The organism is Pseudomonas boreofloridensis, from assembly GCF_030580795.1.
Classification (GTDB): Bacteria; Pseudomonadota; Gammaproteobacteria; order Pseudomonadales; family Pseudomonadaceae; genus Aquipseudomonas; species Aquipseudomonas boreofloridensis.
In genome coordinates this window covers 1-57,671 of the sequence record NZ_JAUQOQ010000003.1, presented here as the reverse complement: position 1 = coordinate 57,671, position 57,671 = coordinate 1, and the positions used below count along the sequence as shown (strand labels likewise).

The 57,671-nt window shown below is 62.4% G+C and carries 52 protein-coding genes (1 of these 52 running past the window's edge); 46 read left to right on the top strand and 6 right to left on the bottom strand.

Features of this window, described 5'->3' with window-relative positions:
* From flgE to Q6A47_RS04375, 11 genes are all read left to right on the top strand, one after another.
* Positions 1–252, top strand: the final stretch of a protein-coding gene (gene flgE, locus Q6A47_RS04425; RefSeq protein WP_039578988.1) for a flagellar hook protein FlgE. It extends 1,107 nt beyond the left edge of the window; the window shows 252 of its 1,359 coding nt (coding positions 1,108–1,359); the start codon falls outside the window, past its left edge; its stop codon occupies positions 250–252.
* Positions 253–324: 72 nt separating this feature from the next.
* Positions 325–510 (top strand): hypothetical protein, encoded by a 186-nt coding sequence (locus Q6A47_RS04420; protein ID WP_039578985.1) that lies wholly within the window; start codon positions 325–327, stop codon positions 508–510.
* A gap of 213 nt (positions 511–723) precedes the next feature.
* Positions 724–1,464, top strand: coding sequence for a flagellar basal body rod protein FlgF (locus tag Q6A47_RS04415; RefSeq protein WP_039578983.1), 741 nt, complete (start codon positions 724–726; stop codon positions 1,462–1,464).
* A 48-nt stretch (positions 1,465–1,512) separates the two neighbouring features.
* A complete protein-coding gene (gene flgG, locus Q6A47_RS04410; protein WP_029612435.1) occupies positions 1,513–2,298 on the top strand; it encodes a flagellar basal-body rod protein FlgG in 786 nt (261 codons plus the stop codon).
* Between the two features lie 60 nt (positions 2,299–2,358).
* Positions 2,359–3,054 (top strand): flagellar basal body L-ring protein FlgH, encoded by a 696-nt coding sequence (gene flgH, locus Q6A47_RS04405; protein ID WP_304483244.1) that lies wholly within the window; start codon positions 2,359–2,361, stop codon positions 3,052–3,054.
* Positions 3,055–3,066: 12 nt separating this feature from the next.
* Positions 3,067–4,176, top strand: a complete 1,110-nt coding sequence (locus Q6A47_RS04400) for a flagellar basal body P-ring protein FlgI (RefSeq protein ID WP_039583238.1) — start codon at positions 3,067–3,069, stop codon at positions 4,174–4,176.
* Between the two features lie 11 nt (positions 4,177–4,187).
* Positions 4,188–5,384 carry a flagellar assembly peptidoglycan hydrolase FlgJ gene (gene flgJ, locus Q6A47_RS04395; protein WP_039578981.1) on the top strand — a complete coding sequence of 399 codons (1,197 nt, stop codon included), beginning with the start codon at positions 4,188–4,190 and terminating at the stop codon, positions 5,382–5,384.
* A 12-nt stretch (positions 5,385–5,396) separates the two neighbouring features.
* Entirely contained in the window at positions 5,397–7,442 is a 2,046-nt protein-coding gene (gene flgK, locus Q6A47_RS04390) for a flagellar hook-associated protein FlgK (RefSeq protein ID WP_304483243.1), read from the top strand.
* A 14-nt stretch (positions 7,443–7,456) separates the two neighbouring features.
* The gene (locus Q6A47_RS04385) at positions 7,457–9,025 is read left to right on the top strand and encodes a flagellar hook-associated protein 3 (protein WP_116888667.1); all 1,569 of its coding nucleotides are present in this window, start codon (positions 7,457–7,459) and stop codon (positions 9,023–9,025) included.
* 73 nt (positions 9,026–9,098) lie between these two features.
* Positions 9,099–12,668, top strand: coding sequence for a glycosyltransferase (locus tag Q6A47_RS04380; protein ID WP_304483241.1), 3,570 nt, complete (start codon positions 9,099–9,101; stop codon positions 12,666–12,668).
* Positions 12,669–12,720: 52 nt separating this feature from the next.
* A complete protein-coding gene (locus Q6A47_RS04375; RefSeq protein WP_304483240.1) occupies positions 12,721–15,444 on the top strand; it encodes a glycosyltransferase family 2 protein in 2,724 nt (907 codons plus the stop codon).
* A gap of 53 nt (positions 15,445–15,497) precedes the next feature.
* On the opposite strand, the gene Q6A47_RS04370 is transcribed toward Q6A47_RS04375, so the two are convergent.
* The 6 genes from Q6A47_RS04370 to vioA all read right to left on the bottom strand — a co-directional run bounded on the left by Q6A47_RS04370 (position 15,498) and on the right by vioA (position 23,897).
* Positions 15,498–18,887, bottom strand: a complete 3,390-nt coding sequence (locus tag Q6A47_RS04370) for a glycosyltransferase (RefSeq protein WP_304483238.1) — start codon at positions 18,885–18,887, stop codon at positions 15,498–15,500.
* Positions 18,888–19,033: 146 nt separating this feature from the next.
* Positions 19,034–20,017 (bottom strand): aspartate aminotransferase family protein, encoded by a 984-nt coding sequence (locus Q6A47_RS04365; protein WP_304483237.1) that lies wholly within the window; start codon positions 20,015–20,017, stop codon positions 19,034–19,036.
* Positions 20,010–20,735, bottom strand: a complete 726-nt coding sequence (locus Q6A47_RS04360; protein ID WP_205419286.1) for a WbqC family protein — start codon at positions 20,733–20,735, stop codon at positions 20,010–20,012. The genes Q6A47_RS04365 and Q6A47_RS04360 overlap by 8 nt, the downstream gene beginning before the upstream one ends.
* Positions 20,729–21,433: a class I SAM-dependent methyltransferase gene (locus tag Q6A47_RS04355; RefSeq protein WP_295482362.1), complete on the bottom strand. Its 705-nt coding sequence runs from the start codon at positions 21,431–21,433 to the stop codon at positions 20,729–20,731. The genes Q6A47_RS04360 and Q6A47_RS04355 overlap by 7 nt, the downstream gene beginning before the upstream one ends.
* 72 nt (positions 21,434–21,505) lie before the next feature.
* Positions 21,506–22,774 (bottom strand): ATP-grasp domain-containing protein, encoded by a 1,269-nt coding sequence (locus tag Q6A47_RS04350; RefSeq protein WP_304483235.1) that lies wholly within the window; start codon positions 22,772–22,774, stop codon positions 21,506–21,508.
* Between the two features lie 4 nt (positions 22,775–22,778).
* Positions 22,779–23,897: a dTDP-4-amino-4,6-dideoxy-D-glucose aminotransferase VioA gene (gene vioA / locus Q6A47_RS04345; RefSeq protein ID WP_039583235.1), complete on the bottom strand. Its 1,119-nt coding sequence runs from the start codon at positions 23,895–23,897 to the stop codon at positions 22,779–22,781.
* A gap of 302 nt (positions 23,898–24,199) precedes the next feature.
* Here vioA and Q6A47_RS04340 point away from each other — a divergent pair, with 302 nt between their 5' ends.
* The 35 genes from Q6A47_RS04340 to Q6A47_RS04170 form a co-directional block, all read left to right on the top strand.
* Complete coding sequence (locus Q6A47_RS04340; protein ID WP_039578961.1) at positions 24,200–25,135, top strand: ketoacyl-ACP synthase III; 936 nt, start codon at positions 24,200–24,202, stop codon at positions 25,133–25,135.
* Between the two features lie 414 nt (positions 25,136–25,549).
* Positions 25,550–25,978, top strand: a complete 429-nt coding sequence (locus tag Q6A47_RS04335; RefSeq protein WP_304483231.1) for a hypothetical protein — start codon at positions 25,550–25,552, stop codon at positions 25,976–25,978.
* Positions 25,979–26,646: 668 nt separating this feature from the next.
* On the top strand, positions 26,647–27,495 hold the full coding sequence (locus tag Q6A47_RS04330; RefSeq protein ID WP_304483229.1) for a flagellin domain-containing protein: 849 nt from the start codon (positions 26,647–26,649) through the stop codon (positions 27,493–27,495).
* Between the two features lie 71 nt (positions 27,496–27,566).
* Complete coding sequence (locus Q6A47_RS04325) at positions 27,567–27,926, top strand: flagellar protein FlaG (RefSeq protein WP_029612424.1); 360 nt, start codon at positions 27,567–27,569, stop codon at positions 27,924–27,926.
* Between the two features lie 83 nt (positions 27,927–28,009).
* Positions 28,010–29,434: a flagellar filament capping protein FliD gene (gene fliD / locus Q6A47_RS04320; protein WP_116888663.1), complete on the top strand. Its 1,425-nt coding sequence runs from the start codon at positions 28,010–28,012 to the stop codon at positions 29,432–29,434.
* A gap of 134 nt (positions 29,435–29,568) precedes the next feature.
* The gene (gene fliS, locus Q6A47_RS04315) at positions 29,569–29,964 is read left to right on the top strand and encodes a flagellar export chaperone FliS (protein WP_029612422.1); all 396 of its coding nucleotides are present in this window, start codon (positions 29,569–29,571) and stop codon (positions 29,962–29,964) included.
* 15 nt (positions 29,965–29,979) lie between these two features.
* On the top strand, positions 29,980–30,276 hold the full coding sequence (locus Q6A47_RS04310; protein ID WP_029612421.1) for a flagellar protein FliT: 297 nt from the start codon (positions 29,980–29,982) through the stop codon (positions 30,274–30,276).
* 167 nt (positions 30,277–30,443) lie between these two features.
* Complete coding sequence (gene fleQ, locus Q6A47_RS04305; RefSeq protein ID WP_039578953.1) at positions 30,444–31,919, top strand: transcriptional regulator FleQ; 1,476 nt, start codon at positions 30,444–30,446, stop codon at positions 31,917–31,919.
* Between the two features lie 207 nt (positions 31,920–32,126).
* A complete protein-coding gene (locus tag Q6A47_RS04300; protein WP_039578950.1) occupies positions 32,127–33,347 on the top strand; it encodes a sensor histidine kinase in 1,221 nt (406 codons plus the stop codon).
* The gene (locus Q6A47_RS04295) at positions 33,344–34,714 is read left to right on the top strand and encodes a sigma-54-dependent transcriptional regulator (RefSeq protein WP_304483224.1); all 1,371 of its coding nucleotides are present in this window, start codon (positions 33,344–33,346) and stop codon (positions 34,712–34,714) included. Before Q6A47_RS04300 ends, Q6A47_RS04295 begins: the two co-directional genes overlap by 4 nt.
* Positions 34,715–34,820: 106 nt before the next feature.
* Positions 34,821–35,153: a flagellar hook-basal body complex protein FliE gene (gene fliE / locus Q6A47_RS04290; protein ID WP_029612419.1), complete on the top strand. Its 333-nt coding sequence runs from the start codon at positions 34,821–34,823 to the stop codon at positions 35,151–35,153.
* Between the two features lie 14 nt (positions 35,154–35,167).
* Positions 35,168–36,958 carry a flagellar basal-body MS-ring/collar protein FliF gene (gene fliF / locus Q6A47_RS04285; protein WP_039578948.1) on the top strand — a complete coding sequence of 597 codons (1,791 nt, stop codon included), beginning with the start codon at positions 35,168–35,170 and terminating at the stop codon, positions 36,956–36,958.
* Positions 36,951–37,970 (top strand): flagellar motor switch protein FliG, encoded by a 1,020-nt coding sequence (gene fliG, locus Q6A47_RS04280; protein WP_029612418.1) that lies wholly within the window; start codon positions 36,951–36,953, stop codon positions 37,968–37,970. Before fliF ends, fliG begins: the two co-directional genes overlap by 8 nt.
* 78 nt (positions 37,971–38,048) lie before the next feature.
* On the top strand, positions 38,049–38,813 hold the full coding sequence (fliH, locus tag Q6A47_RS04275) for a flagellar assembly protein FliH (RefSeq protein ID WP_116888660.1): 765 nt from the start codon (positions 38,049–38,051) through the stop codon (positions 38,811–38,813).
* Positions 38,803–40,161, top strand: a complete 1,359-nt coding sequence (gene fliI / locus Q6A47_RS04270) for a flagellar protein export ATPase FliI (RefSeq protein ID WP_295482330.1) — start codon at positions 38,803–38,805, stop codon at positions 40,159–40,161. The genes fliH and fliI overlap by 11 nt, the downstream gene beginning before the upstream one ends.
* A gap of 5 nt (positions 40,162–40,166) precedes the next feature.
* Positions 40,167–40,619 (top strand): flagellar export protein FliJ, encoded by a 453-nt coding sequence (fliJ, locus tag Q6A47_RS04265; RefSeq protein ID WP_029612414.1) that lies wholly within the window; start codon positions 40,167–40,169, stop codon positions 40,617–40,619.
* Positions 40,620–40,692: 73 nt separating this feature from the next.
* Positions 40,693–40,992, top strand: a complete 300-nt coding sequence (locus Q6A47_RS04260; RefSeq protein WP_039578943.1) for an STAS domain-containing protein — start codon at positions 40,693–40,695, stop codon at positions 40,990–40,992.
* An 8-nt stretch (positions 40,993–41,000) separates the two neighbouring features.
* On the top strand, positions 41,001–42,692 hold the full coding sequence (locus Q6A47_RS04255; protein WP_304483219.1) for an ATP-binding SpoIIE family protein phosphatase: 1,692 nt from the start codon (positions 41,001–41,003) through the stop codon (positions 42,690–42,692).
* 50 nt (positions 42,693–42,742) lie between these two features.
* Complete coding sequence (locus Q6A47_RS04250) at positions 42,743–43,090, top strand: Hpt domain-containing protein (RefSeq protein WP_304483218.1); 348 nt, start codon at positions 42,743–42,745, stop codon at positions 43,088–43,090.
* Positions 43,091–43,163: 73 nt separating this feature from the next.
* Positions 43,164–44,570, top strand: coding sequence for a flagellar hook-length control protein FliK (locus Q6A47_RS04245; protein ID WP_304483216.1), 1,407 nt, complete (start codon positions 43,164–43,166; stop codon positions 44,568–44,570).
* A gap of 116 nt (positions 44,571–44,686) precedes the next feature.
* Positions 44,687–45,184, top strand: a complete 498-nt coding sequence (gene fliL / locus Q6A47_RS04240) for a flagellar basal body-associated protein FliL (protein ID WP_029612409.1) — start codon at positions 44,687–44,689, stop codon at positions 45,182–45,184.
* A gap of 10 nt (positions 45,185–45,194) precedes the next feature.
* Positions 45,195–46,163 carry a flagellar motor switch protein FliM gene (gene fliM, locus Q6A47_RS04235; RefSeq protein WP_029612408.1) on the top strand — a complete coding sequence of 323 codons (969 nt, stop codon included), beginning with the start codon at positions 45,195–45,197 and terminating at the stop codon, positions 46,161–46,163.
* A 45-nt stretch (positions 46,164–46,208) separates the two neighbouring features.
* A complete protein-coding gene (fliN, locus tag Q6A47_RS04230; protein ID WP_039578932.1) occupies positions 46,209–46,676 on the top strand; it encodes a flagellar motor switch protein FliN in 468 nt (155 codons plus the stop codon).
* Positions 46,677–47,141: a flagellar biosynthetic protein FliO gene (fliO, locus tag Q6A47_RS04225; RefSeq protein WP_039578930.1), complete on the top strand. Its 465-nt coding sequence runs from the start codon at positions 46,677–46,679 to the stop codon at positions 47,139–47,141.
* On the top strand, positions 47,138–47,893 hold the full coding sequence (gene fliP / locus Q6A47_RS04220) for a flagellar type III secretion system pore protein FliP (protein WP_039578927.1): 756 nt from the start codon (positions 47,138–47,140) through the stop codon (positions 47,891–47,893). The genes fliO and fliP overlap by 4 nt, the downstream gene beginning before the upstream one ends.
* A 21-nt stretch (positions 47,894–47,914) precedes the next feature.
* On the top strand, positions 47,915–48,184 hold the full coding sequence (gene fliQ, locus Q6A47_RS04215) for a flagellar biosynthesis protein FliQ (RefSeq protein WP_029612405.1): 270 nt from the start codon (positions 47,915–47,917) through the stop codon (positions 48,182–48,184).
* A gap of 7 nt (positions 48,185–48,191) precedes the next feature.
* A complete protein-coding gene (fliR, locus tag Q6A47_RS04210) occupies positions 48,192–48,968 on the top strand; it encodes a flagellar biosynthetic protein FliR (protein WP_039578925.1) in 777 nt (258 codons plus the stop codon).
* 2 nt (positions 48,969–48,970) lie between these two features.
* The gene (flhB, locus tag Q6A47_RS04205; protein WP_039578922.1) at positions 48,971–50,113 is read left to right on the top strand and encodes a flagellar biosynthesis protein FlhB; all 1,143 of its coding nucleotides are present in this window, start codon (positions 48,971–48,973) and stop codon (positions 50,111–50,113) included.
* Positions 50,114–50,279: 166 nt separating this feature from the next.
* Positions 50,280–52,409 (top strand): flagellar biosynthesis protein FlhA, encoded by a 2,130-nt coding sequence (gene flhA / locus Q6A47_RS04200; RefSeq protein WP_039578921.1) that lies wholly within the window; start codon positions 50,280–50,282, stop codon positions 52,407–52,409.
* Positions 52,410–52,420: 11 nt separating this feature from the next.
* A complete protein-coding gene (flhF, locus tag Q6A47_RS04195; RefSeq protein WP_039578918.1) occupies positions 52,421–53,731 on the top strand; it encodes a flagellar biosynthesis GTPase FlhF in 1,311 nt (436 codons plus the stop codon).
* Positions 53,732–53,798: 67 nt separating this feature from the next.
* The gene (fleN, locus tag Q6A47_RS04190) at positions 53,799–54,641 is read left to right on the top strand and encodes a MinD/ParA family protein (protein ID WP_205419329.1); all 843 of its coding nucleotides are present in this window, start codon (positions 53,799–53,801) and stop codon (positions 54,639–54,641) included.
* The gene (gene fliA / locus Q6A47_RS04185; RefSeq protein WP_029614958.1) at positions 54,638–55,378 is read left to right on the top strand and encodes an RNA polymerase sigma factor FliA; all 741 of its coding nucleotides are present in this window, start codon (positions 54,638–54,640) and stop codon (positions 55,376–55,378) included. Before fleN ends, fliA begins: the two co-directional genes overlap by 4 nt.
* A 104-nt stretch (positions 55,379–55,482) precedes the next feature.
* The gene (locus Q6A47_RS04180; protein ID WP_162889548.1) at positions 55,483–55,857 is read left to right on the top strand and encodes a chemotaxis response regulator CheY; all 375 of its coding nucleotides are present in this window, start codon (positions 55,483–55,485) and stop codon (positions 55,855–55,857) included.
* A gap of 18 nt (positions 55,858–55,875) precedes the next feature.
* Positions 55,876–56,664 carry a protein phosphatase CheZ gene (locus Q6A47_RS04175; protein WP_304483214.1) on the top strand — a complete coding sequence of 263 codons (789 nt, stop codon included), beginning with the start codon at positions 55,876–55,878 and terminating at the stop codon, positions 56,662–56,664.
* 12 nt (positions 56,665–56,676) lie between these two features.
* Positions 56,677–57,671, top strand: a 995-nt coding sequence (locus Q6A47_RS04170; protein ID WP_304483212.1) for an Hpt domain-containing protein, incomplete at its 3' end; no start/stop codon positions are given.

Sequence of the window (57,671 nt, the reverse complement as noted above, 5' to 3'; positions counted from 1 at the left end):
GCCAACGACCAGGGTCTGCAGCAGATCGGCGGTACCCGCTGGAAGGAAACCTTCGCTTCCGGCATTCCGGGTGTCGATGCGCCGAAGACCGGCACCCTGGGTTCGGTGGAGTCCAACTCTCTGGAAGCCTCGAACGTCAACCTGACACAGGAACTGGTCGAGCTGGTCAAGGCGCAGAGCAACTACCAGGCCAACGCCAAGACCATCTCCACCGAAAGCACCATCATGCAGACCATCATCCAGATGACCTGATGGTCGTCGGTCGAGCGTAGTGATCCGAGCCCCTTTGCCTTGAAGGGGCTCGTCGTTTGTGCAGGAGTGATCATGAGGAAAGTCGCAGTCGCGCTGCTTGCCGGGCTGTGCCTGCTGCAGGCCCAGGCCGGTACCGCGCCCTGGTGGCGCTGGGAGAGTCAGGTGGACGGACGTCTGGTGTGCTCGCAGTGGTCGCCAGGGGAGGGCTGGAAGCGCTTCGCCGGGCCCTATGACAATGGCGGATGCCGTGACCGCTGAGGGCGGCTTCGCGGCTCTCGAACTTTTGGCACCCACTTGCCACCGGCGGCAAAGCCGCGCCGGATAACCGACATCCAGCCGCTTCACCGATCCCTGGAAAGCCCGTAATCACGGGCTTTTTAGCGCATTACGGAAAGTTGGTTCGGAACTTGCTTTACAGCCTGCACAGCAACGGTGAGCGGCAATCGATCGCCAGTGCAGCGGAGGATGACTGTGGACAAGATGCTTTACGTCGCCATGACCGGCGCCGCCCAGAACGCGGTGGCGCAGAAGGCGCATGCCAACAACCTGGCGAACGTTTCCACCAACGGTTTTCAGCGCGACCTGGAACAGGCGCGTTCGATGCCCGTGTTTGGCGACAGCTTTCCGGCGCGCGCCTTCGCCATGAGCGAGCGGCCCGCCACCGACTTCAGTGCAGGCCCGTTGATCGAAACCGGTCGTGACCTGGACGTGGCGGTCAGCGGCAACGGTTTCATGGCCGTGCAGGCGCCGGACGGCAGCGAAGCTTACGTGCGCACCGGTAGCCTGAACATCGACGCGCTCGGTGTGCTGCGTGCCGGCAATGGCATGGCGGTGATGGGCAACGGCGGACCGATCGCCATTCCGCCTGAGCAGAAAGTCGAAGTGGGTGACGACGGCACCATCAGCATTCGCGCCATGGGTGAAGATCCGCGGGTCATGGCCGAAGTGGACCGCATCAAGCTGGTCAACCCGGACATCAAGGCCATGCATAAAGGCCTGGATGGATTGATCCACACCAACAGCGGCCAGCCGGCCGATGCCGATGCCAACGTGCGCGTGGTCTCGGGTTTCCTTCAGGGCAGCAACGTCAATGCCGTGGAAGAAATGACCTCGGTGCTGGCGCTGTCCCGTCAGTTCGAACTGCACGTCAAGATGATGAAGGCCGCCGAAGAAGGCGACCAAGCCATGGCTCGGGTCTTGCAACTCGGCTAATTACCTTTGAACGGGTGCCGTAAAACAGGCGCACGAGGAGAACACTGAATGCTTCCGGCTCTTTGGGTCGCTAAAACCGGCCTCTCCGCACAGGACACCAACCTGTCGGTCATCTCCAACAACCTGGCCAACGTCTCGACCACTGGCTTCAAGCGCGACCGTGCCGAGTTCCAGGACCTGCTGTACCAGACCAAGCGTCAGCCTGGCGCCCAGTCGACCCAGGACAGCGAGCTGCCGTCGGGTCTGCAGGTCGGTACCGGTGTGCGCGTCGTCGGCACCCAGAAGAACTTCCAGACCGGCAGCTTGCAGACCACCGAGAACCCGCTGGACCTGGCCGTCAACGGCCGGGGGTTCTTCCAGGTCCTGCAGCCTGATGGCACCGTTTCCTATACCCGTGACGGCACCTTCCACCTCAATTCGGACGGCCAGATCGTCACCGCCAACGGTTTCGCCCTGGAGCCCGCCATCGTCGTGCCGCCGGAGGCGCAGACCTTCACCGTCGGCCAGGACGGCACCGTGTCGATCACTGTGCCCGGCAACCCGGCCGCGCAGATCATCGGCAACATCCAGACCGCCGACTTCATCAACCCGGCCGGCCTGCAGGCGATCGGCAGCAACCTGTTCTTCGAGACCGCCGCCAGCGGCGCGCCGCAGGTGGGCACCCCGGGCCTGAACGGGCTGGGTACCACGCTGCAGCAGACCTTGGAGAACTCCAACGTCAGCACCGTGGAAGAACTGGTGAACATGATCACCACCCAGCGTGCCTACGAGATGAACTCCAAGGTCATCTCCACCGCCGACCAGATGCTGTCGTTCGTCACCCAGAAACTCTGAGCCCTGGCTCTAGCGACCCGGCTGCCGTGGCAGCGCCCGTTACACCGTGAGGTAAGCGTCATGAATCGTCTGTTGTCCGTCGTCGCCCTGGGTGGTGCCGTGTTGCTGGCCGGCTGCGTCGCACCGTCGGCCAAGCCCAACGACCCGTACTATGCGCCCGTGCTGCCACGCACCCCGCTGCCGTCGGCGGCCAACAACGGTTCGATCTACCAGGCCGGGTTCGAACAGAACATGTATGGCGACCGCAAGGCGTTCCGGGTCGGTGACATCATCACCATCACCCTCAACGAGCGCACCTCGGCGAGCAAGAACGCCGGTTCGCAGTTGCAGAAGAACAGCAAGGCCAACCTCGGTCTGACCTCGTTGTTCGGCACCACCCCGAACGCCAACAACCCGTTCGGCGGTGGCGACCTGTCGCTCAATGCCGGCTACAACGGCGATCGCACCACCAAGGGCGCCAGCCAGGCCAGCCAGGGCAACACCCTGACCGGCTCGGTCACCGTGACCGTGGCCGAGGTGCTGCCCAACGGCATCATCGCCGTGCGCGGCGAGAAGTGGATGACCCTGAATACCGGTGAAGAGCTGGTGCGCATCGCCGGGCTGGTGCGTGCCGACGACATCGCCACCGACAACACCGTGCCGTCCACCCGTGTGGCCGACGCGCGCATCACCTATTCGGGCACCGGCTCCTTCGCCGACGCCAGCCAGCCCGGGTGGCTGGACCGCTTCTTCATGAGCCCGCTTTGGCCCTTCTGAGTACGGATGACCATGTTCAACGCCAGGCAGTTGATTGCCGCGACCTTGCTCCTGACCTTCGCCGTCGCCGCCCAGGCCGAACGGCTGAAGGACATCGCCAGCATTTCCGGCGTGCGCGCCAACCAGCTGATCGGCTACGGGCTGGTGGTGGGGCTCAACGGCACCGGTGACCAGACCACCCAGACGCCGTTCACCCTGCAGACCTTCAACAACATGCTCTCGCAGTTCGGCATCAAGGTACCGCCGGGGTCGGGCAACGTGCAGCTCAAGAACGTCGCGGCGGTGTCGGTGCATGCCGACCTGCCGGCGTTCGCCAAGCCGGGGCAGGTGATCGACATCACCGTGTCCTCGATCGGTAACTCCAAGAGCCTGCGTGGCGGCAGCCTGCTGATGACGCCACTCAAGGGGATCGACGGCAACGTCTATGCCATCGCCCAGGGCAACCTAGTGGTCGGTGGCTTCGACGCCGAAGGTCGCGACGGCTCCAAGATCACCGTCAACGTGCCGTCGGCCGGGCGCATTCCTGGCGGCGCCTCGGTCGAGCGCGCGGTGCCGAGCGGCTTCAACCAAGGCAATACCTTGACGTTGAACCTCAACCGCCCCGACTTCACCACGGCCAAGCGCATCGTCGACAAGGTCAACGAGCTGCTCGGCCCGGGCGTGGCCCAGGCATTGGACGGCGGATCGGTACGCGTCAGCGCGCCGATGGACCCCAGCCAGCGCGTGGACTACCTGTCGATCCTGGAGAACCTGGAGATCGATCCCGGCCAGGCCGTGGCCAAGGTCATCATCAACTCGCGTACCGGCACCATCGTGATCGGCCAGAACGTGAAAGTCTCGCCCGCCGCCGTCACCCACGGCAGCCTGACCGTGACCATCACCGAAGACCCGATCGTCAGCCAGCCAGGGCCGCTGTCCAACGGCCAGACCGCCGTGGTGCCGCGCTCGCGGGTCAATGCGCAGCAGGAAGCCAAGCCGATGTTCAAGTTCGGCCCGGGCACCACGCTGGACGAGATCGTCCGTGCGGTGAACCAGGTCGGCGCAGCGCCGGGTGACCTGATGGCGATCCTCGAAGCCCTGAAACAGGCCGGTGCCTTGCAAGCCGACCTGATCGTGATCTGAGGAGCCTGGCGATGACCCCCAAGAGCCTGGTCTCCGGCAGCGCCGACAGCGGCGCCTACACCGACCTCAATCGCCTGAGTTCGCTCAAGCACGGCGACCGCGACAGCGAGGGCAACATCCGCAAGGTGGCCCAGGAGTTCGAATCGCTGTTCATCGGCGAGATGCTCAAGGCCTCGCGCAAGGCGGGCGATGTCATGGCGGCCGACGACCCGATGAACACCGAGACGGTCAAGCAGTACCGCGACATGTACGACCAGCAGTTGTCCGTGAGCATGTCCCGCGAGGGCGGCGGTATCGGTCTGCAGGACGTGCTGGTGCGCCAGTTGTCGAAGAACAAGGCCGCGCGTCCCAACACCAGTCCGTTCCCGCGCGTGGACGGTAATGCGCCGGCGCTGTGGGGCACCAAGGTGGTCGCCGCGCCGCAGGCGATGGAGTCCACGGCGACCCGCAACGACGTGGCGGCGCTCAATGCGCGGCGCCTGTCGCTGCCCGGCAAACTCACCGATCGCCTGTTGGCCGGCATCGTGCCGTCGGCGAGCGCGCCTGCGGCGGCTGGCAACGCAGCGGCACTGCCGCAACGCGGCGACATTCCCCCCGGCGGCGTGGCCACTGGCGACTGGGAACCGGCGCAAGCGTTCGCCGCGCCCGGGCGCGACCTGCAGATCCTCGGCCGCGCCGTGGCCCAGCCACCGCTGGCGCCGAAGAAAGCGTTCGCCGACAGCGACGCTTTCGTCGCCACCATGCTGCCGATGGCCGAGCAGGCCGCCAAGCGCATCGGCATCGATCCGCGCTATCTGGTGGCCCAGGCGGCCCTGGAAACCGGCTGGGGCAAGTCGGTCATGCGCAACCCCGACGGCAGCAGCAGTCACAACCTGTTCGGCATCAAGGCCACCGGCAACTGGCAGGGCGGCGAGGCGCGGGCGATCACCAGCGAGTTTCGTGACGGCCAGTTCGTCAAGGAGACGGCGGCGTTCCGCTCCTACGCGTCGTACCAGGACAGCTTCCACGACCTGGTCAGCCTGTTACAGAACAATTCGCGCTATCAAGCTGCGGTGAACGCAGCCGATAAACCGGAACAGTTCGTGCGAGAGCTGCAGAAGGCGGGGTATGCCACCGACCCCAACTACGCCAGCAAGATCTCGCAGATCGCACGACAAATGAAGTCGGACACGAGCTACGCAATGCTCGGGACCACCACGCAACTTTAAGGGCAGCGAAACATGGCGAGCTTGATCAACATTGGCATGTCCGGGCTGGGCGCCGCGCAATCGGGGTTGCATACCCTGGGTAACAACATCGCCAACGCCGATGTGGACAGCTACTCTCGCCAGCAGATCGTGCAGAAGACCAAGGGCTCGCAGCAGACCGGCACGGTCTTCATGGGCAGCGGCACGACCCTGGCCGACGTGCGCCGGGTGTACAACGCCTTCCTCGAGAACCAGCTGCGCACCACCACCTCGTTGTCCAGCGACGCCACCTCGTACCTCAAGCAGATCGCTCCGCTCGATACGGCGCTGTCGAGTGCCGACACCGGCATCACCGCAGCGCTGAAGGGCTTCTTCAACGCCATGCAGGACGCGGCGGCCAAGCCCAACGAGGACGCCTCGCGGCAATTGCTCCTGACCGGCGCGCAGACCTTGGCCAAGCGCTTCAACAGCCTGTCCTCGCAGCTCAACCAACAGAACACCAACCTCAACGCCAACATGGCGTCGATGGCCGACCAGGTGAACAAGCTCACCACCACCATCGCCCAGTTCAACGAGCAGATTTCCCGTGTCTCGGCGATCCAGGGCCAGCCCAACGACCTGCTCGATCAGCGCGACGGTGCGGTGCGCGAACTGAACAAGCTGGTCGGCACCCAGGTGGTCGAGCGCGAAGGCAACTACGACATCTACTTGCCCAACGGCCAGGCGCTGGTGCTCGGCAAGACCACCCAGGCCCTGGAAGTGGCGCCGGGGCGCGACGATCCCACGCGCATGAGCCTGGTCATCAACCGTGGCAGCACCAAGATGGACATCACCGCGTCCACCACCGGCGGTGAGCTCGGCGGCCTGCTGCGTTACCGCAAGGAAACCCTGGACCCGGCACTCAACGAGCTGGGCCGCGTGGCGCTGGTGATCTCCGACGCGATCAACAGCCAACTGGGGCAGGGCATCGACAAGAACGGCGAGTTCGGCGCGCTGCTGTTCGGCGACATCAACAGCGCCAAGGCCGTCAGCGAGCGCAGCATCGCCCGACAAGGCAACAGCGCCGGTTCCGGCAACCTCGATGTGACCATCAAGGACAGCGGCAAGCTCGGCACCAGCGATTACCAGGTGACCTTCACCAGCGCCACCGGCTACAACGTGCGCAAGCTGCCCGATGGCACCGACATGGGCAATTTCGACCTCACCGACAACCCGCCCAAGGTGATCGAAGGTTTCAGCCTGTCGCTCAACGGCGGCGCGGTGTCCGCCGGTGACAGTTTCAAGATCACCCCGACGCGCAATGCCGCTGCCGGTATCCAGGCGGTGCTGACCGACCCCAAGCGCCTGGCCATGTCCTCGCCACTGAGTGTGGTCAACGGCGCGGGCAACCAGGGCACCGGATTGGTCAACCAGCCGACCCTGACCTCCAAGCTGGACATCTACAACGCCACCGACCGCGCGCAGTTGCAGACGGGCCTGAAGTACTCCACGCCGGTCAAACTGGTGTTCGGCGACGATTCCGCCTCGCCTCAGGGCTATACCCTGTACGACGCCAAGGGCAATTCGATCGGCACCGGCACCATCATCCCCGGCCAGAGCAACAAGCTGCAGCTTTCGGTGCCGATGGTCGACGGCTCCGGCAACCCGATCATGGACGGCGCCACCCAGCGTAATTTCACCTTCGAGATGGACGTGGCGGGTGCGCCGAAGAGCGGTGACAACTTCACGGTATCGCTGACCGCCGGCGGTTCCTCCGACAACCGCAACGCCCAGTCGATTCTCGACCTGCAAACCAAGGCCACGGTGGACGTCGGCGCTGACGGCCGTGGTATCAGCATGACCGACGCCTACGCCAAGCTGGTGTCCAACGTCGGCGGCAAGGCCAGCCAGGCGAGCATGGACATGGATGCCACCGACGCGTTGCAGAAGTCGGCACTGGAAGGGCGCGACAGCGTCTCGGGCGTGTCGATCGATGAAGAGACCGGCAACCTGGTCAAGTTCCAGCAGTACTACACCGCGTCCTCGCAGATCATCAAGGCGGCCCAGGCCACCTTCGCCACCTTGATCAACAGTCTTTGAAGGAGACGTAGACCGTGCGCATTTCCACTTCGCAGTTCTACAACACCAGCAGCACCAACAACCAGCGCAGCTTCGGCAACCTGGTCAAGACCCAGCAGGAAGCCACCGATCTGGTCCGCGTGCGTACCGCCGCCGACGATCCGGTGGGCGCCTCGCGGCTGCTGCAACTCGATCAGCAGAAGAACATGCTGGACCAGTACAAGACCAACACCACCAACGTGCGCAACGCGCTGGGCACGGCAGAGAGCACGCTCAACGGCATCAGCAACATCCTGCAGCGTGTCAACGAACTGGCGGTCAGTTCCGGCAACGCCGGCTTCACCGACGACGACCGCAAGGCCAATGCCGCCGAGCTGAAATCGCTGGAGGAGCAATTGTTCTCCCTGATGAACAGCCGTGACGAGAACGGCAAGTACCTGTTCTCCGGCTCCAAGGGCGACACCCCACCGTATGCCCGCAACGCTGACGGCACCTACAGCTATCAGGGCGACCAGAGCCAGCTCAAGCTGCAGGTCGGTGACATGCTCAGCCTGGCGACCAACGAGACGGGTTACGACGCCTTCGAACAGGCGCTCAACACCAGCCGCAGCCAGACCCGCCTGACCTCGCCGGCGGTGGACGACGGACGCGTGAGCCTGTCGGACGGGCAAGTGTCCGGCAGCGCCACCTACAACGATCGCTTCCGCGGCGGCGAGCCGTACAACATCGAGTTTCTCAGCAGCACCCAGTACCGCATCCTCGACGCCGGTGGCAACGATGTCACGCTCGAAGCCTCTCAGGGCGGCAAGTTCGACCCCAAGAGCGACAACCCTTCGATCTCTTTCCGCGGAGTGGACCTGCGTCTGGGCATCAGCCTCAAGCCGGGCGACCAGGCCAACCCGGATGCAGCCATCGCAGGGCACACCTTCAGCCTGAGCTCCAAGGCCGACTCCATCGCTGGCACGCGCAGCCCCGGCAACAGCTCTTCGGCGCAGGTGACCGGCGCTACCATCAGCAACCAGGGCCAGTACAACGCCTCGTTCCCGGGCGGCGGTGCGGTCTTGAAGTTCACCAGCGCCACCGACTTCGAGCTGTACGCCGCACCGATGAGCGACAATAGCCGCCCGATCTCCAGCGGAACGCTGTCAGGTTCAACGGCGACCGCCTCGGGCGTGAGCTTCCAACTATCGGGCACCCCCAGTGCCGGTGACGCGTTCGGCATCAAGGTCGATACCCATCAGACCCAGAACGTACTCGACACCATCGGCCAGTTGCGCGCGGCCCTGAGCTCCCCTGTAGACAGTGATCCGACGGCCAAGCGCAACTTCCAGGCCGCCCTGGATTCGGCGATCGGCAATGTCCGCAGCGCGTCCGATCAGGTCGCCTCGTCCATCAGCAGCATCGGTGGCCGCGGTGCGGCGCTGGACGTGCAGTCCGAGACCAACGAGGCGCTGACCACCGAGAACGCCAAGACCCAGAGCTCGATCCGCGACAGCGACCCGGCATCGGTGATGATGCGCCTGCAGATGCAGACCAACATGTATCAGGCTTCGCTGCAGTCCTACGCCAAGATCGCCAGTTTGTCGTTGGTCAATTACATCTGATCCCTCCTGCGTCATCGTCCGTGCGCTCGCGCTCGTGAGCGCGGCGCGCGGGCCTTTCACAAGGTTCCGCGCTGTGACCCCATCCGCCCTCGTCAGCATCGTTATCCCTGCCTACCGCGCAGACTTCTTCCGCGCAACGTTGCTCAGTGCTATCGAGCAGGACTACCCGAACCTGGAGGTGCTGGTATGCGATGACAGCACGGACGGCGCCATCGAGCATATCGTCGAGCAGGTGGTGGCGCAGTCGGGTGTAGCGGTGCGCTACATGCGAAACGCTGGCACCCTAGGCTTCGCGCGCAATCTGCTGGCATGCCTGAGCGAAGCGCGCGGTGAGCTGATCAAGTTCCTGTGCGACGATGATCGTCTGTTCCCCGATTGCATAAGCCAACAGGCTGCATTGATGCAGGCGCATGCCGGCGTGAGTATGACCATTTGCCAGCGCATGCTGTGCGATGCCGACGACGCCTTGCTGCCCTCACGCATGCTCAATGCGGTTCTCTGCCCGGACGACGCGCTGATCAATGGCGGGGATCTGCTGGAGGCCCTGGAAACCTACGCGCCGAACCTGTTCGGTGGGCTCAGCCATGCCCTGATGCGTACGACCCTGGTGCAGACGTACTTGCCAGCACTGGTGGAGGAGGGTGGCTTCGTCGCGAGGTTGGATCTGGCGCTTTACATCTGTCTGATGCGCCGAGGCGACCTGGGTCATCTCAAGCGGTATTTAAGCCTTGAGCGTCTGCATCCTGGACGCTTGAGTCACCAGACCCGGTTGGTCATGGCCTTCGACGGCGAAACCGATTGGATCAAAGCCATGCTGGCGGCACGTACCAGCGAACCTGCACCTGCCACTGGTTGGGTGCGCTATTTGCCACTGGACGAGTACAGCGCGTCGCCGGACGCGACGTGGCGCGAGTACGAGCTGAATCGGCTGTATGGCGCGCAGCAGGCGCGTCAGCAGCAGCAGGTGGGCACCGACTGCCTGTCCTTCGACGAGGTCTATGAGCAGTGGCTGGAATGTCGGGCGCTGTCCACTGCGCAGCTAGCCGCATTGCCCAAGCGCTTCGAGCAATGGCCCATACGCCCGCGCATCGTATCGGTCATCTGGGCTCAGAACGGTGAAGAGCACGCTGTTCGAACGACGCTGACGAGTCTCAAGGCGCAGTCGTATGAATCGGCTGGTTGCTGGGTGCTGGCACCTGAGACCCTGGCATTGCCCGAGGACGGCTCGATCGAGCGGGTGCGCAATGACGGCGACGGCTTCGCGGCGTTGCAGGCTCGGCTGGATGCCACCGACGAATTCGACTGGGTACTGTTGCTGAGAGCCGGCGATCGCCTTGTGCCCCATGCATTGGCCATCATGGCCGAGCGGATGGCACTGGGCGGGCGTCTGTGTCTGTATCCCGACGAGGGTGGGCACGATACCTTGCGTGCGCACACGCCTATCCTCAAACCCGATTTCAACTTAGATCTGATGCGCAGTCTGCCCTACGTGGGCCGCGTGCTAGCGTTCGATTGTCAGGCATTGCGTACAGCAGGCGGTTTCGATACCACCTTCGGCCCCCTGGCGGCTCATGACCTGATCTGGCGTCTGGCCGAGCAACAAGGTCTGCAGGTGGTCGAGCATATCGATCAGTTGCTGGTGCACTGCCAGTGGGATATCGACCGCTGGTTGCGCGATCCGGACTGCGTCGCGCAGGCGCCGAAGGTCGTGGCTGCCCATCTGGCGCGATTGGGCGTGGACGCCCAGGTCATCGGGCATCAGGAACTGGCCTTGTGTCGTGTGGACTATCGTCATCACTCGCCAGCTCTGGTTTCGATTCTGGTCGATGTGGGACAGGATCTGGCAGCGGCGATGCGCTGTGTCGAATCCGTGTTCGAGCACACGCTCTACACCTCCTTCGAGGTGTTGCTGGTGGCGCCTGATGACCTCCCAGACGAGCTGCATCAGTGGTGTAGGGCGATGGCCGCATTGGGCAGCGCTCAGTTGCGGGTGGTGGACGTCGGAGCCGGCGAGCGTGTGCAGCGTTTCAATCAGGCCAGTCATGCAGCTTCAGGCCAATACCTGCTGATGCTCGACAGTGCTTGCGTGGCCTTCGACGCTCATTGGTTGAGCGAGATGATGGCTCAGGCACAACGTCCTGAGGTCGGCGTGGTGGGTCCCAAGTTGTGCACCCGCGAAGGCAACGTTTTCGGGGCAGGCCTGGTATTGGGGTTGCACGGTGGTGTGAGTAGCCCGTTCGTCGGTGTGTCCGCACAGAGCAGCGGTTATCTGCATCGGCTGCAGGCGGCTCAGAACTGGAGCGCGCTGCCGCTCGATGGCATGCTGATACGCCGAGAGCTGTTCGAGACGCTCGAGGGTTTCGATCACCAGGCATTGCACGCTGGCTTGCACGACGCCGACCTCTGTTTGCGCGCTCGCGAGCGCGGCTACCTGTGCGTCTGGACGCCCTATGCGCTGTTGGTGCGCCTGGGCAGCGCACACGATGTGCCGCCTGACAGTCGACGCAAGGCGCTGGATCTGGACACATTCCATAGCCGCTGGTTAGCCACGGTGGCTCGTGATCCGGCCTACAATTGCAATCTCAGCCTGAAGATGGCCAGTTTCAACCTCGATCCCGGACAGCGACGCGGTTGGGACCCCTTCATCGCTCGCGTGCTGCCGTCGGTGTTGGGGCTGCCAATCAACACCTCTGCAGTAGGTCACTACCGTGTCGCTCAACCTTTCCATGAATTGGAAAAGGCCGGATGGATCCAAGGTCGCCTGGACTACAGCACGCCGGAAATGATCGAAATCGAGCGTGAACAGCCCGATGTCATCATCCTGCAATGCCGCTACACCACCACGTCGCTCGACGAAATGAAGCGCATCAAGCGTTTGTCGAATGCGCGGCGAATCTATGAGATCGATGACTACATCATCGATGTACCGAAGAAGAACGCCCATGCGCGCAACATGCCCAGCAATATGCGCGAGTTGGTTAGCGAAGGCATTGGCCTATGCGATCGGCTGGTGGTTTCTACCCAACCTTTGGCCGACGCTCTCTCGGGCATGCACCACGACATCCGCGTAGTGCCGAACATGCTTGCCGCTCACCTGTGGGCCGACAGGCACAGCGAGCGCCAGACCACTCTGCGCCCACGCGTGGGATGGGCTGGCGGCACCAGCCATCGGGGCGACCTTGAGCTGCTGCTCGACGTCATTCGCACCCTGGCCGAAGAGGTCGACTGGGTGTTCTTCGGCATGTGTCCAGATGTGCTGCGGCCTTATGTCAAAGAGTTTCACAAAGGTGTGCCGTTGGCGGTGTATCCGCAGAAACTTGCCAGTCTCAACCTCGATCTGGCCTTGGCCCCGCTTGAGCAGAACCTGTTCAACGACTGCAAGAGCAATCTAAGGCTGCTCGAGTACGGCGCTTGCGGTTTCCCGGTGATCTGCACACAGACCAAAGCCTACGAAGGCTACCTGCCTTGTACGCGAGTGAGGGACAACACGTCAGCGCAGTGGCTGGAAGCTATCCGCATGCACCTGGCCGATCCGCAAGCGAGCTACCGACAGGGCGATGCCTTGCGTGAAGCAGTACTGCGAGACTACCTGCTCAGGCCTCACCATCTGCAGCAGTGGGCCAACGCCTGGCTGGCAGACTGAATGTCCGGCGCCGGTTCATCCGGTGCCTCCACACACTACTCATAGGTGCCCTATGGCTGAAAATGCAACCGCCTCACGCGATCAGGTGACAGTCATCCTGCTCGGGCACGAGCAGCCCGCTCACCGCGCTCGCGCCCTGCATTACTACCAACGCGCTGGAGTCGCCTGCGTGGCACTGGAGTACCTGCATGGCCAGAACACGCCAGCGGTGCTGAGTGAGCGACTGATCCAGGCGTTGAGCCAGCTCGAAAGTCCTTACGTCATGCTTGCGCTTGACGCTGATTTCGTGCGCCCCCAGGCACTGGACCGCGCAGTCCAGGTCTTGGCCCAGACCCCCCAGTTCTTGGGCGCCCAGGGTTACGCTCTGGCGTATCGGCTGGGTAATGCCAAAGCCTTCTATCACAAGGTGGGTGCTGTAATGCACCCACCGCAAGGCGAGGGCGGCCGCGGGCGGTTGCACCAGTATGCGCTAGCTGGTCAGTCGGCCTGGCGGGCGGTGTTGCGGATCGACGCACTCACCCGGGTATTGGCGGACTTGCCTGCAGAGCTGGATTTCGCCGGTTGGCAGGTGGCATTGTCCTACGCCCTGCTGACTCAGGGTTTCATTGCGTCGGTGCAGCAAACCGATGTGATCTGCGAACTGGCCACCTGTGGGTTGACGCCGGTGGCACGGGATCAGCAATTGGCACATACCGTGCGTGTGCTGCGTCAGTGGGATAGCGCAGGCCCCGCACTGTGCATTGATGAAGCCGGCTTCAAGGTGCTCAATCACTTGGTGCGAAGTACCTACGATCACGCCGATGCGCCGCTGTTGTTCACGTCGCCGTGGGTATCGGTAATCGGCGAACCACAGCGGGTTTTCGAGCCTCGCCAGTACGTGGAACTGCCCTACTACGACCCAATTCTGTTCGCGGATTTGACGGAGGTGGAGTTCCTCTGCCACGCCTGGCCGACAGGTCAGGCCCACCGCGAAGCACTCGAGGGTACCTGGGTGCGCCAGCGCGAGTTGCTGATCGAACATCCGAACGACACTCGCGAAAGCTTGCAGCAACGCTACTGGAAAGCGCTGGCGCTCGGTCTGTTCAATCTACAGGTCTGCCGTCATCTGGTTCCCACCTTGACCGGCGTAGAAGATGAGCAGCGGGCGCTGGAACTGGGTGAATGGCTCGAGCGCCTGCAGCAGATACCGGGCTTGCAGGCGCTGGACTGGCTCGCAGACACCCGCTCCGGGCAGGTGATCGGCGCGTTGGCCGAATCGCTTCCGGAGGAGAGTGTGCGCCGGCGCGCGCTGGCTGAAATCGCCAAGCGTCCGGGCGTGCTGCTGACCTTCGTCGTCCTCGATCTGCACAACGACGATCTGGCGCTGCAAGCCAGCTTCGACAGCCTTCTTGCAAGTGGCCTGCGGCAGTTCAAGCTGGTGGTGCTCAAGAATGGCAAGCCACCGGCGATCACAACGTCACGTGACACCCTGCATTTCGTCCAGGTGAACGATGACAACTGGATCAATCATCTCAATCAGCTGTTGCGCCAGCTTGCCAGCGAGTGGCTGATGCTTCTGGATGCCGGTGACGAGTTGGTGGTCGGCGGTCTGTTACGTCTTCATCAGGAGTTAGCGCAGGCGCCTGGGTGTCTGGCGGTGTGTGCCAACGAGGTACAGCGTGACGACCAAGGGCGCCTGCACCCGGTCGTGCGTCCAGGCAGCGACCTGACTGTCTTGCGCAGTCAGCCCGGTTTGATGTCGCGACACTGGTGCGTTCGTCGTCAGGCGGTATTGGATGCGGGAGGGTACAGTGAAAGCCTGAGTGCAGCGTTCGAGTTCGACCTGCTGCTGCGTCTGGTCGAGCAACACGGTCAAGGTTGCCTGGCTCATATGGATCAGTACTTGGTCGTGGGGTCGGTTTCTAGGCCGAGCCTTCAGGCCGAGGCCGCCACACGCCTCAAACGCCATCTCACCGACTTGGGCTATCGGGGCGAGGTGCATGATCGGGGCGAAGCGGGCCTGACTTTGGACTACCGGCATTCAGCCACGCCACTGGTGAGCATACTGGTCGCGGCGCAGGGCGATCCGCAACAGTTGATGGGCTGCTTGAACAGCATCTTGCAACGGACCCGCTACCCCCGTTACGAGGTATTGGTGGCCTCGTCCTCCGCGCATGCCGATGCGCTGTCCGCCGGCCTGGCATCGCTGGGCAGTCGTGTGCGTCTGGTGACCACCCAGACCAGTGAGCTTTCCGAGTTGTTGAATAGTGCTGCCGAACACGCCCAAGGTGAGCACTTGCTGCTGCTGGCAGAGTACTGCGAGGTGATTTCACCCGCGTGGATCGAAGCGTTGCTCAATGAAGGGCTGCGCCCGGAGGTCGGGGTCGTTGGCGCCTGCCTGCTGTCGCGCGAGCTGAATCTGGTGCACGCCGGCTTCGACCTATTGCAAGGGCCGCAGGTGCATGCGCCGTGGTCGGGGCTGGCACTCGCCGACTGCGCCGAGGCACGCTGGCCAGACACGGTACGAGGCTGTGCAGCGGTCTCTGCCGACTGCATGCTGATACGCCGCGATTTGTTCGATCATTGCGGTGGTTTGAAGGCCGCAGGGGGCTTCGACGTAGCGCTGTGCCTGGAGGCTGCGCAACATGGGTTGCTGGTGGTCTGGACACCGGTCGCCCAACTGTTCGATGACGCGCCGTTGATGCCCGACGAGGGCGCTTGCGCAGCGCTTCAGGCGGGCTACCCCCAGGCATTCGTTGGCAGTTGGCCCAGTGACGCGCTGAAGCCGATTCTCTGACAGCCCGGCGACCGTTGGTAGCGCTCGTCTACCAAGGGTCGCATCCAGGGCTGCTAGGATTGCATCCAACTGCGCAGGCAGACCTCACGGTGAACAGCGTCGAAGAAGCCTGTCCCTTCGACCACCTGACGTAGCCGTAGCCCTGCTGCCCTGGCGTTCTGTGGTGCTTGCAGGTAGGCGTCCACGGCCTCGATCCAATGCTCACTGCGGTTGGCGACGAAGGTCATCGGCCAATCACGGACTTGCGCTTGATCGTCATTGCTGATGATCGCCACGCCACTGGCAGCTAGGCGCAGGGCCAGCTCCGGGGGTGGTGATACGCCAGGCGGCATGGGAATGAGTGCGAGGTCGAGCGCCAGGCTGTGCAGCAGTTCGGGCTGGGAGGTGATGTCTTGAGGATGGACTTCCTCGACCAGTGGCGCCAAGTGCGCGGGTACGTCTCCCCAGAGCACCCAGTGCGCGCGCCCTGCGCAGGCACGTAGTATCGGCTCGACCATTGCCAACGTTTCCAACTGCACCGGACAGCCGATTCGCAGTTTTTCTGGCGAGGGTCGCGCGATCAAGGGCTTCTGCCACGGCGGCATCAGACGCGTGGCTCGTACCCGAACATCTGCGTGCATGTGCGCCAGATCGTGCGCCAGTTGCTCAGTCGCCACCACAACGCGATCAACCACTGCGAGGGCATCATGCAGGAGTTGCCAGGCGCGCTCGTCCTGGGGCAGTTCCTCAACTTCCAATACTTTGAACGCCGAATGCCGAGCGTAATCAGTGCCAACGGTCGCAATGCGCGCCGAATCGGCGACGTGCGCGAACACCACGACATCCGGGTTCAAGCGTCCCAGTTCCGGGCCAGAGAGCAATACGGGTATCGAGCAGCCGTCGACTTGGCCATGCTCAAGCAACTGCTCGAATGTGTCGATGCATCGCTGTGGACGTTCGCTGTCAGGATGCACCAGGACGACGGGTAGTGGACGCCAGCTCAGTGGACGCCAAGTCAGTGCGTGTAGGGCGGGAAGTTCGTGGCCTGCGCCTCGCAGCGACAAATTTTTGTTGTAAGCAGGATCGCGTATCAATGAGTCATGCCAGCGAGCATGCAAGTTGTGTTCGTCCTGTCGCAGACGTACACGCAGATCCGGTTTGCGTAGCTCACCGGTCCAGCCGTCCACACGCTCGCAGGCCACCAGGGCGCGGGCGTTCCAGACGTTCAGCAGGCCCTGAGCACTGGCACGCAGGCACAGGTCGAGGTCATTGAAACGCAGTGCGAAGGCAGACTCGTCCATGCCGCCAAGGGACTCGAAGAGTTCGCGCCTGATCATCAGGCACGCGCCGCTGACTGCGCTGACATCGCGGTCCACCAGCAGGTACTGCAAATAGCCTGCTTCGCTGTTCTCCAAGCCGACTCCGGGACTGGCAGCGCTGCCGTTCAATCCCAATACATAACCTGCATGGGCGAGCTTGCCTTCGATGTCCAGCAACTTCGGCGCGACCACGCCGACTTCCGGACGCATTGCGTGGTTGAGCAGATGTTCCAGCCATTGCTCGTCGAACGCCACGCAGTCATTGTTCAGCAACAGCAGGAAGTCGCCCTGTGCGTGGCGGGCGCCGAGATTGTATAGCGCGCTGAAGTTGAGTGCGGCCTCGTCGCGAATGACCTTGATCAAACCCTGCCCGGCTACCACGAGCTGTTCGAGCCACTCCTGCAGCGCAGGACTCTGACTGGCGCTATCGAGCAGTATCAGTTCGAAAGCGCTGTAGCGCGTCTTCGACAGTAGGCTGTCGACGCAACGCCGTACCAGGTCCAACTGATCGCGTACCGCAATCAGGATCGAAACCGTAGGTTGCCCAGAATGGCTGTAGTCGATGTGGTAGTGGCGCGGCGGGGTTTCCAGAACTTGTGCCTGAGGGTAATCACGCGCGACGAGATGACGACGAATCTGGGCGACCTCATCAGGGTTCGCTGACATGTCAGCGGCATCGCAGATGACCAGCGGCTCATCCAGGTGACCGATGCCGTCGAGGCCGTGAGCCTCGATCAGGCGCAGAATGACGCCGAGTTCAAGGGCGTTGGGAAGCTGCCTGTCGAAACCACCGACCTGTAGCAGCAGCTCCCGGCGAATGATCCAGTGCCGGGCCATTATTGCCGGTATCGACAGCAGGTAATCCAGATTCATGTCTGGCCGCAGGACCGGGCTAGCTCCACCCTGAGTGCGATAGATTTCATCGGCGTAGAGCATGCGGCAGCCCTGCGCACCGGGCAACTCGAGATCCAGCATGACGCAGCCACTGGGCAGTAACTCCTCGCCCGATTCCATCAGCAGCAACCATTGGCCGTCATCGTGCTCAGCAATCTGGTTGAGCAATCCGACCTCGGGTTCGCCGTCGATCCACTGAACATTACTGGCGAGCAAGGAGGGTAGCGGCTGTCGACTGACGACATAGACGCGCAATTGCAGTGGGCTGCTGGTACTCCACAGCGCCAGGCTTTCCAGTGTGTCACTCAGCGCCCGGTATTCGCCGCTGTTGTCGCTGACGACCACGCTCAGGCGTGTTTGGCCAGTAAGTGCGTTACGCTGCACGTCGACGAGTGCTCGCTGTACTGGAGTGAGCTGGCGATGAAGCAACCAATCACGGACGCTGGGCGTTTGGCTGGTTGCCGAATGCTCCGCTGCCACCCGCTGGGTATGGCCGATGAAGGCTTTGAGTTGAGGCCAGAATTCATCCTCCATGCGCAGAAGTCGCTGGCGGGCTAGACCCACCGAATGACGTGCGCGCTCGATTCCTCCAGGTTCATCGAGCATGGCCGCGCCAGCGTCGCCAATATGTTCGGTGAACGGCAGTTCATGCACGTGGCCGCCGCGCAGATAAATCACCGGGCAGCCGCACATCAACGCCATGGTGCAGGTGGCCGAAATTTCGTAGGTGTACAGGGTTTGTGCGCTCTGGAACAGCACGGCGAGCTCTGGGAGGGTGCGCGGATTGCTCAGGCTGAGCACTTGTACATCTGCTGGCAGCAAGCTGTAGTCCACCTGTTGTGCATCGAACCGATGCAGGTACAGGTAGTGGCCGCGTCGGGCAATCGGCTGCACGGGTGGCGCGAACAGCGTCGAGTCGATGGTCGGCAGGGTGAGCATGTCGTGCAGGAGCTTGCCGTCGGCAAAGTCGTGGGCGTAGTAGTAATAGAGGTCGCTTTTTTGACCGCCCACCTCCAGGCCGTTGAGGAAGCCGTCACGGTTGAGCATGTAGCGTACTACCACGGGACTGCCCAGAGGATTTCCGCTGATGACCTCGGGGTAAACGGCGATGGGCGACACCCCTCGGACCTTGTGCACGTGCCGTACCACGTCCGTCAAGGCAGGTGTGCGCAGGTTGGGATTGACCACCGTGCAGCCCACCACATAGGCCTCCTGCCCGCTGATGTTCAGCGCATGACAGAGAAAGTGCATGACGCATACACCCGAGGACGTATCGCGGTAGTCGGGGGCGTAGATATAGTAAGGATTACCCTGTGTCCGGTGAAGCGCTTGCGGAATCATTAAATGTCCTGTTGCTAGGCTGGTCCACAGGGCCATGCCGTTATCGAAAGAGGCGCTCAGCATGTGGCCATGTGCCAATGCACGCGGTCGATAAGCCTCTGCATGTGCTCTTGGTGGTATCGCTGGTCGACAGGCAGAGGCAATACACAGCCTGCCAATAGCCTTTCCACGTTCGGGCTTTGCGCAGCATTCGCCACTTCCGGCCAATAGCAGGGGATGAATATGCGCTCTTCCCGCAGCGCTTGGCGTACGTACTGCGCCTGTGCCGGAGAGCCGAGCAGCAGTGGATAGCTCAGCGCGGCTACCTGGGGCGCAGTAACGCCGGGCTTGAAGAGGTTGTCGCGGTCGAACGCTTCGCACAGGTGGATGAAGTTGTCTCTCCGGCGGTCGGCGATGATGGCGTAGTCCAAGCTGTCGAGCAGGCGCCGAGTACTTTGCGACATGGCCGAAACAGGAGCTTGCGCCAAGGCTTTTTCAGCTTCGGTAAAAGCGAGATAGTGCTCTTCGGGAGCGGACTCCAAGCGTCCCAGCAGCGCGCCGAAGCGGTCTCTGGATTGGCTCTGTGGCAATTCCTTCAACCGCTCTGGAGGGTTGGCCAGCCATCCACCGTCGGCGACGCCGACGAATTTGCGTGGAGAGTAGAGCGTGGAGATACCTGGCAAGGGCGTGCTGAACAGCGCCTGCGAGTTATCTACAATCAGGCGATCGCCATAACGGGGGGCAAGCACTTCTCGGACATAAGTGTCCTTCAGGCCGAAATAGTTGACGTAAAGCAAGCGCTCGTCCGCCTTCAGTGCCGGCAGTTGCAGTAATTCGAAATCCATGTCGATCGCGTAGGGCTTAGGTCGGCTGCCTGCGACTTGAGCGGCCTCCACTACCGCTTGACAAATGTAGTAGGGCAGATACAGGCAAGGGGCGGCACTCGCCTCCAGCAACGCCGTCAGTGCGGAACGGGCGCAGTTGAAGCCAACGGCGTCTGGATACGGCGTCAGGCCTGTTCGCAGTTCCAGTTCGAAATAGCCGCCGATAGCCTCAAGCATTTTTGACGATCCCTTGTCTGGCCCATTCACCAACGGTGTGCGCCGGGTTGAACATCAAGGCGTCGAGAATGGACAGTCCTGGCAGGAACTCATGGCTGCCTTGCTGATAGCTCGGTAGCCGTGCCTGGAGCAGTTGCAACTGCATGCCCGCCGCGCTGAAGGTGTCGGAGTCGTACAGAAAGGCGCCTGCTGAGGGATTCAAGTAATGGCTGGCGCCCACGGCTGTCATCAGCTCCAGCACCCGCGCCTGACCGCTCAGGCCTACTCCGTCTCCCAACTCACTGGCGCTGATGATTGGCGTGGTCACGCCGATCAAGTCGCAGCTGGCTTTGAGCATGCGAACGTTGAGCTCGGCGATGCTCGAGGCGGGCTCTTCGAGCAACGGTTGCAACCACGAGAGCACGAATGGCGCGTTGGGCGCCTTGCGATAGGCATTGGCGAGTTTGTTAAGGATGCCGCGCACATCGAATACCTTGCTGATTCGTTTGCGCAGAATTGGCGCGGTATGGCTGCTTTTCTCAAGCGCAACGCTGAACCAGCGCGGTTCACCGTCCAGCAGGTAGCGGTTGCGCTCGATCCAGCCATTCTTGATGAATTGCGCAGTGTCATAGCTGACGAAAAGGTCCGCTGCGCCCAGAAGTTGGTAATAACCCAAGTAGGGAAGCAGGTAGGGCTGCATCAACACCACACGCTTGCGAGGGCTGCCAACATTCAGCATCGCTGATACACCCCTAGCCATGAAGAGGTGACGCCCACATGCCCGTTAGAGGCCCGCCATGCTAGATCCAGCCCTCGATTGATCCATCGGGTAAACGGATGCAGCACGCTTTTCTCGACATAGAAGGATCGCCACAAGCGTGTTCTGTACGGGTCTCGGAAAAAGTAGATGTCGCTCAACACGATGCGCTCGCTTGCGCCGAACGAGAGTGGTGCGTTGGATTGCCCAAAGGCGTGACGGATGCTCTGCGGATAGTAAGGCCGCACGTGAGAGAAGTCGTGAAAGAACCGCTCTCCCAGAACCGGGCTAATGAGTACCAGACGCCCGCCCGGTGCAAGCAGGTCGATCAAACGCTTGAGCAGCGTCAACAGTTGTGTCGGATCTAGATGTTCAACCAAGTGACTCAGAAAAATAACATCGAAGCTTTGCTGCAGCGGGGCGAGCTCGGACTCGTGATAGGCCTCGAAGCCTTCTTCGATGGCTTGGTTGATGTAGTCCGGATTGATGTCCACTCCTACTGGCTGCAGGCCCCACTCTCGAAACAGGCGTAGATATTTCCCGCGTCCCAGGCCGTAGTCCAACACGCTGAGCGATTGACGCCTGTTTGCCGACCACTCGCCCAACAATCTTTTCACGCGCTGGGTTTCCAGCGTTTGGTAGTGTGCCGGATAACGCTTGCTGTCCAACAGCTCAAACATGAGGAGCCTCTCGACGGAGGAAAAGTTTTTTTTTGAATGAAGTAGACGGTAGACGCATAGCCTTGAAGGCAATCATGAAATGAACTCCAAAGCATCGACATCGAATACTGGAATACCGCAGTGGGTGGCCACATCCACGCGTTCAGGGAAATGGTTATCGATGAAAATAGCCTTGCCGACGATGAATGAGGATTTGGCGCGGCCGTCGGTAATATGAATGATGTCGTCAAACAGTTCGGCGGCGATGCGTGCTTTGCGCAAGGCAATCAGAGGATCGCCAGCGTGGCGGGTAAGCAGAACCAACCGCTTGCCTCTAGCTAGCATGCGGTAGAGAAAGTGCAGTGTTGAGGCAATGGCCAGGCCGTCGCGAATTACGGTTTCGTCGAAATCGATGTAGATCGTATCGAAGGGCTGAGTTATTTGCGCCAGGGTGAGAATACGTCGTTCGACCAGGTCGACAGCGTATTGAGGTAAGGGTATGACTTTACGGCCCATGTAATCATGCACCGCCATCAGTGGCAGGTTCACCCCGCGTGCGCGCTGAGCCACCATGGATCCTGCTACCCGGCAACTGATCTCCAGCAGCTTCCACTGGCCCGAGTGGTCGCGTTTGAGTTGGAAGAACCAGGGGCCACGCAGTCGTAGGCGTTGGTTGATCACTTCTGCGATCTGCGTGATCTGCGGGTCTGCTGCCGGGAACGTGCTGCGCATGGAAATGCCGGCTCTCACGCGCTCGCGAGTGCGTGGGCCGACCCAGCGCAGCGCGTGTTCGAAATCGGTGAAGCAGTCCACGGTGGCTTCTTCGCCAGGCAGGTACTCAATCAGCAAGGGCTGCGTTGTGACTGCCATCGTCGCCAGGGCTGCCTGGGGATCGGCTACGAGCGCGAAACCTTGTCCGCCCTGGCCGAGGTCTGGCTTGACCACAGCGGGCCAGTGCACAACCTGCGCCGTGTTGGCATAGACATGAGGTACCCACGGTTGGTCAGCGAACTCAGCATAGGTCAGCGACTTGCGTCGAGCGATGGCGCATGTCCGCGCGTCATCATTGATCAGCCCGACGTTGAAACGCTCCCTGGATTGACTCAGATACGCCTGGACGGTGTCATGGGTAGCGAACACCAGATCAATCTGCCAGTGCCGGAGCAACGCGACGAACGCGTCGTCGAATTCAGGGGCATCGATGCGAGGCAGGTCACCCTGGTAACGTTCGTACAATTGGCGCCCATGATCGTCGACGCTCGAGGCACCGTGGAGCCGCACATGGACCGAATGGATCAGGGCTTGATGAATTTCCGCGGCGTTTTCCGAACCGCAGGGGAAGACCAGTACGTTGAGTGGCATGTATTCAGCTCTGCCGCGCAGCATGGATCACTGAGATGATGCGCTCTTGGCTAACGATGTCGAGGTCCGGATAAATCGGTAGGCACAGCACTCGTCGAGAGGTGCGCGTGGCAATCGGCAGACGGTCGGGGCGGGCACTATCAAGATTGCGATACATGGGAAACTCGCTGATCAACGGGTAGAAGTAGCGCCTCACCAAGATATCCTGCTCCCGGAAACGATCGTACAAGGCATCGCGGTCGATGCCGAAGGTCTCGCTATCGACCATGATCGGGCAGTAGGCATAGTTCCAGTCCAAGTCATGCGCTGGGGCGATCAGATCGATGCCGGGCACGTCTTGCAGAGCGGATCGATAGCGCTCGAATATCTGTCGACGGGTCACCAGCGCCTGATCGATGTAGCGCAATTGCAGAAGGCCGAAAGCGGCCTGTAACTCGTTCATCTTGCCGTTGATGCCAGGCGCCACCACCGTGATCTCATCGGCAAACCCGAAGTTCTTCAAGTAATCGATACGTCGTTTGGTTTTCTCATCCTGACAAACGATCGCACCACCTTCGAACGTATTGAATACCTTGGTGGCATGGAAGCTGAGCACCGAGACGTCGCCATGGTTAAGAATGCTTTCTCCATGCCATCTCACGCCGAAAGCGTGAGCGGCATCGTAGATCACTTTCAGGCCGTAGGTATCGGCGATCGCTTGGATTTCTTCGAGGTCGCACGGAATGCCGTAGCAGTGAACCGGCAAGATGGCGGTGGTATTGGGCGTTATCGCCTCGACGATGCGTTGCGGGTCTAGGTTGTTAGTATGCGGGTCGATATCGACGAACACCGGTTTGAGGTTGTTCCACAGAACGGAGTGAGCTGTGGCAACGAACGAATAGGGCGTGGTGATGACTTCGCCCGTAATTCGCAGGGCCTGTAACGCAGTGACAAGCGCCAGAGTACCGTTGGAAAACAGTGAAATGTAGCGGACCCCCAGATGGTTGGCCAACTCCTGTTCAAGCTGCTGGTGGAAACGACCGCAGTTGGTCAGGAACCGGCTTTCCCAGATCTGCTCCAGGTAAGGCACATAGCTCTCCAGCGGAGGCAGCAGCGGGCTTGTAACGGGGATGGGTTTCACCATGGACATGGCTCGCATTGACTACAGCTTAAGAGATTGCCGCATCGAGCGGTAATGCGCGTGCAGACAGGTGCCTGGGCGTCATTTAAACGACGATTCAGGCGCTATCGATGGGCTCAAGCAAGAATTTGGCCAACCTCGGGCGTCCAGATAAATGGCAAATGACCGTGCAACCGTGACTTGGCAGTCTAAACGGGCATCTCTACTCTATTGAGTCTGCGGGAAGGACCGTCACCACGGCAGCTCAGTCCATTTTGCGTGGACTGGACCCCGCGAAATTTCGCCATGTCTATCGGGAAGCCATAATGATTGGCATCAAAAGCATCGCCAGTTACGTACCTGTCGAAGGCGTCGACAACTACGCCCAAGGTGCGAAGTTCGGCAAAGATCAAGATTTCATTTTCGGCAAGATCGGGTCGACTTTTTTGCCGCGCAAGCATGTCGGCCAAGAAACCTCCGATCTATGCGTGGAGGCTGCCCAAGCGCTTTTCGCCGCCAATCCGTCGCTGGATCCTGCCAGCATCGATGCTGTCATCGTCGTGACCCAGAATGGTGACGCCGAAGGCCTGCCGCACACTGCGGCTATCGTTCAGCACAAGCTTGGCCTGTCAACCCACGTTGCCGCTTTCGATGTGTCTCTGGGTTGTTCAGGCTATGTTTATGGCCTCTACGCCATGAAAGGTTTTATGGAAGCCGCGGGCTTAAAGAATGGCCTGCTCATCACTGCCGACCCGTACTCGAAGATCGTCGATGACGAGGATCGCAACACCTCTATGTTGTTCGGTGATGCAGCCACGGCCACCTGGATGACCCAGGGCGCTCACTGGCAGTTGGGCAAGTCCCTGTTCGGCAGCGACGGTGCAGGTGCCGAGCACTTGCGCACTACCGACGGCAAGTTTTTCATGAATGGCCGCCAGGTCTACAACTTCGCGTTGTCCAAGGTGCCGGCTCATTTGACCGCGCTGCTCGAAGCAAGCCAGGTGGACGCCGCGGATGTCGATATGTTCTGTCTTCATCAGGGCAGTGCCGCGATCGTTGATGCAGTGTCTCAGCGCTTCGAGGACGGTGAGTACAAGGCGCGTTTCGTAAAGGACATGCTCGAAACTGGTAATACCGTGTCGTCGAGCATTCCGTTGCTGCTCGAGAAACATGTGCTCGACTCGTCCCACAAGCGAGTTGTGATCTGTGGCTTTGGAGTCGGGTTGTCCTGGGGGTCGGCGGTCTTGGAGCGAACGGACTGAGTTCGTTGCCAGGCGTTGAAAGCGCTGATCGTCAATGCGATTGGCGTTTAGGCGTTTCTAGGTGGTTCCCGATAATGACGTGCATTGTCGGGATGTGTGCTCTGCTCATGAATCTTTCCCAGGAGTATCTTTTGGCAAACAGGCGCGCTGTTAATGTGAACCTGTCGGCCCGCTCCGGCATGAGGGTGTGTGTCGCCACCGCTTGAAGAACCAGTCGGTAAGGGTTTGGCCGCCATATTGATCATGATCAGCGCACTTCGATGCTAGTGGACGTATCGTTGCGGTGCTTGATGCTGCCTTCTGTGTGGTGGCTGTTCTGTTGATGTGTGCTGCGGACCGTCAGCGGCCTGGGTGGTCCAAGACTCATCTCAACTGGACTTTTGGAGTTGAAAACTGAGCAATCAAGGAAGACTTATGTTCAAGCTCGCGTGCGGAATTGTGGTGGCGATATCGATGGCTCCAGCACTTGCAACGGCAAGTGAAGCATCTCCCGTAGGGTCGTGGCAGTTCGCTTATTACCACGTGCCGAGTGGCGCTTTTTATGCCAACCAGACCATTTGCTTCAAGGAAGACAAAACATGGTATTCAAGCACGCAGGCCAACTGGAAGGGTGCATGGTTCCAGAGTGGCGATGACCTCCAGTGGTACGGTAGTGTGCCTATGAATGGAGTGGGGAGTGCCAATAATATCGCCACCATTTCGATCGGTAGGTTTACTGATGTAGGTGCCATGGGTGGCATTTACACGGAGTGGGCAGCGCCCAGCGCGCTACCTCTGGGGTGGGACAAGCACTACACCTACAAAATGACGTTCAAGGGCACTGCGTGCGGTGCGCCCAAGTAGTCATGTGATCCCCGTTGACCTGAAGGCTTATTGCCTTGCGTGATAACCCATTCAGGTCGACGATTTTCGCCTCTGGCTGTGTCCGGAACTGGGTTGCAGTCCGTTCGTGCTCGCTTGCACGGGTGGAGGCGCTTAAGCGTACTTCGGTAATCGAGCTAAGTAGGGTGGTGAAGGGTTAGGCCCAGTCATGGGGCGGGTGACCTGATGGCTCCTTCATTGGGATCTTGTTGGTGGTGTCGAGCGATCAGGATCATCAGGTGGGGCCGCAGGGTGGCTGCGCTTGAGGTACGTGGGTGCGCCTCTAGTTGTTGAAAATCGCTCCCGATGCCGTATTTGCATTGTTGCGTCGAGCGGGCGGGAAGCAGGCGTTTAGGTGTGGTCCGTCCCCCATTACCCGCGCAGTGGGGCCATTATCCTTTTTCGCAGGGCGGAGAAGTGATTCAGGGCTGTCTGCCTATCACCTCATTTCTGTCCCCTGAGTGGGCGGTGTTTTTCTGGCGTCAAACCCTTGATTTCACTGGGGTAGCATCAGGCCAGTAAAAAAATTCTGAAAATCCCTAAAGCAAACCGCGCGGACGACGATAACCATTACGAAGGTTCTCTAGGCCACACACCCGGCAGTTGCCAGGGCCGGAAGCCGCAGTACCCAATCCAACGAGGAATTCGTCATGGCTTTGACCGTAAACACCAACACCACCTCTCTGGGCGTTCAGAAAAACCTGAACCGTGCTTCCGACGCAGTAAGCACCTCGATGACCCGTCTGTCTTCCGGCCTGAAAATCAACAGCGCCAAAGACGACGCCGCTGGCCTGCAGATCGCTACCCGCATGACCTCGCAGATCCGTGGTCAGACCATGGCGATCAAAAACGCCAACGACGGTATCTCGATCGCTCAGACCGCTGAAGGCGCGATGCAGGAACAAACCAACATCCTGCAGCGTATGCGTGAACTGGCCGTTCAGTCGCGAAACGACTCGAACAGCGCGAACGACCGTCAAGCCCTGGACAAAGAGTTCCAGTCCATGGCTTCGGAACTGACCCGTATCGCCAACAGCACCCAGCTCAACGGCAAGAACCTGCTGGACGGCTCGGCTTCGGTCATGACCTTCCAGGTTGGCTCGAACACCGGTGCTTCCAACCAGATCACCATCGACCTGAGCGCCAAGTTCACCGCTTCGGACCTGGGTGTCACCAGCTCGATCAACATCCAGGGTTCGGACAGCACCACCGCCGAGTCGAACTTCAGCGCCGCTGTTTCGGCCATCGACAGCGCTCTGCAGACCATCAACAGCAACCGTGCTGACCTGGGTGCCGCGCAGAACCGTCTGACCAGCACCATCAACAACCTGCAGAACATCAACGAAAACGCCGAAGCCGCTCGTGGTCGTGTACAAGACACCGACTTCGCTGCTGAAACTGCCCAGCTGACCAAGCAGCAAACTCTGCAGCAAGCGTCGACCTCGGTTCTGGCCCAGGCCAACCAGCTGCCTTCGGCAGTCCTGAAGCTGCTGGGCTAATCTCTAGCTAGCGGTAAGCGGGGAAGCGCTGTCCAGGCGCTTTCCCGCTGTCTATTTACGAGGTGGTGGACATGGACATGAGCGTCAAGCTGAACCTGTCTTACCCGGCCCCGCGCGCGGCCGAACAGGTGCCCGAAAAGCAAGCGCCGCTGCCCAGTCAGCAGCGTGACGATCGCGACGACAAGAAAGATGCTCAGGTGCCGCACGGTGCCGACAACGTCAAGCACGCCGTCTCGCAAATCGAAGAATTCATGAAGCAGACCCGACGCAATTTGCAGTTTTCCACCGACGAGGAATCCGGCAAGATCGTGGTCAAGGTCATCGCCAGCGAAACCGGCGAGCTGATCCGTCAGATTCCTTCCGAGGAAGCGCTGCGGATCGCTCACAGTCTGAGCGATGTCAAAAGTGTGCTGTTCGACGCTAAAGCCTGAAGGCGTTAGTGCGATAACCCGTTTTTTCCAATGCCTGTCCCGCCGCCCTCGGGCAGAGCATCATCACCAAGAGGGACTTCTGCATGGCTAGCCCGATCATTCCTTCCTCAGGTCTAGGCTCTGGTCTGGATATCGGCAGTATCGTCAAGGTGCTCGTATCTGGCGACACCTCTGCCAAGCAGGCGCAGATCAAGCGTCAGACCAGCAATAACAGTGCGATGATTTCTGGCATCGGCTCGCTGCGCAGCGCCCTGACGGCGTTCCAAGACGCCATGAAGAAGCTCAACGACAAGAATGCCCCTTCTTTCAACGCCTTCGCTGCCACCTCGGGCAATGAGTCCGTGGTGAAGGTCAAGTCCAATAACACGGCGGTGTCTGGCAACTACGACATCGTGGTCAACAAGCTTGCCACCAGCTCCAAGGTCGCCAGCCAGCAGTTCTCCAACGGCGCCAACAGCGCGATCAATGCCGGCGACATGACCATCACTCAAGGTGGCAGCAGCTACAAAGTCACCATCGGCAGTGGCGCGACGCTGCAGACTGTGCGTGACCAGATCAACAAGGAAATGTCCGCCAACGGCATTTCCGCGAACATCATCAATGAATCTGGCGGCTCACGTTTGGTGCTGACCTCCACCAAGACGGGTGCGGGGAACGACATTTCAGTGGGGGGTATCCCAGACCTCACCATTGACGGTACTAAGCAGATGTCCGGTACTGGCGGAGGATTCATCAATGCCTTGGCGCAGGATGCAGATCTAACTGTCGATGGTCTGAAGATCACCAGTGCTACCAACACCATCGACAAGGCGATCAGTGGTATGAGCCTGGAGTTGACGGGCGTCAGCGCCAAGGCTGCCGATGGCACGGGCACATCGACTCGTCTGACCGTGGCCCAGGACAATGATGGATTGAAAAAATCCATTCAGGGCTTCGTTGATGCCTACAACACCTTGCAAAAAGCTGTCACCTCCCTGACCGCCACCAGCAAGCAGACGCAGGATGGCAAGGAAGTAACCGTACTCGGCCCCCTGACCAACGACCCTACCACCCGCTCGTTGCTATCGGACATGCGCGGTGTGCTGAGTCAGGCGGTTTCTGGGGGGCAATTGAATAGCCTGAGCCAGTTGGGTATCAACACGTCGAAGGACGGGACCCTTGAGTTCAATAGCATCAAGTTCACCGCTGCGATGGATGACAAGAAGCTCGGTGGGGAGGTGCAGAACCTTTTCACCAGTGACAACGGCATCTTCGCACTGATGAACAAGGCTATCGATCCGTATAACGCCACTGATGGCAGCTTGGCGACACGCAAGTCCAATCTGGACAAGGTCGCCAAGAACCTCAGCGACCAGCAGGCCGCTCTTGATCGTCGTACCGATTCGCTCACCGAGTCACTGACGCGCAAGTTCGTGGCACTCGACACTGCGCTGGGCAAGATGAAGGCCCAGGCCAACCAGATCACCTCGATCTTCGACGCGCTCAACGCACAGAAGAAGAACGGCTGATTCTGGCGGTTGTGACAAAGGCCTGGCCGCGTCATATTGACGCGCCAGGCCTTTTGCATTGTCGCTAAAGTTTTTTCACATCGCGGCGATACAGCAGGTATCCGTCATCTTTTTCGCTGCAACGAGGTAGATCCATGAACCCGATGTTGGCCCTTCGGCAATACCAGAAAGTCAACGGTGTTGCACAGACCTCCGAAGCCAGTCCGCACCGTTTGGTGCAGATGCTGATGCAAGGCGGTCTCGACCGTCTGGCGCAGGCCAAGGGCGCGATCGCGCGAAGGGATGTGGCGCAGAAGGGTATTCTGATCGGCAAGGCCATCGACATCATCGGCGGCCTGCGCGAGGGTCTGGATCTGGAGAATCATGCCGACAGCCTGACCGACCTGGACAACCTCTACCAATACATGAGCCGCCGTCTGATTGAAGCCAACGTGAACAGCGATCCGGCGATCATCGACGAAGTGGCGCGGCTGCTGATCACCGTCAAGGAAGGCTGGGACGCCATTGGCGATCAAGCCGCTGCCGAGTAATACCAGGAGACGCACATGAGCGAAGTGATTGCACGTATCGAACAAACCCGCGATGCCTTGCTGGCTGCGTTCGCTGAGCGCGACTGGGAAGCGGTGGGGGAGCTCGACCTGGAATGCCGCGTGTGCGTCGATGAGATCCTGGCCGAGGCCCACGAACACGATGCTCAGGTCAGGAACAGCTTGGATGAATTGCTGGGGGTTTACCGGCAATTGATTGAGGTTGCAAGTGGTGAACGTCAATCCCTCGTCGATGAGATGTCGCAGATCCGCCAGGCAAAAAACGCGACAAAGGTATACCATCTGTTCAGCTGATCGCTGGGCAATGCAAGAAGCTGCGCGCCATTAATTTGACTGTGTGCTGTTTTTTGACTTAACTAGTGGCTGTTTTCGAGTTTCAGACGTCTGATCCTCACGACGGATGTCTGAATGAAGTCGATAACGCCTGCGGGCGCCGAGATGACTAGGGAAGTTGGTATTGAATGTGGCGTGAAACCAAGATCCTTCTGATCGATGACGACAGCGAACGCCGCCGCGATCTGGCGGTGGTCCTGAATTTTCTCGGCGAAGACAACCTCTCCTGCTCCAGCCTGGACTGGCAGCAGACGGTGGAGGCATTGTCTTCGAGCAGGGAAGTTCTCTGCGTGCTCATTGGCGCGGTAAGCGGGCCGGCCGGGGTGCTGGGCTTGCTTAAGACCGTCACTGCGTGGGATGAGTTCCTTCCAGTATTGCTTTTGGGCGAAATTTCTTCCGCTGAGTTTCCTGAAGACCTGCGCCGACGCGTGCTTTCCAATCTGGAAATGCCGCCTAGCTACAGCCAGTTGCTCGATTCGCTGCACCGTGCCCAGGTCTATCGCGAGATGTACGACCAGGCGCGTGAGCGTGGTCGTCAGCGCGAACCCAACCTGTTCCGCAGCCTTGTCGGTACCAGCAGGGCCATTCAGCATGTGCGCCAGATGATGCAGCAGGTGGCTGACACCGACGCCAGTGTGCTGATCCTCGGCGAGTCCGGCACGGGCAAGGAAGTGGTCGCCCGTAACCTGCATTACCACTCAAAGCGCCGCGAAGCGCCGTTCGTGCCGGTCAACTGCGGGGCGATCCCGGCCGAGTTGCTGGAGAGCGAGCTGTTCGGTCATGAGAAAGGCGCCTTCACCGGCGCCATCACCAGTCGTGCCGGGCGCTTCGAGTTGGCCAATGGCGGTACGCTGTTCCTCGACGAGATTGGCGACATGCCGCTGCCCATGCAGGTCAAGCTGCTGCGGGTGCTGCAGGAGCGGACCTTCGAGCGGGTTGGCAGCAACAAGACCCAGAGCATCGATGTGCGTATCATCGCCGCGACTCACAAGAACCTCGAGAACATGATCGAGGAAGGCACCTTCCGCGAAGATTTGTACTACCGCCTCAATGTCTTCCCCATCGAGATGGCGCCGCTGCGCGAGCGGGTCGAGGACATTCCGCTGCTGATGAACGAGCTGATCTCGCGCATGGAGCACGAGAAGCGCGGCTCGATCCGCTTCAACTCGGCCTCGATCATGTCGCTGTGCCGCCATGGCTGGCCGGGTAACGTGCGCGAACTGGCCAACCTGGTCGAACGCATGGCGATCATGCACCCCTACGGGGTGATCGGCGTCGCCGAGTTGCCGAAGAAATTCCGCTACGTCGATGACGAAGATGAGCAGTTGGTGGACAGCCTGCGCAGCGATCTGGAAGAGCGGGTGGCGATCAACGGCAACACGCCGAACTTCTCCAGCCACGCCATGCTGCCGCCTGAGGGTCTGGACTTGAAGGACTACCTGGGCAGCCTTGAGCAAGGACTGATCCAGCAGGCGCTGGATGATGCCAACGGCATCGTCGCCCGTGCCGCCGAACGCCTGCGCATCCGCCGCACCACGCTGGTGGAGAAGATGCGCAAGTACGGCATGAGCCGTCAGGGCGGAGAGGAACAGGCCGAAGACTGAGTTCCCGGTACCAGATGCAACTCCTTTGGGCTGCCTTGCAGTCCATCACGACACAAGGCCGCTTAGATTTTCTGGCAGCGGCCTTGTGTCGTGATCGGGTCGCGAAGCGGTCCCACGATTGCAAGCAAACCCCATCCCCGGCACGGCTATTGCTACACCGCAGGCGAAGTACCGTTTTTATGACGGTCAGCCATGCGAGAGAGCACGATGCCCCAGGCCGCCCCTATTTCCCGACTCCATGATGCGTCAGGGCGAGTTCCGGTCGAGCAGGACAGCCGACCCGGACTCGACCACGCCGTCGCCCTGTTCGATCAGGTTTCCACTCAGCTCAGCGAGTCCTACACCTTGCTCGAGGCGCGGGTCACCGAACTCAAGGGTGAGCTGGCAGTGGTCAGCGCCCAGCGCATGGCGGAACTGGATGAAAAGGAGCGTCTGGCCAACCGTCTGCAGCACCTGCTCGACCTGCTGCCCGGTGGTGTGATCGTGATTGATGGTCATGGCCAGGTGCGCGAGGCCAACCCGGCCGCCTGCGACTTGCTCGGTGAGCCGCTGGTTGGGGAGCTGTGGCGCCAGGTGATTGCGCGCAGCTTCGCCCCTCGCGAAGACGACGGTCATGAAGTGTCACTGCGCGACGGCCGGCGCCTGTCCATCGCGACGCGTTCGCTGGATGCCGAGCCTGGCCAATTGGTGCTGATCAACGACCTTAGCGAAACCCGTCGGCTGCAAGAGCAGTTGGCGCGCCACCAACGTCTGTCATCGCTGGGGCGCATGGTTGCTTCGCTGGCCCATCAGATCCGCACGCCGCTGTCGGCGGCCATGCTTTATGCCAGCCACCTGGCGGATGACCAGGGCACCCTGGCGTTGGACACCCGCCAGCGTTTTGCCGGTAACCTCAAGGAGCGCCTGCACGAACTGGAGCACCAGGTGCGCGACATGCTGGTCTTCGCGCGCGGCGAACTCCCGCTGAACGATCGCGTCACGCCCAAGGCGCTGTTCCAGGCCCTGCAGCACGCTGCCCAGCCACACGTTCAGGGTCATGCGGTGCGCTGGCAGTGCGATACCCACCTGGGCGAGTTGCTGTGCAACCGCGACACGCTGGTCGGCGCGCTGCTCAATCTCCTGGAAAACGCCGTGCAGGCCAGCACCGCACCGGCCCGGCTCAAAGTGCATCTGCTGCGCCGTGAACAGAACCTGCACCTGAGTGTCAGCGATGCCGGCAGTGGCATCGAGCCGCAGGTGCTACAGCGCCTGGGCGAGCCTTTTGTCACCACCAAGTCCACCGGCACCGGATTGGGCCTGGCCGTGGTCAAGGCCGTGGTCAAGGCGCATCAGGGCAGTCTGGCGCTGCGTTCTAAAGTGGGTCGCGGCACGTGCGTGCACGTCGTGCTGCCGCTGATTGCCGCCCCTGGCGCGCAGGTACTGGCATGACCAAGGTATTGCTGGTCGAGGATGACCGGGCCCTGCGCCAGGCCTTGAGCGATACGTTGTTGATCGGTGGATTCGCCCATCGCGCGGTGGGCAGTGCCGAAGAGGCGCTGGCGGCGGTGAGCGAAGAGGCTTTCGGCCTGGTGATCAGCGACGTGAACATGCCGGGTATGGATGGTCACCAGTTGCTGGCCCAGCTCCGGCGCCAGCAGCCGCAGTTGCCGGTCTTGCTGATGACGGCCCACGCGGCGGTCGAGCGTGCGGTCGATGCGATGCGTCAGGGCGCGGTCGACTACCTGGTCAAACCGTTCGAGCCCAAGGCGCTGTTGAGTTTGGTCGAGCGGCATGCCGCCGGCCATCTGGAGGCGGCAGAGGAGGGGCCGGTGGCCTGCGAAGCGGCGAGTCGGCAACTGCTCGAGCTGGCGGCTCGGGTGGCGCGCAGTGACTCGACGGTATTGATTTCCGGCGAGTCCGGCACCGGCAAGGAGGTGCTGGCGCGCTACATCCACCAACAATCGTCGCGGGCCGCGCAGCCGTTCGTGGCCATCAACTGTGCGGCGATCCCCGACAACATGCTCGAAGCCACGCTGTTCGGGCACGAGAAAGGCGCCTTCACCGGCGCCATCGCGGCCCAGGCCGGCAAGTTCGAACAGGCCGAGGGCGGTACGCTGCTGCTCGACGAGATTTCCGAAATGCCGTTGGGCCTGCAAGCCAAACTGCTGCGGGTGCTGCAGGAGCGGGAAGTGGAGCGGGTCGGTGGACGCAAGCCGATCGCCCTGGACATTCGTGTGCTGGCCACCACCAACCGCGACTTGGCAGGAGAGGTGGCCGCCGGACGGTTCCGCGAAGACCTCTATTACCGCCTCTCGGTGTTTCCCCTGGCCTGGCAGCCGCTGCGCGAGCGCCGCGCCGACATCCTGCCGCTGGCCGAGCGCCTGCTGGCCAAGCATGTGCTGAAGATGAAACACGCCCCGGTGCGCCTGTCCGCTGACGCGCGTCATTGTCTCCAGGCGTACGCCTGGCCGGGGAACGTGCGCGAGCTGGACAATGCGTTGCAGCGCGCCTTGATCCTGCAGCAGGGCGGGGTGATCGAGGCGGCGGATTTCTGTCTGGCGGGTGCCATTCCCTTGTCGCCAGTCAAGGGTGCCATTGTTGAGCCATCATGCGCCGAATCCAATGCCGAGTCCAGTGGCCTGGGCGATGACCTGCGCCGTCACGAATTTCAGATGATCATCGACACCCTGCGCGCCGAGCGTGGTCGTCGCAAGGAGGCCGCCGAGAAGCTGGGTATCAGCCCCCGCACCTTGCGCTACAAGCTGGCGCAGATGCGCGATGCCGGCCTGGATGTGGAAGGTGGCCTGTACGGTTGAATGCTGGGTAAAGGGACACTCCGCCAAGGCTGGCACCTTTGTTGCTTTAACCGTCTTACCCGCTGCATCAGTGTCAAAAAAATGCGGCCGCCGGAGAGAGAAGTTCATGAGCCAAGGTGTTGAATTCAATCGTTTGATGCTGGACATGCGCGCGATGCAGGCCGATGCCATGTCGCTGCCCAAGGTCGCGGCTGCGCCCGAGCTCGCGCCAGGCCAGAGCAGCTTCGCCGACATGCTCGGCCAGGCCATCAACAAAGTCAGCGATACCCAGCAGGCGTCCAACCAGCTGGCCAACGCCTTCGAGATCGGCAAGAGCGGTGTCGACCTCACCGATGTGATGATCGCCTCGCAGAAGGCCAGTGTCTCTTTCCAGGCGCTGACCCAGGTACGTAACAAGCTGGTGCAGGCGTACCAGGACATCATGCAGATGCCGGTTTGAGGGCGCGTTGAGTCATGGCCGAAGCAGTCGTCGATAACGCCCCCGCCAAGAGCGGCCCGCCCGCGGCCAAGCCGCCGCTGTTCGGCATGGCGTTCCTGGAAAACATTTCGCGTATGCCCATGCTGCGTCAGGTCGGCCTGCTGGTCGGTCTGGCTGCCAGCGTGGCCATCGGCTTTGCCGTGGTGCTGTGGTCGCAGCAGCCCGACTACCGTCCGCTGTATGGCAGCCTGGCCGGCATGGACACCAAGCAGGTCATGGAAACCCTGGCCGCTGCCGACATCCCCTATACCGTCGAGCCCAACTCCGGGGCGTTGCTGGTCAAGTCCGACGATCTGTCCCGGGCGCGCATGAAGCTGGCGGCTGCCGGCGTTGCACCGAGCGACGGCAACCTGGGCTTCGAGATCCTCGACAAGGAACAAGGGCTGGGCACCAGCCAGTTCATGGAGGCGGCCCGCTATCGCCGTGGCCTGGAAGGCGAACTGGCGCGCACCATCTCCAGCCTCAACAACATCAAGGCCGCCCGCGTGCACCTGGCGATCCCGAAGAGCTCGGTGTTCGTGCGCGACGAGCGCAAGCCCAGCGCCTCGGTGCTGGTGGAAATGTACCCTGGGCGCAGCCTTGAGGCCGGTCAGGTGATGGCGATCGTCAACCTGGTCGCCACCAGCGTGCCGGAACTGGACAAGTCGCAGGTCACCGTGGTCGACCAGAAGGGCAACCTGCTCTCCGACCAGTTGCAGGACACCGCGTTGACCATGGCCGGCAAGCAGTTCGACTACACCCGGCGCATGGAAGGCCTGCTCACCCAGCGTGTGCACAACATCTTGCAGCCAGTGCTGGGCAACGACCGCTACAAGGCTGAGGTGTCGGCTGACGTCGACTTCAACGCCGTCGAGTCCACCTCCGAGCAGTTCAATCCCGACCAACCGGCGTTGCGCAGCGAGCAGTCGGTGAACGAGCAGCGCGCCAGCGGCCAGGGTCCGCAGGGCGTGCCGGGTGCGCTGAGCAACCAGCCGCCGGCCGGCGCTGCGGCGCCTGAGAACGCCAGGGCCGGTGCAGCCCCAGCCGGTGCCATCGCGCCCGGCCAGCCGCTGGTCGATGCCAACGGCCAGCAGATCATGGATCCGGCCACCGGCCAGCCGATGCTGGCACCGTACCCAGCCGACAAGCGTCAGCAGAGCACCAAGAACTTCGAGCTGGACCGCTCCATCAGCCATACCCGTCAACAGCAGGGGCGTTTGACCCGCCTGTCGGTGGCGGTGGTGGTGGACGACCAAGTCAAGGTCGGCGCCAATGGCGAGAGTACTCGCGCCCCGTGGGGGGCCGAAGACCTGTCGCGCTTCACCCGCCTGGTGCAGGACGCGGTGGGCTTCGATGCCAGCCGCGGTGACAGCGTGACAGTGATGAACGTGCCGTTCTCCGCCGACCGCGGCGAAGTGCTGGCCGATATCCCGTTCTACTCGCAGCCCTGGTTCTGGGACATCGTCAAGCAGGTGCTGGGCGTGGTGTTCATCCTGGTGCTGGTGTTCGGGGTACTGCGCCCGGTGCTCACCAGCATCACCGGTGGCGGCAAGAACGTGGCCGGCGACCCCGACATGCAACTCGGCGGTATGGGCGGCATGGGCATGATCGGTATGGACGGCGAGGTCGGCGACGACCGCGTCAGCCTGGGCGGACCGAGCAGCATCCTGCTGCCGAGCCCAAGCGAAGGCTATGAGGCGCAACTGAACGCAATCAAGGGCCTGGTGGCCGAAGACCCGGGTCGTGTGGCCCAGGTCGTCAAAGAGTGGATCAACGCCGATGAGTGACAACCGAGCCATTACCGCCAAGCTGAGCCGCGTCGACAAAGCGGCCATCCTGCTGCTGTCGCTGGGCGAGACCGACGCCGCCCAGGTCCTGCGTCACATGGGGCCCAAAGAAGTGCAACGGGTCGGTGTGGCCATGGCGCAGATGGGCAACGTCCACCGCGAGCAGGTCGAGCAGGTGATGAGCGAGTTCGTCGAGATCGTCGGCGACCAGACCAGCCTGGGCGTCGGCTCCGACGGCTACATTCGCAAGATGCTCAACCAGGCCCTGGGCGAAGACAAGGCCAACGGCCTGATCGACCGCATCCTGCTCGGGGGCAACACCAGCGGCCTGGACAGCCTCAAGTGGATGGAGCCGCGCGCCGTGGCCGATGTGATCCGCTTCGAGCACCCACAGATTCAGGCCATCGTGGTCGCCTACCTCGACCCCGACCAGGCCGGTGAAGTGCTGAGCAACTTCGACCACAAGGTGCGCCTGGACATCGTTCTGCGCGTGTCGTCGCTCAACACCGTGCAACCGGCGGCGCTCAAAGAGCTGAACCAGATCCTGGAAAAGCAGTTCTCCGGCAACTCCAATGCCGCGCGCACCACCTTGGGCGGCATCAAGCGCGCCGCCGACATCATGAACTTCCTCGACAGTTCGGTCGAAGGCCAGCTGATGGACGCGATCCGCGACATCGACAGCGACCTGTCCGAGCAGATCGAAGACCTGATGTTCGTCTTCAACAACCTGGCCGACGTGGACGACCGCGGCATCCAGGCCCTGCTGCGCGAAGTGTCTTCCGACGTGCTGGTGGTCTCGCTCAAAGGCGCCGACGAGAAGGTCAAGGACAAGGTCTTCAAGAACATGTCCAAACGGGCCTCGGAGCTGCTGCGCGACGACCTCGAGGCCAAAGGGCCGGTGCGGGTCAGCGACGTGGAAACCGCGCAGAAGGAAATCCTCACCATCGCCCGGCGGATGGCCGAGGCCGGCGAGATCGTGCTCGGCGGCAAGGGCGCCGAGGAAATGATCTAAGGCCGCTTGCCTGGCTGGCGAACCGCCGCGCCTGCACGGTGCGGCGTCGGTCGAACACGGTTTTGAGTGCCTGAGAACATGACCACCAAAGAACACCCCAGCGACCTGATCCGCGCCCGCGACCTCGAGGGCGTCGATGTGTGGGCGCTGCCCAGTTTCGACCCTGCCCCCGCGCCGGAACCCGAGCCGGAGCCCGAACCGCAGCTGGTCGAGGAAATCGAAGAAGTACCGCTGGAGGAAGTCCAGCCGCTGACCCTCGAAGAGCTCGAAGCGATTCGTCAGGAGGCCTACAACGAAGGCTTCGCCACGGGCGAGCGCGAGGGCTTTCACAGCACCCAGATCAAGGTTCGCCAGGAAGCCGAGCAGGCCCTCGATGCCAAGCTGCAAAGCCTGGAGCAATTGATGACCCATCTGCTCGAGCCGATCGCCGAGCAGGACGCGCAGATCGAAAAATCCCTGGTGCACCTGGTGGCCCATGTCGCCCGCGAGGTGATTGGTCGCGAACTGCGCAGCGATTCCACGCAGATCGCCCAAGTACTGCGCCAGGCGCTCAAGCTGCTGCCGATGGGCGCCGAGAACATTCGCATCCACCTCAATCCGCAGGACTTCGAGCAGGTCAAGACTTTGCGCGAGCGTCACGAGGAGCGTTGGAAGCTGCTCGAAGACGAGTCGCTGCTCCCCGGCGGCTGCCGTATCGAGACGGCCCATAGCCGCATCGATGCGAGCATGGAGACGCGCATGGAAAAAGCTGTGGCGCAACTGTTCGAGCAAGGCCATGAGCAGACCCTGCATCCTGCGTCGCCCGATGTGTCCGTCGAGCTGGATGTGCCTGATGCGCCTTGAACGCACCAGCTTCGGCCGACGCCTGGGCGGTTATGCCGACGCGGTGAAGCTGCCCGAGCAGCCAGTGGTCGAAGGCCGCCTGCTGCGCATGGTCGGCCTCACCCTCGAAGCCGAGGGGCTGCGCGGGGCGGTGGGCAGTCGCTGCAAGGTGATCAACGACGACAGCTACCACCCGGTTGAAGTCGAGGCCGAGGTGATGGGCTTCGCCGGCAGCAAAGTGTTCCTCATGCCGGTTGGCAGCATCGCTGGTATCGCCCCCGGTGCGCGGGTGGTGCCGCTGGATGACAGCGGCCGCCTGCCGATGGGCATGAGCATGCTCGGGCGGGTGCTCGATGGTGCCGGTCGCGCCCTCGACGGCAAGGGCGGGATGAAGGCCGAGGACTGGGTGCCGCTGGACGGGCCGGTGATCAACCCGCTCAATCGCGATCCCATCAGCCAGCCGCTGGATGTCGGTATCCGCAGCATCAATGGCCTGCTGACCGTCGGGCGCGGCCAGCGCCTGGGCCTGTTCGCCGGTACCGGCGTGGGCAAGTCGGTGCTGCTGGGCATGATGACCCGCTTCACCAAGGCCGACATCATCGTGGTCGGGCTGATCGGCGAGCGCGGGCGCGAGGTCAAGGAATTCATCGAGCACATCCTCGGCGAGGAAGGGCTCAAGCGCTCCGTGGTGGTGGCGTCGCCCGCTGACGATGCGCCGCTGATGCGGCTGCGCGCGGCCATGTACTGCACCCGCATCGCCGAATATTTTCGCGACAAGGGCAAGAACGTCCTGCTGCTGATGGACTCGCTGACTCGATTCGCCCAGGCCCAGCGCGAAATCGCCCTGGCCATCGGCGAACCGCCCGCCACTCGGGGTTATCCGCCGTCGGTGTTCGCCAAGCTGCCCAAGCTGGTGGAGCGGGCGGGCAATGGCGAGGCCGGTGGCGGCTCGATTACCGCGTTCTACACCGTGCTGTCCGAGGGCGATGACCAGCAGGACCCCATCGCCGACTCGGCGCGCGGTGTGCTCGATGGGCACTTCGTGCTGTCGCGCCGCTTGGCCGAGGAAGGTCATTACCCGGCCATCGATATCGAAGCCTCGATCAGCCGAGTGATGCCGCAGGTGGTGGATCATGATCATCTGCGCCAGGCGCAGAAGTTCAAGCAACTGTGGTCACGCCTGTCGCAGAGTCGCGACCTGATCAGCGTCGGTGCCTATGTGGCTGGCGGCGATCCGGAGACCGACCTTGCCATCGCCTTGCAGTCCAAGCTGGTGGGCTTTCTGCGCCAGGGGCTCGACGAGAGTACCGGCATGGCCGAAAGCCGTGAACAGCTGGGCAGCATCTTCGCTCCGCCTTCAGGTAGCTGACCGGCATGGCCCTGCCCAGTCGTGCCGCGCGTCTTGCGCCTGTGGTGCAGATGGCCGAGGAAGCCGAGCGCAAGGCCGTGCAGCGCATGGGCCAGTTCCAGCAGCAGGTGGCCCAGGCCCAGGCCAAGCTCGCCGAGCTGGAGCGCTTTCGCGAAGACTACCAACAACAGTGGATCAATCGCGGTGGCCAGGGTGTGGACGGCAACTGGCTGGTGAACTACCAGCGCTTCCTAGGCCAGTTGGAAACCGCCATGACCCAGCAGCGCCAGAGCTTGACCTGGCATCAGAACAACCTGCGCAACGCCCGCGATGCCTGGCAACAGGCCTATGCGCGGGTCGAGGGCCTGCGAAAACTGGTGCAGCGCTACCTCGACGAAGCACGCCGCGCCGAAGACAAGCGCGAGCAGAAGCTGCTCGACGAGTTGTCGCAGCGCTTGCCCCGGCAGAGCCCTTTCTAGGACTTGCGCTTGCGGCGCAACCAGCTGCCTGCTACACCTTCCTCACTCCCCGCCATCAACGAAGGAATCGCGCATGGCAGTCGAATCTGTTTATTCAGCGGACGAAGAACAGCTGACGATCACGATCAAGGGCCGTTTCGATTTCGGCCAGCACCAGGCCTTCCGTGAAGCCTACGAGCGCCAACCGGCCAAGCGCGTCGTCATCGACCTCAAGGACGCCACCTATCTGGACAGCTCGGCCCTGGGCATGCTGCTGTTGCTGCGTGACCATGTCGGTGGCGACCACGCGCGCATCAGGGTGATCAACACCAGCCCTGACGTGCGCAAGATCTTCGCCATTTCCAATTTCACCAGCCTGTTCGAGATTCACTGAGGCCGGTCATGTCGGTGTCCCCGCGCTTGCGCGTGCTGATCGCCGAGGACGGTGCCATCGATCGTCTGTTGCTGGCGCAGATCGTGCGCCGCCAGGGCCATGAGGTCATCACCGCCGAGCACGGCGAGCAGGCGCTTGCCCTGTTCATCGAGCAGCGCCCAGACCTGGTGTTGCTCGACGCCCTGATGCCGGTGATGGATGGCTTCGAGGCGGCGCGCCGGATCAAGGCCCAGGCGGGCGAGCACTTCGTGCCGATCATCTTCCTCACCTCGCTCAACGAGGAGCAGGCGCTGGTGCGCTGCCTGCAGGCCGGTGGCGACGATTTCATGGCCAAGCCCTACAGCGCGGTGATCCTGGCGGCCAAGATCAATGCCCTGGACCGTCAGCGGCGCTTGCAGGCGACGGTGCTGCAGCAGCGCGACGAATTGGCCAGGCACCACCATCACCTGCTCAACGAACAGCGCGTGGCCAAGGCGCTGTTCGACAAGGTCGCCCATGCCGGCTGCCTGCACAGCGCCACTATCCGTTACCTGCAATCGCCCTACGCGCTGTTCAACGGCGATCTGCTGATGGCGGCGCGCACACCTTCGGGTGACCTGTACGTACTGCTCGGCGACTTCACCGGCCACGGTCTGCCGGCAGCCGTGGGTGCGATGCCGCTGGCCGAGATTTTCCATGGCATGACTGCCAAGGGCTACGGCCTGGCGCAGATGCTGCGCGAGATGAACGCCAAGCTCAAACGCATCTTGCCGGTGGACATGTTCTGCTGTGCGTTGCTGGTGGGGCTTGGCCTGGAGCGCGGCACGCTGGAGGTCTGGAACGGGGGCATGCCTGATGCCTATCACCTCACTGCGCACGGGCAGGTCCTGGCGACATTGCCGTCCCGGCATCTGCCGCTTGGCATCCTCGCGCCTGAACAGTTCGATGACACCACTGTGGTCATGCCCATGGCCTTGGGTGAGCGTTTGCTATTGCTCTCTGATGGCGTGATCGAGACGGGCGATGCCCAGGACCGGCTGTTCGGCGTCGAGCGCTTGAGCGAGGTGCTGAAGGCCAACCGTGAGCCGCGGCACTTGTTCGACGAGGTGATGCAGGCGTTGGCGCGTTTCGGCGGGCGGCCGCGTGACGATATCAGCCTGTGCGACATCGCGATGCTACCGCGCGACGAACGCCTGCCGCTCGAGCCGCCAACCCTCGACAACCACCGCAGCAGTCCGCTGGACTGGTCCTTGTCGCTGGTGCTGCACGCCGACAGCCTCAAGCGCTTCGACCCGCTGCCCTATCTGCTGCAATTGCTGCAGGAGATCGACGGCCTGCGCGCCAGCGGCGGGGTGCTGCACAGCGTGTTGGGCGAGCTGTATACCAATGCCCTGGAGCATGGCGTGCTCGGCCTCGATTCGCGCCAGAAAACCGATGCGCAAGGCTTTGCCGAGTACTACCGCGAACGTGATCGACGTTTGGCCAGTTTGCGCGAAGGGTTCGTGCGCATCGAGTTGAAGGTTGAACCCATCGCCGACGGTGGGCGTCTGACGCTTGAGGTCAGTGACAGTGGCACGGGTTTTGATATCGACGACGTACTGGCCCATTCTGCGGCGCATCAAAGCCTCTGCGGTCGCGGCCTGCATCTGGTCAGACGCTTGGGCGTACGTGCACAGTGGCTCGACGACGGACGGCGGGCACGGGTCGAATTCGGTTGGTAAAGTGACGGGCTGAATCCGGGCGCAGGCAGGCTTGATCAAGGAGCGAGCAAGTGACACACGAACATATCGACTACAAGGTGCTGAGCGACCTGCGGGAGGTCATGGAAGATGGCTACCTGCAACTGCTCGAGACCTTTCTGGAAGACTCCGAACTGCGCCTGAGTCAATTGCATCTGGCCAAGGACGCGCAGACGCTGGGCATGGCGGCACATAGCTTCAAGGGCAGCAGCAGCAACATGGGTGCGGTGGGTCTGGCCCAGCTCTGCCAGCAGCTCGAAGAGCGCGTGAGGCAGCAACCGTTGTATGGCATCGAGGACCTGATCAACCGCATCGATCTGGAATTCTTCGAGGTCCAGCAGTTCTATCGGGGCGAGCGCGCACGTATTGCCGCTGGTTGAAGGCAAAGCTGGCGCGAGTTTTGCTTATCCATGGCCAGTCACCCCTTTCGCTGCCCTGGCGTGGAGAGTTTCAATGCCTGTCGCATCCAACCCCTTGCTGCAACCCGGCCACGCCAGCCCTGCCTCGCGGCCAAGCACGGCAGTGCCGGAAAAACCTGCGCAGGCGCCGGGTTTACAGGGCGGCGGCTTCGACCAACTGATGGCCCGTCAGCAGCGCAATCAGCCCGCGATGCGCGCCGACAAGCCGGTCCAAGCGGCACCGAAGGACAAAGTCGATTTTGCACCCAGCGGCAAAGGCGGCAATGACAAGCCCGCAGCCCTTGCCGTCAATGGCAAGCCCTTGCCAGCGGCTCGCGACCAGGCCCCTGCGCGCACCGACCAAAAGGCCCAAGACCGCGACGGCCCGTCAGCGCCTGCCGAAGACGATGTGCAGGCTTCGACCGGCAACGCTGAAGATCACCCCGTCGAACCCGGATCGGTCAACGCCAATTTGGTGGCGGGGCAGGTCACCGACGCCCAAACCGGGGCGCAGTTGATCCAGGCCCAGGCCGAGGCGGTCGCGCCAGTGCTTCAAGCGGCGGTCCAGCCTCCTGTGGCCACTGCCCAGGCAGCGGCGGCGCCGGCGCCTGGCTCAGAGGAAAAACCGGCAGATGGCGACTTCGATCCCGAAGCCGACCCCTTGGCGAACATGCCGACCTTGCGCTTGGCCCTCGAACAGAGCGCCCAGGCCAAAGGCACGACCTCTACGCATGCCTCGTCCCAGAACGAAAAGGCGCCAGGACAGGACGCCAGTGCATCGGGCACTGTCAATACCTTGGCGAATCTGCTGGTGGAAGCCGAGGGCGAGTCGCCGCGCGGTCAAACCCAGCCTGGCGAGAAGGGTTTCTCGGAACTGCTTTCGACTGGTCTGAAGGACGTCAAGAAAGCCGACAGCGACACCCGTGTCGATGACTTCGCCAACCGTCTGGCCAACCTGACCCAGGCCGTCACGCCAAAGACTGCCAACGCCGTGGCCCCGAGCAATCCGCTGCAGCAGCCCCTGGTCATGAACCAGGGGGCCTGGAGCGAGGGGCTGGTCAACCGGGTCATGTACTTGTCGAGTCAGAACCTCAAGTCCGCCGATATCCAGCTTGAGCCGGCCGAGCTCGGTCGCCTGGACATCCGCGTCAACGTGGCGGCGGACCAAGCCACCCAGATCACCTTCATCAGTGGCCACGCCGGGGTGCGCGATACCCTCGACAGCCAATTGCACCGCCTGCGCGAGCTATTTGCCCAGCAGGGCCTGGCCCAACCTGACGTCAACGTTGCCGATCAATCACGCCAGCAGCAACAGCAGGCGCAGCAGGGGAGCTCGAACTTCTCCGGTGTCGCGGCGCGGCGGGCCGGGGAGGGCGGCGACAACGCCGAGCCGGGCGACACCGCTCGGCCTGCCGAGCAGCAGGTGGTGATCGGCGACAGTGCGGTCGACTATTACGCCTGACGTTCCTGCAGGCGCGGCCTGAGCCGCGTCTGCAGACAGTCCGACAGATCTGGCATAACACTTGCTCAAGCCTCGTCATCCTTTCTTGAAACCACGATGGACGACGGATTATTGGCATGGCGAAGAGCGACGCAGTCAAAGACCCCGCCACTAAAGGCAAACTCAAGCTGATCCTGTTGGTGGTACTGGCCTTGCTGCTGGCCGTTGGCCTGTCGGTGGGCGCCACCTGGTTCGTCATGCACAAGAGCGAACCCGCACCGGCGGCGGATCCTGCGCAGGCCAACGTCAAGCCCCCTGCAATCTACGAGCCGCTGGCACCGGCCTTCGTGGTCAATTTCAACCAGAACGGCCGGCAGCGCTACATGCAGGTCAGCATCACCATGCAGGGCCGCAACCAGGCCGACCTCGATGCCCTCAAGGTGCACATGCCGGTGATTCGCAACAACCTGGTGATGATGTTCTCCGGTCAGGGCTTCGACAGCCTGGCCAGCAGCGCCGTGGGCGAGGAAATGTTGCGCCAGAAGGCTACTGCGGTGGTCCAGGAAGTGGCGCAGAAGGAAGTCGGCAAGCCGGTCATCGACCAGCTGCTGTTCACCAATTTCGTATTGCAGTAGGAGCCGACCGATGGCCGTGCAGGACCTGCTGTCCCAGGATGAGATCGATGCCCTCTTGCATGGCGTCGACGATGGGCTGGTACAGACCGAGAGCGCAGCCGAGCCTGGCAGCGTCAAGAGCTACGACCTGACCAGCCAGGATCGGATCGTTCGCGGTCGCATGCCGACCCTGGAAATGATCAACGAGCGCTTTGCCCGCTACACCCGCATCAGCATGTTCAACCTGCTGCGCCGCTCGGCCGATGTGGCCGTGGGTGGCGTGCAGGTGATGAAGTTCGGTGAGTACGTGCATTCGCTGTACGTGCCCACCAGTCTCAACCTGGTCAAGATCAAGCCGCTGCGTGGCACGGCGCTGTTCATCCTCGACGCCAAGCTGGTGTTCAAGCTGGTGGACAACTTCTTCGGCGGCGACGGCCGCCACGCCAAGATCGAAGGCCGTGAATTCACCCCCACCGAACTGCGCGTGGTGCGCATGGTGCTGGACCAGTGCTTCGTCGACCTCAAGGAAGCCTGGCAGGCCATCATGCCGGTGAACTTCGAGTACATGAACTCCGAGGTCAACCCGGCCATGGCCAACATCGTCGGGCCCAGCGAAGCGGTGGTGGTGTCGACGTTCCACATCGAGCTCGATGGCGGTGGCGGCGACCTGCACGTGACCATGCCCTATTCGATGATCGAACCGGTGCGCGAGATGCTCGACGCGGGCTTCCAGTCCGACCTCGACGACCAGGACGAGCGCTGGGTCAAGGCCCTGCGCGAAGACGTGCTGGATGTCAGCGTGCCGCTCTCGGCCACCGTCGCCCGTCGCCAGCTCAAGCTGCGCGACATCCTGCACATGCAGCCCGGCGACGTGATCCCGGTGGAGCTGCCTGAAAACCTGGTGCTGCGTGCCAATGGTGTGCCGTCGTTCAAGGCCCGGCTGGGCTCGCACAAGGGCACCCTGTCGCTGCAGATCATCGATCCGATCGAGCGCCGCTGACGGCGGCGCGATCGTACAACGCATTGAAAGCTTGTCGAGGACTTTATGGCTAACGAAAACGAGATCACCTCCCCGGAGGAACAGGCCCTGGCCGATGAGTGGGCCGCGGCCCTGGAAGAGACCGGCGATGCCGGCCAGGCTGACATCGACGCGCTGCTGGCCGCCGATGCCGGACGCGCCTCCGGCCCCGGTCGCTTGCCGATGGAAGAGTTCGCCAGCTCGCCACGGCCGAACGAGAACGTCAGCCTCGAAGGCCCGAACCTGGATGTGATCCTGGACATTCCGGTGAGCATCTCGATGGAAGTGGGCGCCACGGAAATCAGCATCCGCAACCTGTTGCAACTGAACCAGGGCTCGGTGATCGAGCTCGACCGCCTGGCCGGTGAGCCGCTCGACGTACTGGTCAACGGTACCCTGATCGCGCACGGCGAGGTGGTGGTGGTCAACGAGAAGTTCGGCATCCGCCTGACCGACGTGATCAGCCCAAGCGAACGCATCAAGAAGCTGCGCTGAGTGAAGGCCATGATTCGCGCCCTGGGCGCCTGCGCGGCCCTGCTCGCCAGCGAGGCGGTGCTGGCCAGCGCTGCCGTCGCGCCGGCGCCCGCCACGGCCCCCGCGCCTGACAGCCTGAGCGGACAACTGGCGCAGATGGTCCTGGGCCTGCTGTTGGTGGTCGGGGTGATTTTCCTGCTGGCCTGGTTGCTGCGGCGCATGCAACTGGCGCAGCCGCGTGGCGGCCAGGTCATCGAGATCCTCGGCAGCCGAGCCCTGGGGCCGCGGGATCGGCTGGTGCTGGTGCAGGTGGGCAAGGAGCAGATTCTCATCGGTCACAGCCCTGGCAGCATCGAAGCCCTGCATGTGCTGGCCGAACCCGTGCCGGTGCCGGACAGCGCGCGCCAGGCCGCGCCGGAATTTGCCCAGCGCCTGCTCGAATTGATGGGCAAGGATGGCAAGCACGACAAGGACAACCGCCGATGAACCGCGCGTTGCGCACGATCCTGACCTTGGCGCTGCTGCTGGCCGCGCCGCTGGCCTTGGCCGCCGATCCGTTGTCGATCCCGGCCATCACCTTGAGCAACGGGCCGAACGGCCAACAGGAATATTCGGTCAGCCTGCAGATTTTGCTGATCATGACGGCGCTGAGCTTCATTCCAGCGTTCGTCATTCTGATGACCAGCTTCACCCGCATCATCATCGTCTTCTCCATCCTGCGTCAGGCCCTGGGCCTGCAGCAGACGCCCTCGAACCAGTTGCTGACCGGCATGGCGCTGTTCCTGACGATGTTCATCATGGCGCCGGTGTTCGACCGGGTGAACCGCGATGCCCTGCAGCCCTATTTGAACGAGCAGATGACCGCCCAGCAGGCGATCGACAAGGCCCAAGGCCCGCTGAAGGACTTCATGCTGGCGCAGACCCGGCAGAGTGACCTGGACCTGTTCATGCGCCTGTCCAAGCGCACCGACATCGCCAGCCCCGACCAGGCGCCGCTGACCATTCTGGTCCCGGCGTTCGTCACCTCGGAGCTCAAGACTGCGTTCCAGATCGGCTTCATGATCTTCATCCCGTTCCTGATCATCGACATGGTGGTCGCCAGTGTGCTGATGGCGATGGGCATGATGATGCTCTCGCCGTTGATCATTTCGCTGCCGTTCAAGATCATGCTGTTCGTCCTGGTCGATGGCTGGGCGTTGATCATGGGTACGCTGGCCGGCAGTTTCGGCGGTGTCTGAGCCCGCTCCAGGAGGTGTCGCATGACCCCGGAAATCGCAGTCGACCTGTTTCGCGAGGCGCTCTGGCTGACCGCCATGATGGTGGCCGTGCTGGTGGTGCCCAGCTTGCTGGTCGGCCTGGTGGTGGCGATCTTCCAGGCCGCCACGCAGATCAACGAACAGACCCTGAGCTTCCTGCCGCGCCTGCTGGTGATGCTGGTCACGCTGATCGTGGTCGGGCCGTGGCTGGTGCAGAAATTCATGGAATACATGACCGGCCTGTACAGCGGCATTCCGCAGTTGATCGGGTGAGCGGCGCATGCTCGAGCTGACCGCTGCGCAGATCGGCACCTGGGTCGCCACCTTCATCCTGCCGCTGTTTCGGGTCACCGCGGTGCTGATGACCATGCCCGTGTTCGGTACCCGCATGCTGCCTGCGCGCATCCGCCTGTACGCGGCGCTGGCGATCACCGTGGTGATCGTGCCCGGCCTGCCGCCGATGCCCGAATTCGAGCCCCTGAGCCTGCGCGGCGTGCTGCTGTGCGCCGAGCAGATCATCGTCGGCGCACTGTTCGGCTTTTCGTTGCAGATGCTGTTCCAGGCCTTCGTCATCGCCGGCCAGATCGTGGCGATTCAGATGGGCATGGCCATGGCCTCGATGATCGACCCCGCCAACGGCGTCAACGTGGCGGTGGTCGGCCAGTTCCTGACCATGCTGGTGAGCGTGCTGTTCCTGTTGATGAACGGCCACCTGGTGGTCATCGAGGTGCTCACCGAGAGCTTCACCACCTTGCCGATCGGCAACGCGCTGGTGGTCGAGCACTTCTGGGACATCGCCGGTCGCCTGGGGTGGGTGCTGGGTGCGGGGGTGGTGTTGATCCTGCCGGTGATCACCGCGCTGCTGGTGGTCAACATCGCCTTTGGCGTGATGACCCGCGCGGCGCCGCAACTCAATATCTTCTCCATCGGTTTTCCGCTGACCCTGGTGCTGGGGCTCGGCGTGTTCTGGGTCGGCCTGGCCGATATCCTTTCCCACTATCAGCAGCTGGCCAGCGAGGCCTTGCAGTGGCTGCGTGAGCTGGCACGGGTGCGCTGAGCATGGCCGAGAGCGAGAGCGGTCAGGACAAGACCGAGGAACCCACCGACAAACGCAAGCGCGATTCCCGCGAAAAAGGCGAGATCGCGCGTTCCAAGGAGCTCAACACCTTCGCCATCACCCTTGGCGGCGCCGGTGCCTTGCTGGCCTTCGGCGGCTATCTGGCCGAGACGCTGATGACCCTGATGCGCATGAACTTCACCCTGTCGCGCGAAGTGCTGGTGGACGAGCGCTCGATGGGCGCGTTCCTCATGGCCTCGGGCAAGATGGCCATCTGGGCCACTCAGCCGGTGCTGGTGCTGCTGTTCGTGCTGTCGCTGGTGATGCCCGTCGTGCTGGGGGGCTTCATCTTTTCCGGTTCGCTGTTGCAGCCCAAGTTCAGCCGAATGAACCCGTTGTCGGGGATCAAGCGCATGTTCTCGCTCAATTCGCTGACCGAACTGTTCAAGGCGCTGGCCAAGTTCTGCCTGGTGTTGGTGGTCGCGCTGGTGGTGTTGACCAACGACCGCGAGGCATTGCTGGCGATCGCCAAGGAGCCGCTGGAGCAGGCGATCATTCACAGCGTCCAGGTGGTCGGGTGGAGCGCGTTGTGGATGGCGTCGGGGTTGCTGCTGATCGCCCTGGCGGATGTGCCGTTCCAGCTTTGGCAGACGCACAAGAAGTTGAAGATGACCAAGCAGGAGGTGCGCGATGAGTACAAGGACATGGAGGGCAAGCCCGAGGTCAAGCAGCGTATTCGTCAGTTGCAGCGCGAGGCTTCTCAGCGGCGCATGATGGCGGCGGTGCCGGAAGCCGACGTCATCATCACCAACCCGACCCACTATGCCGTGGCCCTGAAGTACGACCCGGAAAAGGGCGGTTCGGCGCCGCTGCTGCTGGCCAAAGGCACGGATTTCCTGGCCTTGAAGATTCGCGAGATCGGCCAGGAGCACAAGGTGCAGATCCTCGAGTCGCCCGAGCTGGCGCGGGCGATCTACTACTCCACCGAGCTGGAAAACGAGATCCCGGCGGGCCTGTACCTGGCCGTGGCGCAGGTGTTGGCCTATGTCTTCCAGATTCGCCAGTACCGCTCGGGACGCGGCAAGGCCCCGGATCCGCTGAACAAGGACCTGCCGATTCCGCCAGATCTTCGCCGCGACAGTTGATCATGTCGCAGAGCGTCCCGCTCGGTCACCGCTAGGGCGCTGCGGCGAACCGCCGCCCCCACCGGGACCACGCCCTATCGCACCCCAGGCAAAGTTGGAAAGCTTCTTGCAGAGCACCGCCCAGGCGCTGTCCAGGCGTCAAGTTTCTGCTCGAAGAGGATACCCGGTGGATCGCGCTCAGTTACTCAGCAACGCCCGCAATAACCTGGCCGGTCTCGGCCGGGGGAACCTGGGTGTGCCGCTGTTGCTGCTGGTGATGCTGGCAATGATGATGTTGCCCATCCCGCCGTTCCTGCTCGACGTGTTCTTCACCTTCAACATCGCCCTGTCCATCGTGGTGTTGCTGGTCTGCGTGTACGCCCTACGCCCGCTGGACTTCGCCGCCTTCCCGACCATCCTGCTGGTGGCCACGCTGCTGCGTCTGGCGCTGAACGTGGCCTCCACGCGCGTGGTGATGCTCCACGGCCAGGAAGGGCATGGCGCGGCGGGCAAGGTGATCCAGGCGTTCGGCGAAGTGGTGATCGGCGGCAACTACGTGGTCGGTGCGGTGGTGTTCGCCATCCTCATGATCATCAACTTCGTGGTGGTGACCAAAGGTGCCGGGCGTATCTCGGAAGTGAGCGCGCGTTTCACCCTGGACGCCATGCCCGGCAAACAGATGGCCATCGACGCTGACCTCAACGCCGGCCTGATCGACCAGGCCCAGGCCAAGGCGCGTCGTGCCGAAGTGGCCCAGGAGGCCGAGTTCTACGGCTCGATGGACGGTGCCAGCAAATTCGTCCGGGGCGACGCCGTCGCTGGCCTGTTGATCCTGTTCATCAACCTCATCGGCGGCATGCTCATCGGCATGCTCCAGCACGGCATGAGCTTCAGCGATGCCGGCAAGGTCTACGCGCTGCTCACCATCGGTGACGGTTTGGTGGCGCAGTTGCCGTCGCTGCTGCTGTCCACCGCCGCCGCGATCATGGTCACCCGCGCCTCGGGCTCCGAGGACATGGGCAAGCTGATCAACCGGCAGATGTTCGACTCACCCAAGGCGCTGGCCGTCTCCGGCGGCTTGATGGTGGTCATGGGCCTGGTGCCGGGCATGCCGCACATCGCCTTCCTCAGCCTCGGCCTGCTGGCCGGCGGCGGCGCTTACCTGGTGTGGAAGAAGCAGCAGAAGGCCAAGCAGACGGCCCTGCAGGAGGCCCAGCGCCAGCAGGATCTGCTGCCTTCGCCGCAGCGTGCGATGGAAACCAAGGAGTTAGGCTGGGACGACGTCACACCGATCGACATGATCGGCCTGGAGGTCGGCTATCGGCTGATTCCCCTGGTCGACCGCAACCAGGGCGGGCAGCTGCTGGCGCGGATCAAGGGCGTGCGCAAGAAGCTGTCCCAGGACCTGGGCTTCCTCATGCCCACCGTGCACATTCGCGACAACCTCGACCTGCAGCCCAGCGCCTACCGCCTCACGCTGATGGGCGTGATCCTGGCCGAGGCCGAGATCTATCCGGACCGCGAGTTGGCCATCAACCCCGGTCAAGTGTTCGGCAGCCTCAACGGCATCGCTGCGCGCGACCCGGCCTTCGGCCTGGAGGCGGTGTGGATCGATGTCGCCCAGCGCGCCCAGGCGCAGTCGCTGGGCTATACGGTGGTCGATGCCAGTACCGTGGTTGCCACGCACCTGAACCAGATTCTGCAGAAGCACTGCCACGAGCTGATCGGCCACGAAGAGGTCCAGCAGTTGCTGCAAGTGCTGGCCAAAGCGTCGCCCAAACTCGCAGAGGAACTGGTGCCAGGCGTCATTTCCTTGTCGGGGCTGCTCAAGGTCTTGCAGGCGCTGCTTTCCGAGCAGGTGCCGGTGCGTGACATCCGCAGCATTGCCGAAGCCATCGCCAACAATGCGGCCAAGAGTCAAGATACCGCCGCGCTGGTGGCCTCGGTGCGGGTCGGCTTGTCCCGCGCCATCGTGCAAAGCATTGTAGGCACTGAGTCCGAGCTGCCTGTGATCACCTTGGAGCCCAGGTTGGAACAGATCTTGCTCAATAGTCTGCAACGGGCCGGGCAAGGTCAGGAAGACGGTGTTCTCCTGGAGCCGAGCATGGCCGAGAAGCTGCAGCGTTCGCTCATCGAGGCGGCGCAGCGCCAGGAGATGCAGGGCCAGCCGGCCATTCTCCTGGTGGCCGGTCCCATCCGCGCCATGCTGTCGAGATTCGGTCGTCTGGCCGTGCCCAATCTGCACGTGCTGGCCTACCAGGAAATACCGGACAACAAGCAAGTCACCATCGTTGCCACCGTGGGCCCTAACGGCTGAGGTAGTGGGTTATGCAAGTTAAGCGTTTTTTCGCCGCCGACATGCGTCAGGCCATGAAACTGGTCCGCGATGAGCTTGGTGCCGATGCCGCGATCATCGGCAACCGGCGCATTGCCGGTGGTGTCGAGCTCACGGCCGCGCTGGACTACACACTGTCCGCCCTGGCCCCGCGCGTGCCCAACCTGGAGCTGGAAGACGAGCTGCGCAAGACCCAATCGCGTATCGCCACCGCCCAGGCCGAACTGGACGGGCGTGGCGACGTCGAGGCGGGCAACCGTCAACTGTTCGCCGGCCTTTCGCTGACCGCTTCCGAACCGCTGGTCGAGCCGCATGTCGAGGCGCCCGCTGCCGCGCCGGCTGCGGCCGTGTCGGGCGTCGATCGCCGCGTGTTCGACGCCATGCGCTCCGAGCTCTCGGGCCTGCGCGAATTGCTCGAAGTGCAGCTCGGCTCGCTCGCCTGGGGCCAACTGCAGGGCAACAAGCCCCAGCAGGCCAATCTCTGGCGGCGCTTGCAGCGCCTGGGCCTGTCCGGTCCGATCGCCCGCGAGCTGCTGCAACTGGCCGGCGAGATCGACGAGCCGCGCCAGGCCTGGCGCATGGTCCTGGCGCATCTGGCGCGCTTGATCCAGGTGCCGGAGGTCGAGCCGCTGGAAGAGGGTGGGGTGATCGCGATGGTCGGTCCGGCCGGCATGGGCAAGACCACCACCCTGGCCAAGCTGGCGGCGCGCTACGTGCTCAAGTATGGCGCGCACAACCTGGCGCTGGTGAGCATGGACAGCTACCGCATCGGTGCGCAGGAGCAGCTCAAGACCCTGGGCCGCATCCTCAACGTGCCGGTGACCTACGTCGACCCGGGCCAATCGCTGGCCCAAGCCCTGGAACCGCTGCTGCGCAAGCGCGTGGTGCTGATCGATACCGCCGGCCTGCAGGCCAGCGACCCGGCCCTGCGCATGCAGCTCGAGTCGCTGGCCGGGCGCGGCATCGCCGCGCGCAACTACCTGGTACTGGCCACCACCAGCCAGAAGCAGGTGCTCACCGCCGCCTACCACAGCTACAAGCGCTGTGGCCTGGCCGGGTGCATCCTGACCAAGCTCGACGAAACCGGCAGCCTCGGCGAAGTGCTGAGTCTGGCCATCAGTCATGAATTGCCCGTGGCCTATCTCACCGATGGTCCGCGCATTCCTGACGATCTACAGCTGCCGCGCCGGCACCAATTGGTCAGTCGCGCTGTCAGTGTGCAGTTGCAGGAAGATCCCAGCGAGGAGGCCATGGCCGACATGTTCGCTGATCTCTACCACAATCCCGACAAGCGCGTAGGTTGACGATGCACGGCGCCCGGGAGTCGACAGCGACCCTTCAAGTGGGCAAGTCCCACGCGAGACAAGGTAAATAACAGACATGGGTAGCATGCATCCCGTACAGGTGATCGCCGTCACCGGTGGCAAAGGTGGCGTCGGCAAGACCAACGTTTCAGTGAACCTGTCCCTGGCGCTGGCCGAGCTCGGCCGCCGGGTCATGTTGCTGGACGCCGACCTGGGTCTGGCCAACGTCGATGTGCTGCTGGGGCTCACGCCCAAACGCACCCTGGCCGACGTCATCGAGGGGCGCTGCGAGTTGCGCGATGTGCTCCTGCAGGGGCCGGGCGGTGTGCGCATCGTGCCAGCGGCCTCCGGCACCCAGAGCATGGTGCACCTGGCGCCGGCACAGCATGCCGGGCTGATTCAGGCGTTCAGCGAAATCGGCGACAACCTCGATGTGCTGGTGATCGATACCGCTGCGGGCATCGGTGACTCGGTGGTCAGCTTCGTGCGCGCCGCCCAGGAAGTGCTGCTGGTGGTGTGCGACGAGCCCACCTCGATCACCGACGCCTACGCCTTGATCAAGCTGCTCAACCGCGATTACGGCATGAATCGCTTCCGCGTCCTGGCCAACATGGCGCAGAGCCCGCAGGAAGGGCGCAACCTGTTCGCCAAGCTGACCAAGGTCACCGACCGTTTCCTCGACGTTGCCTTGCAGTACGTCGGCGCCGTGCCCTATGACGAATGCGTGCGCAAGGCGGTACAGAAGCAGCGCGCGGTCTACGAGGCGTTTCCGCGCTCCAAGTGCGCCCTGGCATTCAAGGCCATCGCGCAGAAGGTCGACAGCTGGCCGTTGCCGGCCAACCCGCGCGGCCACCTGGAGTTCTTCGTCGAGCGCCTGGTGCAACCTACCAGCGCGGGACCAGTGCTATGAACGCGAGCGGCTTCAAGATGTACAGCAAAGCCTCCAAGGACGCCCAATACGAACTGGTCGAGCGCTATGCGCCGCTGGTCAAGCGTATCGCCTACCATCTGCTGGCGCGCCTGCCGGCCAACGTGCAGGTCGAAGACCTGATCCAGGCCGGCATGATCGGTTTGCTGGAGGTGGCTAACAAATACGACGCCAGCAAGGGCGCGAGCTTCGAGACCTACGCCGGTATTCGCATCCGCGGTGCGATGCTCGATGAGGTGCGAAAAGGCGATTGGGCGCCGCGTTCGGTGCACCGCAACACGCGTATGGTCAGCGACGCGATTCGCTGCGTCGAAGCAAGAACCGGTCGTGACGCTAAAGATCACGAGGTTGCTGCCGAACTCCAATTGGGTCTCGACGATTATTACGGGATCCTGAACGATACCTTGGGCAGCCGTCTGTTCAGTTTCGACGACCTGCTGCAGGACGGCGAACACGAGGGGCTGCACGAGGATGGGGTCAGTGGTCAGGTCGAGCCGTCGCGCGATCTGGAAGACGAGCGCTTCCAGGCCGCGCTGACCGATGCGATCGCCAACCTGCCGGAGCGCGAGCGCCTGGTCCTGGCCCTGTACTACGACGAGGAACTGAACCTCAAGGAGATCGGGGAAGTGCTGGGGGTCAGTGAATCGCGCGTGAGCCAGTTGCACAGCCAGTGCGCGGCGCGTCTGCGCAGCCGCCTGGGAGAATGGCGGGCCCGCTGAGCCCCGATTCGCTGCAGTCGTTGTACGTGGTGCCGAATTGATTGAGCGCGCGCTTGTGAGACGAGCGCGTTTAAGACTGCTTGGAGGTCTAATTGAACAAAGACATGAAAATCCTCATCGTTGACGACTTCTCGACGATGCGGCGGATCATCAAGAACCTGTTGCGTGATCTGGGCTTCACCAACACCGAAGAGGCCGACGACGGCGTCACGGCGTTGCCGATGCTCGAAAGTGGCCACTACGACTTCCTGGTGACCGACTGGAACATGCCCGGCATGTCCGGCATCGATCTGCTGCGCAAGGTGCGCGCCCACGACCGGCTCAAGGGGATTCCCGTGCTGATGGTGACGGCCGAGGCCAAGCGCGAGCAGATCATCGAAGCGGCTCAGGCCGGGGTCAACGGCTATGTAGTCAAGCCATTCACCGCGCAGGTGCTCAAAGAAAAGATCGAGAAGATCTTCGAACGCGTCAACGGCTGAAGCATGTCTGGGGGCGCTATGGAATCAAAAAAAGATTCTTTGGGGGAGTTCGAGTCGACCCTGAAGAAGCATGCCGAACAACTGGTGCAGAGCCTTGAGCGCGGCCAGTTCGGCGAGGCGGTGCAGCTGATCCATCAGCTCAACCAGACCCGAGACCGTGGCTTGTATCAAGAGGTCGGCAAGCTGACCCGTGAGCTGCACAGCGCCATCGTCAGCTTCCAGATCGACCCGCGCATGCCGCAGGCCGAGGAAGTGTCGCAGATCACCGACGCCACCGAACGGCTGTCCTACGTGGTCCGCCTGACCGAGAACGCGGCCAACCGCACCATGGACCTGGTCGAGGAGAGCACGCCCGTGCTCAACGGCCTGTCGGCCGAGGCGCAGACGTTGTCGGCCGATTGGCAGCGCTTCATGCGTCGCGAAGTGCCGGCCACCGAGTTTCGCGAGTTGGTCAAGCGCGTCGACGGTTTCCTGACGCACAGCGCCGAAGGCAACCGCAAGGTGGCCGGTCACCTCAACGACATTCTGCTCGCCCAGGACTATCAAGACCTGACCGGGCAGGTGATCAAGCGGGTCACCGCGTTGGTCGCCGAGGTCGAAAGCAATCTGCTCAAACTCGTGTTGATGGCCAGTCAAGTCGACCGCTTTGCCGGTATCGAACATGACCACGATCAATTGCGTGCTGAAAAAGATGAAGAAAAACATCCAGCCCGGGGTGAAGGTCCGCAGATTCATGCCGATAAGCGTGAAGACGTCGTGTCCGGTCAGGACGATGTCGACGATCTGCTATCCAGCCTGGGTTTTTAGGGAGCACGTTTAATGAGCTTCGGCGCCGATGAAGAAATCCTTCAGGATTTCCTGGTAGAAGCCGGCGAAATCCTCGAGCAACTGTCCGAGCAACTGGTCGAGCTGGAAAGCCGGCCCGATGATGCGGACCTGCTCAACGCCATATTTCGCGGTTTTCACACTGTAAAAGGGGGCGCCGGCTTCCTCCAGCTCAACGAGCTGGTGGAGTGCTGCCACATTGCCGAGAACGTCTTCGACATCCTGCGCAAGGGTGAGCGTCGGGTCGACGCCGAGTTGATGGATGTGGTGCTCGAAGCACTGGACACGGTCAACAGCATGTTCGGCCAGGTCCGCGAGCGCAGCGAGATCACCCCCGCCACGCCGGAACTGCTGGCAGCGCTGGCACGCCTGGCCGAACCTGCCGGTGAGGACGTCGCCGCGCCCGCCGTGGTCGAAGCGCCGGCGGCGGTCGAGCCGCCAGCGGCCAGCGAAGACATCACCGATACCGAGTTCGAGCAGTTGCTCGACTCCCTGGATGCGGTCAAGGCCCAGGCCGAAGCGGCCGAGCAGGCGCCGGTCGAGGCGGCCTCCGGCAATGCCGACGAAATCACCGACGCCGAATTCGAGTCGCTGCTCGATCAGTTGCATGGCAAGGGCCAGTTCTCGCCGGACGTGGCCGAGAGCGACACGCCTGCGGCAGTATCGCCGGCCAGCGACGAAATCACCGACAGCGAATTCGAGGCCCTGCTCGACCAATTGCACGGCAAGGGTACCTTCGCCGCCGATGGGCTGCCCAAGGCTGAAGCCGCCGCCGGCGCTCCCGCCGCCGAGCCTGCCGGCGAGCACATCACCGACCACGAATTCGAAGCGCTGCTGGACCAGTTGCACGGCAAAGGCAAGTTCAGCGGTGATGCCGTAGCTGCCGAGGCACCTGCTGCTGCGACTGCTGTGGCACCAACGCCTGCGGCCAAGGCTGAAAGCAAACCGGTGGCCAAGCCTGCACCCGCCGCTGCCGCCAAGCCCGCCGC

Excerpts from the sequence above, each read along its gene's own strand:
- Q6A47_RS04420 (WP_039578985.1), top strand. The coding sequence starts at position 325 with ATGAGGAAAGTCGCAGTCGCGCTGCTTGCCGGGCTGTGCCTGCTGCAG.
- flgG (WP_029612435.1), top strand. The coding sequence starts at position 1,513 with ATGCTTCCGGCTCTTTGGGTCGCTAAAACCGGCCTCTCCGCACAGGAC.
- flgH (WP_304483244.1), top strand. The coding sequence starts at position 2,359 with ATGAATCGTCTGTTGTCCGTCGTCGCCCTGGGTGGTGCCGTGTTGCTG.
- Q6A47_RS04400 (WP_039583238.1), top strand. The coding sequence starts at position 3,067 with ATGTTCAACGCCAGGCAGTTGATTGCCGCGACCTTGCTCCTGACCTTC.
- flgJ (WP_039578981.1), top strand. The coding sequence starts at position 4,188 with ATGACCCCCAAGAGCCTGGTCTCCGGCAGCGCCGACAGCGGCGCCTAC.
- flgK (WP_304483243.1), top strand. The coding sequence starts at position 5,397 with ATGGCGAGCTTGATCAACATTGGCATGTCCGGGCTGGGCGCCGCGCAA.
- Q6A47_RS04375 (WP_304483240.1), top strand. The coding sequence starts at position 12,721 with ATGGCTGAAAATGCAACCGCCTCACGCGATCAGGTGACAGTCATCCTG.
- Q6A47_RS04370 (WP_304483238.1), bottom strand. The coding sequence starts at position 18,887 with ATGCACTTTCTCTGTCATGCGCTGAACATCAGCGGGCAGGAGGCCTAT.
- Q6A47_RS04365 (WP_304483237.1), bottom strand. The coding sequence starts at position 20,017 with ATGCTTGAGGCTATCGGCGGCTATTTCGAACTGGAACTGCGAACAGGC.
- Q6A47_RS04360 (WP_205419286.1), bottom strand. The coding sequence starts at position 20,735 with ATGCTGAATGTTGGCAGCCCTCGCAAGCGTGTGGTGTTGATGCAGCCC.
- Q6A47_RS04355 (WP_295482362.1), bottom strand. The coding sequence starts at position 21,433 with ATGTTTGAGCTGTTGGACAGCAAGCGTTATCCGGCACACTACCAAACG.
- Q6A47_RS04350 (WP_304483235.1), bottom strand. The coding sequence starts at position 22,774 with ATGCCACTCAACGTACTGGTCTTCCCCTGCGGTTCGGAAAACGCCGCG.
- vioA (WP_039583235.1), bottom strand. The coding sequence starts at position 23,897 with ATGGTGAAACCCATCCCCGTTACAAGCCCGCTGCTGCCTCCGCTGGAG.
- Q6A47_RS04340 (WP_039578961.1), top strand. The coding sequence starts at position 24,200 with ATGATTGGCATCAAAAGCATCGCCAGTTACGTACCTGTCGAAGGCGTC.
- Q6A47_RS04335 (WP_304483231.1), top strand. The coding sequence starts at position 25,550 with ATGTTCAAGCTCGCGTGCGGAATTGTGGTGGCGATATCGATGGCTCCA.
- Q6A47_RS04330 (WP_304483229.1), top strand. The coding sequence starts at position 26,647 with ATGGCTTTGACCGTAAACACCAACACCACCTCTCTGGGCGTTCAGAAA.
- Q6A47_RS04325 (WP_029612424.1), top strand. The coding sequence starts at position 27,567 with ATGGACATGAGCGTCAAGCTGAACCTGTCTTACCCGGCCCCGCGCGCG.
- fliD (WP_116888663.1), top strand. The coding sequence starts at position 28,010 with ATGGCTAGCCCGATCATTCCTTCCTCAGGTCTAGGCTCTGGTCTGGAT.
- fliS (WP_029612422.1), top strand. The coding sequence starts at position 29,569 with ATGAACCCGATGTTGGCCCTTCGGCAATACCAGAAAGTCAACGGTGTT.
- Q6A47_RS04310 (WP_029612421.1), top strand. The coding sequence starts at position 29,980 with ATGAGCGAAGTGATTGCACGTATCGAACAAACCCGCGATGCCTTGCTG.
- fleQ (WP_039578953.1), top strand. The coding sequence starts at position 30,444 with ATGTGGCGTGAAACCAAGATCCTTCTGATCGATGACGACAGCGAACGC.
- Q6A47_RS04300 (WP_039578950.1), top strand. The coding sequence starts at position 32,127 with ATGCCCCAGGCCGCCCCTATTTCCCGACTCCATGATGCGTCAGGGCGA.
- Q6A47_RS04295 (WP_304483224.1), top strand. The coding sequence starts at position 33,344 with ATGACCAAGGTATTGCTGGTCGAGGATGACCGGGCCCTGCGCCAGGCC.
- fliE (WP_029612419.1), top strand. The coding sequence starts at position 34,821 with ATGAGCCAAGGTGTTGAATTCAATCGTTTGATGCTGGACATGCGCGCG.
- fliF (WP_039578948.1), top strand. The coding sequence starts at position 35,168 with ATGGCCGAAGCAGTCGTCGATAACGCCCCCGCCAAGAGCGGCCCGCCC.
- fliG (WP_029612418.1), top strand. The coding sequence starts at position 36,951 with ATGAGTGACAACCGAGCCATTACCGCCAAGCTGAGCCGCGTCGACAAA.
- fliH (WP_116888660.1), top strand. The coding sequence starts at position 38,049 with ATGACCACCAAAGAACACCCCAGCGACCTGATCCGCGCCCGCGACCTC.
- fliI (WP_295482330.1), top strand. The coding sequence starts at position 38,803 with ATGCGCCTTGAACGCACCAGCTTCGGCCGACGCCTGGGCGGTTATGCC.
- fliJ (WP_029612414.1), top strand. The coding sequence starts at position 40,167 with ATGGCCCTGCCCAGTCGTGCCGCGCGTCTTGCGCCTGTGGTGCAGATG.
- Q6A47_RS04260 (WP_039578943.1), top strand. The coding sequence starts at position 40,693 with ATGGCAGTCGAATCTGTTTATTCAGCGGACGAAGAACAGCTGACGATC.
- Q6A47_RS04255 (WP_304483219.1), top strand. The coding sequence starts at position 41,001 with ATGTCGGTGTCCCCGCGCTTGCGCGTGCTGATCGCCGAGGACGGTGCC.
- Q6A47_RS04245 (WP_304483216.1), top strand. The coding sequence starts at position 43,164 with ATGCCTGTCGCATCCAACCCCTTGCTGCAACCCGGCCACGCCAGCCCT.
- fliL (WP_029612409.1), top strand. The coding sequence starts at position 44,687 with ATGGCGAAGAGCGACGCAGTCAAAGACCCCGCCACTAAAGGCAAACTC.
- fliM (WP_029612408.1), top strand. The coding sequence starts at position 45,195 with ATGGCCGTGCAGGACCTGCTGTCCCAGGATGAGATCGATGCCCTCTTG.
- fliN (WP_039578932.1), top strand. The coding sequence starts at position 46,209 with ATGGCTAACGAAAACGAGATCACCTCCCCGGAGGAACAGGCCCTGGCC.
- fliP (WP_039578927.1), top strand. The coding sequence starts at position 47,138 with ATGAACCGCGCGTTGCGCACGATCCTGACCTTGGCGCTGCTGCTGGCC.
- fliQ (WP_029612405.1), top strand. The coding sequence starts at position 47,915 with ATGACCCCGGAAATCGCAGTCGACCTGTTTCGCGAGGCGCTCTGGCTG.
- fliR (WP_039578925.1), top strand. The coding sequence starts at position 48,192 with ATGCTCGAGCTGACCGCTGCGCAGATCGGCACCTGGGTCGCCACCTTC.
- flhB (WP_039578922.1), top strand. The coding sequence starts at position 48,971 with ATGGCCGAGAGCGAGAGCGGTCAGGACAAGACCGAGGAACCCACCGAC.
- flhF (WP_039578918.1), top strand. The coding sequence starts at position 52,421 with ATGCAAGTTAAGCGTTTTTTCGCCGCCGACATGCGTCAGGCCATGAAA.
- fliA (WP_029614958.1), top strand. The coding sequence starts at position 54,638 with ATGAACGCGAGCGGCTTCAAGATGTACAGCAAAGCCTCCAAGGACGCC.
- Q6A47_RS04180 (WP_162889548.1), top strand. The coding sequence starts at position 55,483 with ATGAAAATCCTCATCGTTGACGACTTCTCGACGATGCGGCGGATCATC.
- Q6A47_RS04175 (WP_304483214.1), top strand. The coding sequence starts at position 55,876 with ATGGAATCAAAAAAAGATTCTTTGGGGGAGTTCGAGTCGACCCTGAAG.